Source organism: Blautia sp. HCP3S3_C4 (assembly GCF_052064095.1).
In the GTDB taxonomy this organism is placed as follows: Bacteria; Bacillota; Clostridia; order Lachnospirales; family Lachnospiraceae; genus Blautia_A.
The window spans coordinates 1-57,671 of the sequence record NZ_JBQHWF010000007.1 but is presented as its reverse complement, the minus strand read 5'-3'; the positions used below and the strand labels follow the sequence as shown (position 1 = coordinate 57,671).

Below are 57,671 nucleotides of genomic sequence, written 5' to 3'. Positions count from 1 at the left end.
GAACACAAACATGAAGCTCAGAAACCAGAAGCTTTAACATTTTAATTAGGAGGTAGAAAACATTGGCTAGCGCAAAATTCTACGGAACAGGAAGAAGAAAAAAATCAATCGCAAGAGTTTATCTTGTACCTGGAACTGGTAAGATCACAATCAATAAAAGAGATATCGATGAATATTTTGGATTAGATACACTGAAAGTTATCGTTCGTCAGCCTTTAACTGCAACAGAAACAGAAGGCAAATTCGACGTATTAGTTAACGTTCATGGCGGTGGATACACAGGACAGGCTGGTGCCATCAGACATGGTGTTGCAAGAGCACTTCTTCAGGCAGACAACGACTACAGACCAGTTCTGAAGGCTGCTGGATTCTTAACTCGTGACCCACGTATGAAAGAACGTAAGAAATACGGTCTCAAAGCAGCTCGTAGAGCTCCTCAGTTCAGCAAACGATAATCGACTGCTCAGACTATATCAAAAGGTTTACAAAACCCCGGAAAACCTTGATTTTCCGGGGTTTTCTTATACCTAAACGGGCTGATATAGTTTGACCTCATTTGACCAAACGAGAGCCGTTTTCACCCAATTTTTAGTGGTTAAATATAGGACAACCGGAGAGCAATTTCGGGGGTATTTTTGAGGGTGATTTTGGCACTCTCAGACACCGGATTTTTCGCTGGAGGGTTTGGCATAATCTGACCAAATCTGAACAATTAAATACGATTCTAATGCAGGCACTCAGTAACAATAACTGGGTGCTTTTTTTGTTTCAGAGATTCCGGCATTAGAAAGGGCCGTCACTTTATGATTTTGAAGTGGCGGCTTTTTCTATTTCCAGAAACAACAGCAACAATTAGAAATCAGAAAGCCGTTGTTGTGTAAGCCCCATTTCATTTCGAGCAGTGCTCATTCTCATTCCCAATTTGCCCAAATCATCAACCGGCATAATCGTTCACCTCAACAATATTTTATCGTGCCGGTTGCGGCTGTGGAATGACCTTATTATACTGGTAAACAAGCATGATTGTTCTGGCTGTGGACCTGATTTAATAGGCGAATCATTGCTTAATAAATAAGAACGAAATATAATATAGCTTAGAGATGAACAGATACGACTAATATATCAAGGGGTTTCTTAACTTGCCAAAATTCAGCCCCAAGATATTGCAATCTGTGAGAAATTAGGAAAATCTTAATGTTTTCTCATGAAATAATAAGGATGTGCTGTGTTTGACTTTGATAATATAATAATATATACTCTTTGAAGGGAGAGTGATTTCATGTCTAATAAAATATTAGTAGTCGATGACGAAACAGAAATTGCGGATTTAATAGAAGTCTATTTGAAAAACGAAAACTACACTGTATTCAAATTTTATACGGCCCAAGAAGCCCTTAACTGCATTGAAACAACCCCCATTGATCTTGCAATTTTGGATATTATGCTTCCTGACATAGATGGATTCACTCTATGCAAGAAAATCAGGGAACATCATACCTACCCCATCATCATGCTGACAGCCAAAGATGCTGAGACTGATAAAATTACCGGCCTTACTCTTGGAGCGGATGATTACATTACAAAGCCGTTTCGCCCTCTGGAGATGATTGCACGGGTAAAGTCTCAGCTTCGCCGGTATCAAAAGTACAATCCTGCTCATTCTGATACCGGTGAAACCTCGTCTGCCGCATCATAAGATAATCTTGTTTGCGGTTCCTTGACAATGAATATCAAGGTACATACCTGCTTTTTGGGGGAAACGCCCTTGGTGCTGACACCTACGGAGTTTTCGATCCTGCGTATTCTTCTGGAAAATACCGGGAATGTAGTCAGTTCAGAAGATTTGTTTCACAAAATCTGGCAGGACGAGTATTACAGCAAATCCAACAACACCATCACCGTGCATATCCGCCACCTGCGGGAGAAAATGGGAGATAGCATGGACAAGCCCAGATTCATTAAGACGATATGGGGGGTAGGATATAAAATTGAAAGTTGATAAAAAAGACGAATACTTTGCTTTTCAATCCAAACTCATTCGACGAGTTTGCATGAATGTCATTACCTCTATCGTTGTGGTGGTGGGGCTGTATCTTTTCATCTGGAAACAGCGAATTGGCGATTTGATTGTATGGATTCTGGAAACCGTATTCGACATGAAGCATGAAGCAGCATTTTATTATTACAGTGACCATTTTCGAGGTAATAAAGAAATTTTTTTCGCTGTGGCCGTTCTTCTAATATTTACAGTCCTCATGGTACGAATTTTCCGGTGGGTTACCGGCTATTTCAGAGAAGTCAATCAAGGGATAGAGTCATTGCTGGCAGACGATGAAAAGCAAATCCAGTTGTCACCGGAAATGCTGCCATTTGAGCGGAAGCTAAACTCTGTAAAACAAACTTTAGCAGAACGAAAAATGGAAACCGCTTTGGCTGAACAGCGGAAAGACGAATTGGTTATGTACCTGGCCCATGATATTCGGACCCCACTCACATCTGTAATTGGATACCTCAATCTGTTGGAGGAAGATCCGAATATGCCCCCTGAGCAGAGGGCTGCGCGGGTTCATATCGTGTTGGAAAAAGCCTACCGACTGGAGACGATGGTAAATGAATTCTTTGAGATCACAAAATATAAATCTCAGAAAATCACCTTGTCCAAGGAAACCATCGACCTTTATTATATGCTGGTCCAACTATCGGATGAATTGTCTCCTGTTTTGGCTCCCGGGGGAAACACTGTTACCCTGCATCTTGACGAGAACTTGACCATCGAAGCCGATCCGGAAAAGCTGGCACGGGTATTCAACAACATTCTGAAAAATGCCGCATCGTATAGCTTCCCACATACCGAGATTGTGATCTCCGCAGAAAAATTGGAACATGAAGTCATCATTCGGTTTCAGAACAGCGGCGAAGATATTCCAAATGAGGTATTGGCGTCTCTTTTCAATAAATTCTACCGGGTAGATCAGTCTCGTTCCTCTGATACAGGCGGCACAGGGCTTGGATTAGCCATAGCAAAGGAGATCGTCACGCTGCATGGCGGGGCAATCAGCGCATCCAGCAAAAATCATGTGGTTACATTTACAGTCTCTTTGCCGTTGTCAAATTAGCAATTTCTTTGCATTTTCTTAGGAATCAATCAACTTCTTATTAAAACAATCCATGCTCTTGTCCAGTAGAATGATACTGACAGGAGCATGGATTTGCTCTTTTATGAAACAAATCACCGAAAGGAGCGAAATGATGGGAAGGATACTCCGCTGACTGTTACAGAACAGCATACACATGGAATAGACCTTCACCGCAATACGCCCGGCATTCCCCAAGGAATTGACGCGGCGGTGGCGGAAGGCCGGCTGGATTTGAAGGTCAAAAACAACACCGCCTACACATTTCAAATCCAGATTTCTGTTGACAAATATCATATGAGAGGGAAAGTGTTGTCCGATGCAAAGCTGCGGACCGCCGCTGGATAGAACATAAGTAAAATCTCCCCCTTACATTAGGATTTTCTTAGGAAATAAACAACTTCATATTAAAGTTCCAAGCGCCGCTGTTCAGTACAATAAATGCTGACAGGGGCGCTTTTGTTCCCCTTCAGAAAGGAGGCTTTATATGATGGAAGAAAAAATGCTGCCTGTTCCCAATGAAGGTCATCGCTGGAGGCAAAAGCAGCGGCGGAGGCGCTTTCCTTGGGGAAGTATTGCCACAGTCATTCTGGTCGTGGCTGTTTGTGTATATGCGTTCACATTGTTTGGAGATAAAGAATCGCCTGAAAATTACCAAGTAAACGACACCACAACGCAGGGGCCTGATGATGTGCAAGTTGGCCTTTTGGATGAAAGCTCACCCCCAAAACACGCAGACAGAAAATGATGACACCGACTGGAACTTGGTGTTGGTAAACTATGAAAACGCGATCCCCGAAAACTACGAGCCAAAACTGGTAGAGGTGCCCGGCGGTGAGAAAGTAGATGAACGCATCTATGATCCTCTCATGGAGATGTTGGAAGCAGCAAAGGAAGGAAATTGGGATCAACTGCCTATGGTCGTATCCGGTTACCGCACGCAGAAAAAGCAGCAGCAGCTCTATGACGACAAAGTGGCTGGATACCGCAAAGAGGGAAATTCCCAGAGCGAAGCGGAGGAACTGGCAAAGCAATGGGTATCTGTTCCCGGATACAGTGAACATCAAATTGGTTTAGCCGTGGACATCAACGGAGCCACCTATGATCTTTATTCCTGGCTGCAAGAAAACAGCTACAAATACGGTTTTATCTTCCGTTACCCTGGAGATAAAACCGACATCACGGGCGTTGCCGAGGAAGTATGGCATTATCGGTATGTTGGCGTTGAGGCTGCCACAGAGATGTATGAAAAAGGGCTGTGTCTAGAGGAATATTTGGCAGAAAGGCAGGCGGAGCAATGAAAAGATTGAAAATCGCTGTTTTGTTTGGCGGCTGTAATGCTCATGTTGCATCGGGTTTTTTGTAAAAATAATTTTTAATAATGTTGATTCTTAACTGTTCTTAACTCAAATATTGCATCTTAACTCAAAAAGAGTTATAATACAGAAAAAGAGTTAAGATTGCAGGTGATGACATGGAATATCTCGATAAAGTTCTGGGAGTCAAGGTTACCTATGATGATGTAGAGTTTAAGCATTTGCCCAATTTTATAGCCACAAGGTACCGTTTACAGATGGTGTCAATGAATGAACAGAAGATGATTTTTCTTTATCCTAAGACAGAACTGGAGCAGATTGAAGTACTGAAAAAACATATTGCTCGGATACAGAATAATGAGAACTTGCCTATTGTGCTGGTGCTAAAAGAACTTAGCTTTCGCCAGAAAGAATATTTGATTCGTGAGAAGATTCCATTTATTGTAGATGGAAAGCAAATTTATTTGCCCTTTATGGCAGTGTATTTGCAGGAACGGTGCAGCGCCGAAAAAAAGACAAGGGAAGAAATACTTCCATCGGCGCAGATGCTTCTACTGCATTTCATTTATGGAGGCGCACAGGAACTATCTACAAGTCAAGCTGCGAAAGACTTGGAACTGACACCTACTTCTATATCAAGGGCATCAAGACAGCTTGAAGAAATGGGATTGCTGCATATCAGAAAAGTCGGTGTGCAGAGGATCATGCAATCTGAGGATTCTCCGAAAACACTGTTCCAAAAAGCAGGAGATAAGTTGCTGAATCCAATAAAACGAACGGTTTATATTCCGAAAGAATTGGTGGGAACAGAGCTGTTGGAAAGTGGATATTCGGCGTTGGCAGAGTATTCCATGCTGAACACACCGAATGTCAGATGTTATGCGGCAGAAAGAATCTCTCAATGGAAAGATGTTATGACCAATAGCTTGCAGAATTCGCAGGTGCAAGTGGCCGTAGAGATGTGGAGATACAATCCACGAAAATTGTCCACGCGAAACATTGTAGATGAGCTTTCGCTGGCATTGGCATTGAGAGAAGATGCAGATGAACGGGTTGAAGAAGCAGTAGAAGAAATGCTGAATGAACTGTGGAGAAAGATAGATGGTTACAGGAATTGATAGCTTTAAGGAATGGTTCAAGGGCAGTGAAGAACAATATGCTATCATTGGTGGAACTGCGTGTGACATTCTGATGACGGAGGAGGGACTGGACTTCCGTGCGACAAAGGATATTGACCTTGTTTTGATTATAGAAGCAGTTGACGCAAATTTCGGAAAGAAATTTTGGGAATATGTAAAACAGGCGGGATATGAGCATTGCAACAAAAGTTCGGGTGTGCCGCAGTTTTATCGGTTTAGTCACCCAATTACAAATCAGTATCCTGCAATGATTGAACTTTTCACGCGAAAGCTGGATGCCATCCAACTTCCAGAAGATGCAGTGCTAACACCGTTACCGGTGGACGAAGATATTTCGAGTCTGTCTGCTATTCTTTTGGACGATGATTACTATGAATTTTTGAAGCAGGGGAAAGTCACCGTTGATGGAGTGACTGTCTTGGATGCGGCATATTTGATTCCGTTTAAGGCAAAAGCGTGGATGGATTTGACAGATCGTAAGGCTGCAGGAGAACACGTTGATAGCAAAAATATCAAGAAACATAAGAATGATGTTTTCCGTCTGACGGAGTTGATTGATCCCACCGCCAAGGTAGTGGCTCCCCAAGGAGTTTATGCCGATATTCAAGAGTTTGTCCAGCGTATGAAAAATGAAAACGTGGATATTAAACAGTTGGGGCTGGTTGGCAGAACAAAGGAGAAGATTCTGGAAGAATTAAAAGCAATGTACGAGACACTTTAATATAGATATTTGAAGAAATTTGGTTTACTCTCAGCAGAGGAATATCTTTGTAAAGCGAGATGTCAAGTTAACTGAACCGCCGGATGCGGAACCGCATGTCCGGTAGTGTGAGAGGTCGGCGGCAAAAGCCGTCTCCTACTCGATCGTCATTGTCACTCAGAAAAGAGCCGAAAGAGATTTTAATTGAAGATTTTGCAGAAAAAATGCAAAATCAATAAATAAATATTGATTTGAGAGTTTTATTGATTCCGTGGTATAATATTTCTATAGCATCCACAGTAGGGAGAGTACAAAATGGATAACAATCTGCAAATAAATCAAAATGCAGAACAGACCTATCATTCCATTCGCCAGTCTATTGTATCAGCACAGCATAGCATAGGTTAAGTGCTGCGGTGAACTCCACAATGGTAATAACTTATTGGGAGATTGGGGAACTGATTTATAAAGCGTGTGGAGAAAATGACAGAGCAGAATATGGAAAGAAGCTGCTTCAATATTTATCTGAACAGCTAACAGCAGAATTTGGGAAGGGATTTAGCGTACAAGGACTGCGTAATATGAGGCAATTTTATTGCACCTTTCCAAATCGCTCCACAGTGTGGAGCGTCCGGCAGTTAGAACGGCAGATCAACACGATGTACTATTAGAGAATTTTAGTAAAATTATGGAATTATATTGATTTTTTAGGAGGAATTGCATATACTTATTATAGACAAAAGATTGTCTGAGGTGAGTTTCTACCATAAAGTGGAAACCTAAAAAAGCAGGTGAGTCTCCACCATAAAGAGAGAACCTAAAAAAGCGGTGAGTCTCCACCATAAAGAGAGAACCTGAAAAAGAGGCGAGTGATGTCGTCTCTTTTTTTAACAGATGAGGAAAAATGAAATTTTATAATATCAAAGATGAATACATCAATTATTTGAAAAAATATGATGCAAAAGTTGCAGATAATAAAAAGGGAAAGCGTCCGTATGTAGGCGTGGTACTTGAGATTGATGGGATAAAATATTATACTCCATTTGCATCGCCCAAAGAAAAGCATCGTAAAATGAAGAACACAAAAGATTTTAGGAAAATTAATCAGGGAATATATGGTGCAATCAACTTTAATAATATGATACCTGTTGTGGAATCGGCATTACTTCTTATTGATATTGATGCAATGGAAGATTTAAAATATCAGCGTTTGCTTCAAAATCAATATAAGTGTATTAAAGCTGATCGGGAACAAATTCAGTTAACAGCAAAAAGATTAAGAGATATTCTTTTTAAGAAAGATGAAGAATTGAATGGCAATGACAAGAGAATAAAGGAAAGATGTTGTGATTTGCCATTGCTGGAGGAGGTTGTGAAACATTATGACAACTATTAGTAAAAAAGAAGTACATAAATTTTTAGATACACACCCGGATATACCTATCTCGGCAGCTAAATTTGAATATAGTTTATATCTTGAGCCTGAAGCAGTTGAATATGCCAATGCGATTTCAGAAAAAACGCTTGGTGAATCTGAAGAGGATTTGCGTTCGAAAAGAATGATTGAACAAGCAGAAACAACGGAAGAACTGTTGAAATTGATGCGAAAGCCTTTATCGGGAGGGAACCGAAGTAGATTAAGAGGAAAATTACTGGAATACGAAACAGTGATGATGCCATGCATAAAAGAAAAAACTATGAAAAACGGGCAGGATATCTTTATAGAAAATACTCTTTATTTTTTCTTGCACTGCGAAGAAAACTGTTGCGATTGGCTTATGAAAGAATACTCCAATATCCGGAATGAATATTTAAGATCTATGTTGTGCTTAGTAATTGGGTTTCGAGGAGATGTAGAAATGATTCCTTTTTTGATGAAAGAAACAGAACGTCTGGAAAGAACGTATCCCCAAGAAACATATGCACAAGGTCCGATACTTGCTATTCAGGAACTTGCTGTCAGATTTCTTAATTGAAGTCTATGTGGTGTTCTGAGGAGCAATGAGTAGTCCTACGTTTGTAACGTGTTTGCAACACTACATTCCAAAAATCCAGTAAAATCAAGCCTTCCAAGTTACCTAAACGATAATTATTGCTGTTCAATATTATGCTATTTATCCCGGAAGTATTTTTGCTTCCGGGATTTTATTATGTTATAGGAAATTACTCCGTAATGTTCCTATAACATAATAAAGCCCTCCGGGCAGGATTCTTTCTTGTGCATGAAAAAGATAGTGGATTTTTCAGAATAATATGTGTATAATGAAGCAAAATGTGAAAAAATAAGGGAAAAGAGAGGAAGAAAAAGTGGAAAAAAGAATTATTCAGGTAGAAGACAAGGTGCCTGCAAAGCTGCTGATCCCGCTTAGTATCCAGCATATGTTTGCCATGTTTGGTGCATCTGTACTGGTTCCGTTTCTGTTCGGGATCAATCCGGCCATCGTACTGCTGATGAACGGTGTGGGAACTTTACTGTTTATTTTGATCACAAAGGGAAAAGCTCCGGCCTACCTTGGATCAAGCTTTGCTTTTCTGTCACCGGGAATTCTGGTCATGACAAAATTCGGATACCAGTATGCACTGGGTGGATTTGTAGTTCTTGGCATTGCTGGTATGATCCTGGCGCTGATCATTGGAAAATGTGGAACCAAATGGATTGATATTGTGCTTCCCACAGCTGCAATGGGACCGGTAGTTGCACTGATCGGTCTGGAGCTTGCCGGAAGTGCTGCAAGTACAGCAGGACTTCTTGACGATAAGATAGATATGAAAAATGTGATCGTATTTCTGGTAACACTGGGAGTTGCAGTGTTTGGACAGATTCTGTTTAGAGGATTCTTATCAGTGATCCCAATCCTGATCGCAATCATTGCAGGATATGTGGCAGCAGTTCTCTGCGGAATCCTGGATTTTACAGCAGTAAAAGAGGCTACATTCTTTGCGCTGCCTAATTTCCAGCATCCGAAATTTAATCTGGAAGCGATTTTGACAATCTTCCCGGCACTTCTTCTGGTAACATCCGAGCATATCGGACATCAGATCGTAACCAGCAAGATTGTAGGGAAAGATCTGCTGAAAGAACCAGGCTTACATCGTTCTCTTTTTGCAGACTTCTTTTCTACAACTCTGTCTGCATGTATGGGTTCTGTACCCACAACTACTTATGGTGAGAATATTGGTGTTATGGCCATGACAAAGGTTTACAGTGTGCAGGTAATCGGAGGTGCGGCTGTTCTCTCTATCTGCTGTTCCTTCCTTGGAAAACTGGCAGCACTGATCAATACCATTCCCGGTCCTGTAATCGGAGGAATTTCTTTCCTACTCTATGGTATGATCGGTACATCAGGACTTCGTATGCTGGTAGATAATAAGGTAGATTACGGTAAATCCAGAAACCTGACACTGACCTCTGTTGTATTTATCGTAGGTCTTTCCGGAATCTCCCTGAATCTGGGAAATGTAAAACTGACAGGCATGGTACTGGCATGTGTTGTAGGTATGGCACTGAGCCTGGTGTTCTATATTCTGGACAAGCTACATCTGACAAATGATCAGTGATATTGGATAACTGATATATAAATGAACGAAAACCTTCGGGCAGGAATGTCCGGAGGTTTTTGTGTATAACAGTATAAAACAGTTGACAACAGTTATGCACTGTTATATACTGTTTACAGATGGAGGAGAAACATATGCATATAATAATCAATAATTCATCCATGGTACCTATTTATGAACAGATCATAGACCAGATTAAGTCTGCGATTATCAGAGGAGAGTTACAGCCGGACACTGTATTACCTTCAGTACGCAGTTTGTCAAAGGAACTGAAGATCAGTGCCCTGACTGTGAAGAAAGCCTACGACAATCTGGAAGAAGAAGGATTTACCGTCACTGTTCATGGAAAAGGAACCTACGTTGCAGCCACAAATAAAAACCTGATGAGGGAAGAACAGCTCAAAGAAGTAGAACATGATCTGGAGCAGGCAATCATGAAGGGCAGAAGATGTGGACTGAACGATGAGGAAATCAGAAATCTTTTTGAAATGATCATGGAGGACTAAGACATGTTGAAAATCAGTCATTTGCAGAAACATTACAGAGGTTTTTCGCTGGACTGTTCTATGGAAGTACAGCCTGGGATGATTACAGGACTTATTGGAAGAAATGGTTCCGGGAAATCCACCACATTTAAAGCTTTGCTCGGCTTGATTCATCCGGATGGCGGAGAGATAGAGGTCTTTGGGAAAAAGGCAGAAGAGCTTAAGCCGGAGGATAAGCAGAAACTGGCAGTTGTTTTTGCAGATTCAGGCTTCAGTATGTATCTGACAGCAGCGGGCGTGGCAAATATTATGAAAAGCATATATCCGGATTTTGACAGAGAGAAATTCCTGCAGCAGTGCAGAAGATTCAATCTGCCCACAGACAAGAAAATCAAAGAATTTTCCACTGGTATGAAAGCAAAGTTTAAAGTACTGGCAGCATTAAGCCATAAGGCAGAACTGCTGATTCTGGATGAGCCCACAGTTGGTCTGGATGTGATCGCCAGGGATGAGGTGCTGAACATGCTGAGAGAATATATGGAAGAAAATGAAAGCAGTTCTATTCTGATCAGTTCACATATTTCATCAGATCTGGAGAGTCTTTGTGACGATTTTTATATGATCCATGCCGGAAAAATTATCCTTCATGAGGATACAGATGTACTGCTGTCAGATTATGCAGTTCTTAAAGTTTCAGAAGAAGAGTACGAAAAACTGGATCAGCAATACCTTATTAAGATTCGGAAAGAAGCTTATGGATACAGGTGTCTGACAAACCAGAAACAATTTTATATGGAAAATTATCCGGATGTTGTAATTGAGAATGGAAAGATTGATGATCTGGTAGTGATGATGGAGGAACAGGTATGAAGGGATTATTTGTAAAGGATATAGAACTGATGAAACAGCAGAAACAGTCTTTTATCCTGGTTATTGTAATGGGAGTCATCCTGAATCTGGCAGGAAGCGGGAGCGTCAGTTTTGCTATAGGATATTTTATGATTGCCACAGCAATTTTTGCCATTACGACTATAAGTTATGATGAGTTTGATAATGGTCTTGCATTTCTTATGACCTTGCCGGTTACCAGAAAACAGTATGTGGCGGAGAAATATCTGCTGGGAGCAGGGCTTACGGCTGCAGCGTGGGGAATTGAAGCAATAACGGGAGTGATCTGTAAAGGTGTGGCAGAGCTTCAGGGGTGCCTGAGTGAGAAAATTATTGACACTCTGATATACATTCCACTGGCGCTTCTTATGTTGTCAGTATCGCTCCCGCTTGTAATACATTTTGGAGCAGAAAAAGGACGTTATATTGCAATGGTCATGTGGGCTATTATAATTGCCGTAGTTTATATTCTGATAAAAACAATGGGACTTTCAGCAGACGCAGTCGGTGCATGGCTGAATGGACTGAAATGGGGAATGGTATTGGCCGGAGTTGTATTATTTACAGTAATTGTATATATGGGATCTTTTTGGATTGGTGTCCGGCTTATGGAGAAGAAAGAATTCTGATGTGTCTCGAATATGGTTGTAATTATAAAAGCAGTGTGCTAAAATTATATCAGCGTAATTGAATAGCTGTTAAGTGAACATTATCATACGCAGATTTTGTGTATGATAATGTGAGAGGGAATCAGGTGAAATGCCTGAACGGTTGCGGCCACTGTATACAGAAAAAAAGCGGGATTGTAATATGTCATTGCATAAATATGTGAGAAGGCGGAATCCGGCTGTCAGAGAGTATCTGGAAATATTTCTGATACAATATTCATGAACTGCTGAAGCATGGATGTTGTATCAGTTTTTATTTTATGGGAACTTTCTGTGATCTGTGAGTCAGGAAACCTGCCTGACAGCGTAAAGAAGGAGCTTCCGTAAAAAGTATCCGTTATTCTTATCACTTCTATTTTACTTTTTCTGAAGTCTCATCTTTTCGGTTACACGAACAGGTAAATAACATATACGAAAAGAGAGGAAGTCAAATGAAAAACAGGTATTTATCCACAAGAATCATGGCAATTATGATGGCAGCAGCTATGGCAGTTTCCGCAGCTCCGGCAGCTTTTGCAGCAGAGAGAGCAGACTCTGAGACAATCAAAGAGGACAATCAGCCGGCAGCAGATGCAGACTCTGATACACAGGAAGATGCAGACGCACAGGATTCAGCAGATGCAGATAAGACAGCAGACGCAGAAGGTACAAAGACAGAATATCCTCTGACCATCACAACCTATGATTATGATGGAAATGAAATCGAAACAACCTATGAAAAGGCACCGGAGAAAGTTCTTGCTGTATATCAGGGAAGCATTGAAACCATGCTTGCACTTGGCCTGGAAGACCGTCTGGTAGCTACTGCAGGTCTTGACAATGAAGTTCCGGATGAACTTAAAGATGCATTTTCAAAAACAAATTATCTTGATGAATTTACCCCATCCCTTGAGACTGTAACGATGTTGGAGCCAGACATGATCTTATCCTGGAGCTCCCTGTTTTCTGATAAAAATCTCGGAAATGTAACAGACTGGATTGACAAAGGCTGCAACACTTATTACAACACAAACACACGCCCTGACGGAGACAGAACTCTGGAAAATGAATTTACAGACATCTTAAATCTTGGAAAGATTTTTGATGTACAGGACAAAGCACAGGCAATCGTAGATGATGCAAAGGCAGTGATCGATAAAACTCTTACAGCAACAGCAGATGTAGAAGAGAAACCAAGCGTAATGGTTCTGGAACCTCTTGGAGAAGATATCACAAACTATGGTGCAAAGAGCCTTGGTGGAGATATGGTAACACAACTGGGTGCGACTCTGGCAAACCCGGATGCTTCTACAGCAGGAAAAGAAGATATCATTGCAGCAAACCCTGATGTGATTTTTGTTGTATACATGCCATATGCAGGTGATGATCCGGAAACTGTAAAAGAAAGCCAGCTTGCCGTTATCAAGGATGACGAAGCACTTCAGAGCCTTGACGCTGTAAAGAACGGTCGTGTTTATCCGATCATGCTCAGTGAAATGTACGCAAGTGCAACACGTACACAGGATGGTATTGAAACTTTCGCAAAAGGATTATATCCGGATGTGAATTTTGACTGATTGAGGACATAACAGTGAAAGAACAGGTTTCACAGACAAAAAAAGGCAGTGTGCTCAGGACATCCATGTATGTGGCAGTTCTTATCGGGCTTGCGGCATTTTTGATTTTTTCCATTCTTGCAGCAATCACTTTTGGAAATGCAGATCTGTTACTGAAAGATGTTTACAGTGTCATTGCATATAAATTGTTTCATATCAAAAGCCTGTCCGCCTATGCAGAAGGCGCAGTTCACGATGTTGTGTGGCTGATCCGGCTGCCCAGAGTCCTGCTGGCTCTGGCAGTTGGAATGGCTCTTTCCGTCTGTGGCGTAGTTATGCAGGCGATTGTCCAGAACCCACTGGCAGATCCGTATGTACTTGGTATTTCATCCGGTGCATCCTTTGGTGCAACACTGGCGATCATGCTTGGAGTTGGTGGATTTCTCGGTGGAAACTCAGTTGGTGTTACTGCATTTATTGGTGCAATGGTCACTTCTTTTGCAGTAATTGCCATTGCAAACATGGGCGGAAAAGCTACTTCTGCCAAACTGATCCTTGCCGGAATGGCTGTCAGTGCGGTATGTTCTGCTTTTTCCAATTTTGTTATCTATATCACCAATGACAAAAATGCAGCAACAGAAGTAATGAAGTGGACGATGGGAAGCCTTGCAGGCGCAAGCTGGAGCAGAGTAGGTGTAATGCTTCCTGTTACATTGATCTGTGTAATTATTTTCTGGACGCAATATCGTAATCTGAATCTGATGCTGTTAGGAGATGATGTATCGATCACACTGGGAACTGATTTGCACAGGCTGAGAACTTTTTATCTGATCGTTGCTTCTGTAATGATTGGGTTTGCAGTATATTGTGCGGGTGTGATCGGCTTTGTAGGACTTGTGATCCCTCATGTGATCAGAATCCTGTTTGGAACAGACCACAGAAGATTACTGCCATTAAGTGCACTGCTTGGTGCATCATTCCTGATCTGGTGTGATGTGGCATGTCGTGTGATCCTGAAGAATTCTGAGATGCCGATCGGTGTGCTGGTATCCATTATCGGTGCTCCATGCTTTATTTATCTGCTTGTGCGGAAATCCTATGGATTTGGAGGTAGTAAGTAATGAAAATCACTACAGAAGATATTCAGGTTGGATTTCACGCCAGACAGATACTGAAGGGAATTTCCATAGAGTCAAAGGATAAGGAACTGGTAGGGATCATCGGACCAAACGGAAGCGGAAAATCTACATTATTAAAATGCATCTACCGTATCCTGAAGCCAGATGCAGGTGCCGTTTATTTGGACGGCGAAGAACTCCATTCCATGAGCGTAAAAAGCTCCGCCAGAAAAATGGCAGTTGTGGCACAGCACAATTACTACAACTTTGATTTTACCGTACGGGAAGTCGTGTTGATGGGACGTGCACCTCATAAGAAAGCATTGGAACGGGATAATGCAAAAGATTACCGGATTGTTGAAGAAGCACTGAAAACGGTACAGATGGATGCATTTGCGGATCGCACATTTTCTACGCTGTCAGGTGGAGAGCAGCAGAGGGTTATTCTGGCAAGAGCACTTGCACAGCAGACACCTGCACTGATCCTTGATGAGCCGACTAACCATCTGGATATCACACATCAGATCATGCTGATGGAACTGGTAAAGAAACTTAACGTAACTGTAATATCAGCTATCCATGACCTGAATATTGCGGCGGCATACTGTGATAAGATTTATGTATTGAAAGATGGTGTGCTGGAAGGATATGGAACTCCACAGGAAGTACTCACTCAGGAGCTGATCAAAAGGATTTACCAGGTAGATTCGGAAGTGGTAAATGACAGCCGCGGGAAGATGCATATTTTATTTTTATAATATGAGAATTGACAGGCCAGAGTCAGAAAAAATTTTGACTCTGGCCTGTTGTATATGGAGGAAAAAGATGAATAAGATAGGAATTTTAACGTGTATTCATTCTAATAATGTATGCGCCAGAGTCGGATGCCTGGCAGCATTTCAGAACAGAACTGATTTCTTTCAGGATTATCCGGAAGATACCTGTCTGGCAGCAATGATGACCTGCAATGGATGCAAAGACGCCAACCCGACAGACCCCATAGAAGACAAAGGAATCCTGGAAAAGATAGACAGACTGGTCAGCGAAAAGATCAGTGCCATCCACGTAGGTGTCTGTCGTCTTCCGGATGGAAAGCATGAATGTCCAAGGATGACACAGATCTGCAATATGATAGAAGAACGTGGAATCAAAGTGATCAGAGGAACACATAAAGAATAAAAAAGTTTCTATACAATTTATAAAATAAAAAGAATATAAAATGCCTTGAAAATAAGAGTAAGTAATGCTAACATAAGTATAAAGCATATTTCTCTTATATTTCAAGGCATTTTTGCCGTCTGATTATTCTAATCTCAATTCAGAAATCCATGCTTTTAATTCCAGTTAATTATGAAAAGCAGGAGCTGAGAAGTGATAAGAATAGCACAAAATGTTCTTTGACTCCTGCGGAAAACAGGAGGTATTGCCAATGGCAAAAAGAAAGAACAAAAAAATTACTGTGAAAAGAAACCGATTGAAGGGTTATTAGCAACTAAATATAAATTATAAAATTATATAAGAACATGTTGAGTTTTATAAGATATTAGGGTGGAATATTATTGAAAGGAGTTGATACTTTGAGTAAATATTATTCTATACATGAATTTTCAAAAATTATAGGCGTATCTGCCCAGACATTACGAAATGGGGATGCCAATGGAAAACTTCATCCGCATCATACTACAGTAAGTGGCTATAGATATTATTCTGATGAGTAACTCAACCAGGTAATAAATGTAAAGCCTAAAAACCGCATTACAATTGGATATTGTCGCGTTTCAAGCCATAAACAGAAAGATGATATGGAAAGACAGATTGATAATGTTAAGACATATCTTTTGGCAAAAGGACAGCCATTTGAGGTAATAAGTGATATCGGTTCCGGGATTAATTATAAGAAAAAAGGACTTCAGGAATTGATCAGGCGAATATCTCAAAATCAGGTTGAAAAGGTTGTTGTTTTATATAAAGATCGGCTATTACGATTTGGTTTTGAGCTGATAGAATATATCGCTTCACTTTATAATTGTGAGATTGAGATTATTGATAATACTGAAAAATCCGAACAGCAGGAACTTGTTGAGGATCTGGTTCAGATAATCACAGTATTCAGTTGTAAATTACAAGGAAAACGAGCGGATAAAGCTAAGAAACTTATCCGTGAACTGATACAGGAGGAAACAGATGGTAAAAGCCATAAAAGTAATGTTGATACCAAATAATGTACAGAAAACTAAGATGTTTCAGTACGCAGGTGCTTCAAGATTTGCTTATAACTGGGCTTTGGCCAGGGAAATAGAAAACTATGAAAAAGGTGAAAAATTCATTTCAGATGCAGAACTCAGAAAAGAATTTACAAAGCTTAGACATTCTGATGAATATGCATGGTTACTGAGTATTTCAAATAATGTAACCAAACAGGCGATCAAAGATGCCTGTACTGCTTATAAGAATTTTTTCAAAGGTTTGCAGAAATTTCCAAGATTCAAGTCAAAAAAGAGATCAATGCCGAAGTTCTATCAGGACAACGTTAAGATACGATTCAGTAATACCCACGTTAAATTTGAAGGCTTTTCCTCCAGCAGGAAGGCAAATAAGCAAAAAATGAATTGGGTAAGACTTGCAGAACATGGAAGGATTCCGACAGATGCTAAATATATGAATCCGCGAATATCCTTTGACGGATTGAACTGGTGGATCAGCGTATGTGTAGAATTTCCTGACTGCAGGGAAACACTTAATGATGACGGAGTCGGCATAGACTTGGGAATCAAAGATCTGGCGATCTGTTCTGATGGAACTAAGTATAAGAACATCAATAAGAGTCAGAAAATAAAGAAATTAGAAAAACAGAAACGCAGATTACAGCGTAGTATCTCTCGTTCTTACGAGAAAAATAAAAAAGGAGAAAGTTACTGTAAAACAAATAATGTAATCAAAAAGGAAAAACTTTTATTAAAACGAAATCACAGATTAACAAATATCCGTAAAAATTATTTAAATCAGACCATATCGGAGATCGTAGATCGAAAACCAAGATTTATATGTATTGAAGATCTGAATGTCAGCGGAATGATGAAAAACAGACATTTATCCAAAGCAGTTCAGGCACAGGGGTTTTTCCGGTTTAGAAAACAGCTTGAATATAAGTGCAGCGATAAAGGGATCCAGCTTATTGTGGCTGATCGGTTTTATCCATCATCAAAGCTTTGCAGCTGTTGTGGAAACATCAAAAAAGATCTGAAGTTATCTGACAGAGTTTATAGATGTGCGTGTGGGAATATGATTGACAGAGATTTCCAGGCATCTATAAATCTCAAGACTTATGGAGAAAAATTTGCAGGTTGACACTGAAACGTTAATGCAAATATGTACGGATACGTTAGTCCGGAATTTACGCCTATGGAGAGTACAAGAACTTGTGAGTAGATAGATATTTATATCATCAAAAGCATACTCGTTGAAGTAGGAATGAAACATAGAAGTTTATAACTTTTTTATAAGTTTTCAGTAACGGTAGTCGCTATGAGTATATTTGAATATAACGAGGAAGAGGAAAAAAGAAAACTCAGGAAAGCTGAGTATGAAGCTGGTATGGCAGAAGGAGTAATGAAAACTAAAAAAGAAACAGCAATTTCATTGGCTGAAATGGGATTATCCGTGCAGCAGATTACTCAGGGAGTAAAAGTAGAAGAAAAGACTGTATATAAGTGGCTGAATGAAAAAAAGAATATGAAAACCACATATTAAAAATAATGGAAGCGGAGTCCACATTAACTGTAAATGTGGACTCTTTTGGACTAAATGAACACATAAAAACACAACCCTATTGGATTTATCTATATCAGTATGTTAAAATAATTAATTGATAAAGGATTTTAACAGATGAAGCGATAAAAGAATAACTACTGATTTTATAAAGAAAAAGGAGTTTTTAAATATACTATGGAGAAACTTGTTATTGGTATCCTTGCCCACGTAGATGCAGGTAAGACTACGTTGTCGGAGGGAATTTTATATTTAACGGGAAAAATCCGTAAGCTGGGGCGGGTGGATCATAAGGATGCGTATCTGGACACCTATAACCTGGAACGGGAACGAGGAATTACGATTTTTTCCAAGCAGGCGGAGTTTGAACTGGGAAACAGGGGGATAACTCTGCTGGATACGCCGGGACATGTGGATTTCTCAGCGGAAATGGAGAGAACACTTCAGGTTCTGGATTATGCCATCCTTGTAATCAATGGAGCGGATGGTGTGCAGGGGCATACCATGACGTTATGGAGACTTCTGGCAAGATACCAGATTCCGACGTTCCTGTTTATCAATAAAATGGACCAGGATGGAACAGATAAAGAGAAACTTCTGGCAGAATTAAAGAAGCGATTAAGTGATAATTGCGTTGATTTCACCTGGGAAAAATCAGCTCTGCATTCTCAGTTTCTGGAAGATGTTTCTGTCTGCGATGAGGAACTGCTTGAAAAATACCTGGAAACAGAGAAAATATCAACATCAGATATCCAAAAAGTAATCAAAGAGCGAAAACTTTTCCCATGTTTCTTTGGCTCTGCGCTGAAAATGACAGGTGTAGAAGAATTCCTCCATGGTTTGGAAAAATACTGCGAGACACCGACATATCCGTCTGAGTTCGGGGCAAAAGTATTCAAGATTGCCAGAGACGATCAGGGCAATCGTTTAAGCTATATGAAAATCACAGGTGGAACATTGAAGGTGAAGGAACTTCTTACAGATACAGAGAAAGCGGATCAGATCCGTATTTATTCCGGTGCGAAATTTGAGCTTGCAAAGGAAGCTCCTGCAGGAACTATCTGTGCAGTGACCGGCCTTTCCCAGACACATCCGGGACAGGGATTTGGGATTGAACGGGAATCTGAGATGCCGGTTCTGGAACCTGTATTAAATTACAGAATTCTGCTTCCTGAGGACTGTGATGTTCACCAGATGCTGAAGAAACTCAAAGAGCTGGAAGAGGAGGAACCGGAGCTTCACATTGTATGGAATGAGCAGCTTGGAGAAATCCATGCCATGCTGATGGGTGAGGTTCAGATTGAGATATTAAAGCATCTGATCTGGGAACGTTTCCATGTAGCAGTAGAGTTTGGCACAGGAAATATCGTATATAAAGAAACAATCGCAGAGCCGGTAGAAGGTGTAGGCCATTTTGAACCGCTGCGTCATTATGCAGAAGTACACCTGCTTCTGGAACCGGGAGAGCCGGGAAGTGGACTGCAGTTTTTTACTGCATGCAGTGAGGACGTGCTGGATCGTAACTGGCAGCGACTGATCCTGACTCATCTGGAAGAACGGGAGCATCCGGGAGTACTGACCGGTTCTCCCATCACAGATATGCAGATCACACTGATCACAGGACGTGCCCATCTGAAACACACAGAGGGCGGCGATTTCCGGCAGGCGACGTACAGGGCTGTGCGGCAGGGATTAAAGAAAGCAAAAAGTGTACTGCTTGAGCCATATTATGAGTTCAGACTTGAGATTCCGGGAGATATGATCGGGCGTGCTATGACTGATATTCAGAAAATGAATGGAACCTTCCAGCAGCCGGAAGCGGATGAGGATGATATGATGGTATTGAAGGGGAGTGCGCCTGTATCAATGATGCGAGATTATCAGACACAGGTAACCTCCTATACAAAGGGACGGGGCAGATTATTCTGTTCATTGAAGGGCTATGCCCCATGTCAGAATCAGGATGAAATTGTAGAGGAGATTGGATATGATTCCGAACGTGACCTGGACAATCCCACGGGTTCTGTATTTTGTGCTCATGGAGCTGGATTTGTGGTGCCATGGTATGAAGTAGAGGATTATATGCACTTAGAAGGGGTTGACGAGTCTGAGCTGAGTGATACCATACCGGATAGTGAAGAAAGTACAGCAGGAAACAGGAATGGAAGGAATCAGGGAGACTCAGGTTATTGCCCGCCAAAGAATGCCGGCGTAGGAAGCTATGAGGATGAGGAAGAACTGAAAGCTATTTTTGAGAGAACTTTCGGACCAGTCAATCGTTACAAAGAACCACAGTTTAAGAGAACATTTTCTTCAAAATCTGACAGCGGCAGCTATTACCGTAACAGCTCTTCTGCTAAGAAGAAAGAAAAAGAATATCTCCTTGTAGATGGCTATAACATCATCTATGCTTGGGAAGATTTAAAAGAGCTGGCAGATGCAAACCTCCATGCAGCTCAGACAAAACTGATGGATATTCTGAGCAACTATCAGGGCTTTAAGAAATGTACGTTAATTCTTGTATTTGACGCTTACAAGATAGAGGGCCATGCAGAGGAAGTGATCACCTATCATAACATCCACGTAGTCTACACAAAAGAAGCTGAGACAGCAGATCAGTATATCGAGAAAACGGTCCATAAGATCGGCCGTGAAAACCAGATAACGGTAGCTACCTCCGATGGACTGGAGCAGATTATCATCATGGGACAGGGTGCCCACCGTATGTCTGCCAGAGGTCTTCGGGATGAAATAAAAGCTACAGAAAATCAGATCCGCCAGCAATGGCATGAGAAACGTCAGAGCAGCAAGAATTATCTGATCGACAATATTTCTGATGAAATGGCACAATATATGAAAGAGAAACGACTTGGAAAACAGTAAAAGGGAGATGCAGTCATGAAAGAAAAGCTGACACAAAAAGATGTTGAGAAAATTCAGCAGGAGATCGATCACCGCAAGCTGGTTGTACGAAAAGAAGCAATAGAAGCTGTAAAGGAAGCCAGAGCTCAGGGAGACCTGAGTGAGAATTTTGAATATTATGCGGCCAAGAAGCATAAGAATCAGAACGAAAGCCGTATCCGTTACCTTGAGAATATGCTGAAAACAGCAACCATTGTTTCTGATGATTCCAAAGACGATGAAGTTGGAATGGATGATATTGTAGAGGTATATTTCGAGGAAGACGATGAGATTGAGAAATATAAGCTGGTAACTTCCATAAGAGGAAACTCCATGGAAAACCGCATCAGCATTGAATCTCCCATTGGTATGGCTCTGAAAGGTCACAAGGTTGGAGACAGAGTGGAAGTAAAGGTAAATGATAACTACAGTTACTTCCTGGAAATCCGTTCTATTGATAAGACTGGTTCCGAGGATGAAGAGATCCGCGGATTCTGATAATAATACTGTCGAAATACAGGATCCGGATTGATAAAAGAACTATTGTAAGAGATGAACACCGGTTAGTGTCATATCTCCTGCAATGGTTCTTTTTATTTTTATATCAAAAATACGGATGAATTTATGGGAACCTTACACAGAATGAATAGGATGACTGGAAATTTTACATGGATTTAACATTCTCATAGGGATGATTTTACAAAGCATGGTTATGATGAGAAGCAAGTCAGGGATATGTATCGCAAAAAAACATATATATGCCTGCACATGTCTGAGACTGCCATCAGATGGCAGAAAGTAAATAACCATATACTTATGAAAAGGGAAAAGGAGAATAATCATGGATTTATTCAGTATATTAACATTGATCGGAGGCCTTGCATTATTTTTGTATGGTATGAATGCAATGGGAGATGGCCTTGCGAAGGTTTCCGGCGGAAAGCTGGAGAAGATTCTTGAAAATCTTACTTCAAATCCCATAAAAGCAGTGCTTTTGGGAGCAGGAGTAACAGCAGTGATCCAGTCATCTTCAGCTACGACTGTTATGGTAGTAGGTTTTGTAAATTCAGGGATCATGAAATTATCACAGGCAGTAGGAGTGATCATGGGTGCCAATATCGGTACTACGATCACCTCCTGGATCTTAAGCCTGACAGGAATACAGAGTGATAATTTTATCATTCAGATGTTTAAACCAACATCATTTTCCCCTGTGCTTGCGATCATTGGTGTGATTTTTATTTTGTTTATCAATGATTCAAAGAAGAAAGATATCGGAAGTATTTTTATTGGTTTTGCAATCCTGATGTACGGTATGGATATGATGAGTTCTGCTGTAAAACCCCTTGCAGAAGTGCCGGAATTTACAAACCTGTTACTTAAATTTTCAAATCCGTTGTTAGGTGTTATAGCAGGTGCCCTTCTTACTGCAGTGATCCAGTCATCTTCTGCATCCGTAGGTATTCTGCAGGCCCTGTGTCTTACAGGTGCAGTACCGTTCAGTGCAGCAATCCCGATCATTATGGGACAGAACATCGGAACCTGTATTACTGCAATCCTTTCTGCAATCGGAGCCAAGAAGAATGCAAAACGTGCAGCAGCAGTACATCTGTATTTCAACCTGATCGGTACGGTTATCTTTATGACTGTATTCTATCTTATAAATGCAGTTGTTGGATTTTCTTTCTTCCATCAGGTAGCAACACCGGCAGGAATTGCTGTTATCCACAGTGTATTTAATGTTACTGCAACGATCATTCTCCTTCCTTTTGCAAAGGGACTGGAGAAACTTGCCTGTCTTACAATCCGGGACAAAAAAGAGGACGTTGTTGTTTCAGCAGAGGACAGAGAGTTTATGATCCTGGAGCCTCGTTTTCTGGAGAAACCGGCATTTGCAGTAGAGCAGAGCCGCAATGCAGCCAGAAAAATGGCAGAAGAATCCCACAATGCACTGTTTACAGCACTGAGTCTGGTGGATAAATACAGTGAAGAAGGCGTAGAACGTGTGGAAAACATGGAATCCAAGGTTGACCGCTATGAAGATGAACTGGGAACTTATCTGGTGAAGCTGAGCCACAAAGATATCTCAGAAGCAGACAGTCACAGTCTTTCCATTATGCTTCACTGTATTGGGGATTTTGAACGTATTTCCGACCATGCGGTAAATATTATGGAATCAGCACAGGAGCTTTATGAAAAAGGACTGAAGTTTTCCGTAAATGCAAAGAAGGACCTGGAGGTGCTTGGACAGGCAGTGGAAGATATTATCAATATGGCATACAAAGTTTTTGATACACAGGATACGCAGCTTGCAGAGAAGATCGAACCGCTGGAAGAAGTGATAGATGAGCTTTCCAAAGAAGTGAAACGTCGTCATGTACAGAGACTGCGAAACGGCGAATGTACCATTGAGATGGGATTTATCCTTTCGGACATCACCACCTGTCTGGAACGTGTGGCAGATCACTGCTCCAATATCGGTGTCTGTGTAACACAGGTTAGTGAAGATCTGTATGATACGCACAGCCATCTGAATACAGTGAAAACCCATCCAGACGAAGCCTTCTATCACGAGCTGGAGGATGCACGGATTAAATATCAGTTGTCATAATCATATGGAAGTTATCTGAATGGTGGATAGAAACTGGTATAAAAAATAACAGAAAAAGAAAAGTCCGGGCACCCTGGAATATACTCTGGGAGATGCACCGGATTTTTCATGTTACTGACCTACTCACAGCAATGGATTTTCTTGACTGGGGTAATGGAATTTGGGGAGGATACAGGTTACAGACTTGTGTAAATATGAAAAAATAAGTATACTGAAAAATAAAGAGGAGGGCAAGAAAAGATGATCTATTGTGTGGAAGATGAACGTAATATCAGAGAGCTTCTTATTTATACACTGGAAACAACAGGATTCAAAGCCAAGGGGTTTGGGAATGGTGCTGAGCTGATGAAAGCACTTAAGGAAGAGATACCGGAGCTGATCCTTCTGGATATCATGCTTCCGGGAGATGATGGTTATACAATCCTGGCACAGCTGAAAAGTATGTCGTCGGTGAAAGATGTTCCGGTGATCATGGTAACGGCCAAGGAAGCGGAATTTGATAAAGTAAAAGGACTGGAAGGCGGAGCAGATGATTATATTACCAAGCCTTTTGGAATGATGGAATTTATTGCCAGAGTAAAAGCTGTACTCAGGCGAAGTGCCCGTCAGAATGAGGACAGGGAACTTCATTATGGGGAACTTTATCTGAATGTAGGGCGCCATGAAGTGCGATATCAGGAAGAAAAGATTGAACTCACCAGAAAGGAATTTGAACTTCTTCAGTATCTGATGGAAAATAAAAGTCTGGTCATGACCAGAAACCAGATTCTCTGCCATGTGTGGGGATATGATTTTGATGGTGAAACAAGAACTGTGGATGTTCATGTGAGAACTTTACGACAGAAGCTGGGTGAAGCCGGAGATTTGATCGAGACAGTCCGTGGAGTGGGTTACAGGATTGGAGAATAGGGGAAGAGATGAAACAGAAAATATTCAGTCACACCAGTTTACTTATTATTTTATCCGTAATACTTACATTTCTGGCAGCAGGAACCGTTATGTATAACCGATATGACATATATATGAAGCAGGGCGTAAGGGATGAGGCTGCATATATTAAAACCGGTCTGGAAGAAGACGGAGAGGCTTTTCTCTCAGACAGGGTCGGAGATGCCACCAGTAGCAGGATCACTCTTCTGGGAAAAGATGGTCAGGTGTTGTTTGACAGTATTGAGAATCCGGAAGAAATGGAAAATCACAGTAACAGACCGGAATTTATTGAAGCTGAGAAGCAGGGATCCGGTGAGATGGTCCGCTATTCAGACACATTATCCAAACAGACGTTTTATTATGCTGTAAAATTAAAGGATGATCAGGTTCTGCGAGTAGCCAGGACTACAGATAGTCTTCTGTTAACAATGCTAACCAGCTTTCTTTTGCTTGGCGGACTGGTATGCGTGATTCTTGTAATTGAACTTTTTCTTGTACAGAAACAGACCAGAAAGCTGATAGAGCCTATCAACCGGATTGATCTGGAACATCCTCTGGAGCATGTATGTTACGAAGAATTAAGGCCATTGCTTTTTCGTCTGGATCAGCAGAACAGACAGATTCAGAAGCAGCTGGAAGATCTGAAGAATGCAGAAAGTGCGAGAAAAGAGTTCACAGCAAATGTTTCCCACGAATTGAAAACTCCTCTTATGTCAATCTCCGGATATGCAGAGCTTATGATGAACGGAATGGTCCCACAGGATAAGATGCAGGATTTTTCAGGAAGAATTTATCATGAGTCTGAACGGTTATCCAATCTGGTTGCAGATATTATCCAGCTTTCCAGACTGGATGAGAAAAATGGGGAAACTATGTTTGAGCCTGTTGACCTGGGTGAACTTGGAGAAGATGTGATCAATAATCTCCAGAATCGTGCGGCAAAGAAAAAAATCAGGCTGGAATATGCAGGAGACTCTGCACAGATTCAGGGAGTACGTCATGTATTGTATGAAATGTTTTATAATCTTACGGACAATGCTATACGTTATACATCAGAAGGTGGAGAGGTTAAGGTTTTTGTGGGAAAACTCAATGGAAAATCTTATTTCCGTGTGGAAGATAACGGAATCGGTATTCCGGAAAACGAACAGCAGAGGATTTTTGAACGTTTTTACAGAGTAGATAAAAGCCATTCCCGTGAAACTGGAGGTACAGGTCTGGGGCTTTCTATTGTAAAGCATGGTGCAGCTTTACATTATGCAAAGATACTCCTTGACAGTGAACCCGGACGGGGAACAAAGATGGAGATTTTATTTAAAAATTAAAAAAATATAAAACGCATTACCAGGAATGGGATAAATGGTAATGCGTTTTCTTTTTGGGGATTGACAGACAGATGAATATTAGGGAAAATAGAATAATACAGTTATGTTTTTATGGTGGCAGAGACAATGGAGGGTATTTTCAGTATGAAAAAATGGAAAAGCATTTTGGTTGGTTTGAGTTGCCTTTCGATATTGCTTGCAGCAGGAGAGATTCCTGCATCCGCATCCGATGAAATCCCGGAACAGAGTATTATATATTGGTCTATGTGGGAAGAGGATGAACCCCAGGCAGAGGTGATCAGAGAAGCAGCAGACGCCTATCAGGAGTCTACAGGTATTTCTGTGGAGATCCAGTGGAAGGGCAGGGAGATCAGATCTCTGATCGGACCGGCCTTAGACGCAGGAGAAGAAATAGATCTTTTTGATGATGATTATCAGCGAATGGTGCAGGAGCATGGAATATATCTCACTGATCTGAAAAAAATAGCTGCTTCCGTAGATTATGAGAAACATGTAATGCCCATACTTTTGGAACAGATTGAAAGGTGGGGAAAGGATAAGCTTCTGACCATGCCTTATCAGCCTTATATAACAGGAGTGTGGTATAACAAGGATCTTTGGGAGAAGGCTGGTCTTACAGATGAGGATATTCCGGAAACCTGGCAAAAGTTTCTCAGAGTGTGCAGAAAGCTTAAAATAAGTGACATTGGTGCCAGCCCTATGGTCTGTGATTCTGCCTATCTTGATTTATTGTTTGGGTATCAGCTGGCCAGATATGTAGGACAGGATCAAGTAGCGCGGATTATTAAGAATGATACCTGGGATCAGGTTCCGGAGGCGTTACAGGCAGCAGAAGATATCAGAACCTTATTCTGGACAGGGTATATGAGCGAAATTTCTCCGGCCGAGTATCCGGAGGGACAAAATCAGATTGGCAATGAAGAGGCTGTTATGTTCCTGCAGGGGTCATGGGGACCAAATGAAGTGATGGAGAATACACGTTGTGATATTCGATGGGGATTTTTTCCCTGGCCCTCTGTAAATGATGGAGTGGATGGCACTGAGGGGCTTATGGCAGGTGCCCAGGGCTTTGGAATTACTGACAGATCTGAGAAAAAGCAGGAAGCCTTTGATTTTGCCTATTCCATTTGCACTGGAGAAAATGATATGAAAATCACTGATGCTGTGCAGTCTGTTCCGGCAGATGCAGAGAATGCCCAATGGCCGGAAGCCATTGCGGAGGCAAGTGATTATCTGGATAAAATGAAAAAAACTTATATGTGGGCAGCAGGACTGGAAACGGCAGATTATAAAGACGGGTTACAGAGAGAACTTGTAAAACTCACAAAACTGGAGGAAACACCGGAGGAATTTATTGAAAATCTCAGTAATATGAAATAAGAAAAAAGCTGTCTGGTATTACTGGCGCTCTCGTTCTGAGAGCGCCTTTATTGATGTAATATATTCTGTAGGTGTCATTCCGGAAATTTTTTTAAACTGTCTGGAAAAGTAATGGATGGAAGAGTATCCCAGAAATTCCGAAATCTGTGCGAAGTTCATCTGGTTTTCGCGGATCAGCTGCTGAGAACCAAACAAAAAATCTTCTTTCTTTTCCATCTTTTCTGTATAAGGGTCATCCAGAGGGGTTGCGATACAGCGGCGGGCCTCAGCGATCAGCATTCCCATGAGATTTCTCTCAGAATCAGAAAGTTTCAGCAACTTTTTCTCAAAGAATTTCATACATGGAGAATCGCATTCAAAAGAAACTACCACAATATTAGGAGCGGTATTTCCTATGGCAATAAGGTTATGAAATTCATTTGGTCTGTGAAAGATGAGCTGCCCACTTGTCAGATGGTAGATATCGTGTGGTCTGTAAGCAGTGTAGGCTTTTTTGTATGGTCACAGCTTTTCTCCACAGTAACTGCAGACACACAGACAATTACCCCTTATGTTTATATGTATATGCAGATTTTTGGCGGCGGTAATACAGTTACAGAACGAAATGCAGGTCTGGGAGCGGCCATCGGTGTACTGCTCAGTGTCTGCGTAGTCATTGTATTTACAATCTGTAACAGAGTGATCAAAGATGATGATCTGGAATTCTAAGGAGGGATGAGAAATGGCAAAAGAAAAAGAGGCACGCAGACCCTTTAATCTGAAAAAAGAAGTCAAACTCCTGCCGGGATACATCATCCTGCTGCTCTGGGTAATCTTTACCATTGCGCTTCTGGGATGGGTATTCGGGGCAAGTTTTTCAAAAACAGCAGAAATCTTCCAGGGAAAAGCCCTGAAGTTTGAGTCCGGATTACATTTTGAAAATTATGCTAAAGCATGGAACGGTGCCGGAGTCGCAGGCTTCTTCGGAAATTTTCTGATCTATTCCGTGATTTCCTGTACAATTCTGATTCTGGTGTGTGCACCTGCAGCTTATGTACTGTCCAGATTTGATTTTATTGCAAACAAATTTATCCAGACCAGCTTCGTATCTGCAATGGGTGTTCCGGCAATCATGGTTGTTCTTCCCCTTTTCAGCATTATTTCCGGTATGGGAATCCTGAATAATGTGGCAGCAGGAAGAACTGTATTGATTATATTATATGTAGGAATTAATGTACCTTATACGACCATTTTCCTGCTTACATTCTTCAGCAATATTTCCAGAACCTATGAGGAAGCGGCAGCAATCGACAGATGCCCTCCCATACGTACTTTTTGGGAAATCATGTTTCCCATGGCACAGTCAGGAATTGTAACAGTGACAATTTTTAATTTTATTAATATCTGGAACGAGTATTTCCTGTCATTGATCTTCGCAAGCTCAGACAAGCTGAAACCTGTTGCACCTGGACTTTATGGAATGATCAACTCCATGAAATATACAGGTGACTGGGCCGGAATGTTCGCAGCGGTAATCATTGTATTCCTGCCGACATTTATTCTGTATATTTTCCTGTCTGAGAAGATCATCGGTGGTGTACCGGTGGTATTAAGGGATAATATTAGAGGACAGCAGGACAATACCAATTGTTTGCGATTGTGAAAGGTATTATGTAACACGTTTTGACCTCGAAATCATAGTATGATAAGATGAATGTAAAAAGTTACCAGGTAATCTGAGAGTAACGAAAAACATTTAAAGAAAAGAGGAAAAAAATTATGAAGAAACCAGTATTAGTAGTTATGGCAGCAGGTATGGGAAGCCGTTACGGCGGTCTGAAACAGATCGATCCGGTGGACAAAGAGGGACACATCATCATGGATTTCTCCATTTATGATGCAGTACAGGCCGGATTCCAAAAAGTAGTATTTATTATCAAAAAAGAAAATGAAGCAGACTTCAGAAGCGCCATCGGTGACCGCCTCAGTAATCAGCTGGAAGTATCATATGTTTTCCAGGATCTTCACAATATTCCGGAAGGCTATGAAGTACCGGAAGGACGTGTGAAACCATGGGGAACCGGACATGCCGTATTAAGCTGTATCAATGAAATCGACGGACCATTCGTTGTAATCAATGCAGATGACTATTATGGAAGTCATGCATTTAAGATGGCATATGATTTCCTGACAGAGAACGAAGATACCGCAGATACTTACAGATATATGATGGTCGGCTATAAACTGGAAAATACTTTGACAGAGAATGGCCATGTGGCAAGAGGTGTGTGCGTTACAGATGAAGAAGGACATCTTCTTAAGATCAACGAGCGTACCCATATCGAAAAGCATGACGGCGGCACAGCTTATACAGAAGACGATGGAAAAACATGGACTATGCTTCCGGAAGGCAGTACAGTATCCATGAATATGTGGGGATTTTCCGCAAGTATCCTAAAAGAGCTGAAAGACAGATTCCCTAAATTCCTGGATGAGAATCTGAAAGTAAACCCGCTGAAATGTGAATATTTCCTGCCATTTGTAGTAGATGAACTTCTCGGTGAGAAGAGAGCAACTGTAAAGGTTCTGAAATCTATGGATAAATGGTATGGCGTAACCTACAAAGAAGATAAACCTGTGGTAGTAGCTGCCATTCAGAATTTAAAAGATGGAGGGCTGTATCCACAGAAATTATGGGAGGAATAATTGAGTGGAAATTAACCGGGAGATAAAGAATATCACCAGTGCATTTGTTCTGGAAGATAATCTGACAGAATGTCTTCCTTATGGAAGCGGACATATCAATGATACTTACCGACTGACTTACGGTACAGGCAAACATTATATTCTTCAGAAAATGAACAGGAGTATTTTTACCAAACCTGTGGAACTGATGGAGAATGTCAGAGGTGTTACTGCCTGGCTGAAGAAAAAGATCCAGGAAAACGGTGGAGATGTGGAGAGAGAGACTCTGAATCTTGTGATGACAAAGGATGGACTTCCTTATTATGTAGATGAGGACGGAGAATACTGGAGAGTATATTTATTCATTGAAAATGCCACATGCTATGATATGGTAAAAGATGAGGAAGATTTTTACCAGAGTGCAGTTGCTTTCGGACATTTCCAGAGGCTGCTTGCGGACTATCCGGCAGAAACTCTTCATGAAACCATCGTAAATTTTCATAATACGGTGGACAGAACTGGATATGCTTCCCATGGGAGCAATTCTTATGACCTTTGCATGTGGGATGCGTTTCCTCACAGACTATCTGGAGGGAGATCATTATTTCAAGATTCATAGAGAGGGACATAATCTGGATCGTTGCAGAACACAGTTCAAACTGGTGAAAGACATGGAAGAAAAACTTTCCCGGATGAAAGAGATTGTAAATAAGTATAAACAGGTATAAAAAAATGTACATGTCCATAAAGACTTGTATTTATGAACTGATTCGGATAGAATTATCCTGCGGGGATATGAGAGAAATCATATTTTCGCAGGATTTTCTACAATACATGATGTGCCAGGCAACGGTATTTTACAGTTCTGAATATAGGGTGCTGTAAAATACAGAGGTAAATTTTGCAGATGTGAAACAGGATATCGCAGAATTTTATAGATTACACTCAGAATTATCAAGGATATTTCTGATGCTGTGAACTAATATAGGTATTGTTGAAAAAGAAAAAATTAACAGAAATTGCAAAAAAACAAGTATTGTAGCAGGAAGACAGGTTAGGAGGAATTATTATGGCAATTTTAGTTACAGGTGGAGCAGGCTATATTGGAAGCCATACAGTTGTAGAATTGCAGAACGCAGGATATGATGTTGTAGTTCTGGATAACTTAAGCAATGCAAGCGAGAAATCACTGGACAGAGTATCCAAGATCACAGGCAAACCAGTGAAATTCTACAAAGCAGATATCCTGGACCGTGATGCTTTAAATGAAATTTTTGATAAAGAAAATATTGATTCCTGTATTCATTTCGCAGGCTTAAAGGCAGTAGGAGAATCTGTTGCAAAGCCATGGGAATATTATGAGAATAACATTGCAGGAACATTAACACTGGTAGATGTTATGAGAAAACATAATGTAAAGAATATTATCTTCTCATCATCTGCAACAGTATATGGAGATCCGGCTATCATCCCGATCACAGAAGAGTGTCCAAAAGGACAGTGTACAAACCCATACGGATGGACAAAATCCATGCTGGAACAGATCCTGACAGACATTCAGAAAGCAGATCCGGAATGGAACGTAGTTCTTCTCCGTTACTTTAATCCGATCGGTGCTCACAAGAGCGGAACCATCGGAGAGAATCCAAACGGAATCCCGAACAACCTGATGCCATATATCACACAGGTTGCGGTAGGTAAACTGAAAGAACTTGGTGTATTCGGAAATGATTATGATACTCCGGACGGAACTGGTGTGAGAGATTACATTCACGTAGTTGACCTTGCAAAAGGACATGTAAAAGCTCTTAAGAAAATAGAAGATAATTCCGGTTTAAGCATTTACAACCTTGGTACAGGAAAGGGCTACAGCGTTCTTGACATTGTGAAGAATTTTGAAGCTGCTACAGGTGTTAAGATCCCATATGTAATCAAACCACGTCGTGCAGGCGATATTGCAACCTGCTATTCCGATGCTTCCAAAGCAGAGAGAGAACTGGGATGGAAAGCTGAGAACGGAATTAAAGAAATGTGTGCCGACTCCTGGAGATGGCAGTCCAATAACCCGAATGGTTATGAAGAATAATTAATTAAATCAACTGAATGCAGGTGTATTTAACAACTTGCCTGCGGAAAATCAATATCCCCCACACATGGAAAGACTGTTCATGCGTGGGGGATGTTTTAATGTAGGATTGGCGATGTGATTTTTTTCGGCTATAATAGATAAAAGAAAGGAGAGGACGCATATGAAAGTAGCAGCAATTCAGATGCCCACAGTAAAAGATAAAATACAAAATATCCGTACTGCCGGCACTTATATAGAAAAAATAAAGGCAGAAAATCCGGACTTTGTAATCCTTCCGGAGATGTTCTGCTGTCCGTATCAGACCGAAAATTTTCCAGTTTATGCAGAAAAAGAAGGTGGTCCATCCTGGCAGGCAATGTCTGATTATGCCAGAAAGTATCATATTTATCTGATCGCTGGCTCCATGCCGGAAGCAGATGATGTGGGAAATGTTTACAACACTTCTTATATTTTTGACAGAGATGGAAAACAGATTGGCAAGCACAGAAAAGCTCATCTCTTTGATATCAATGTAAAAAATGGCCAGTACTTTAAAGAATCAGATACTCTGACTTCGGGAGATCATGCCACAGTATTTGATACTGAATTTGGGAAAATGGGTGTCATGATCTGCTACGACATCCGCTTCCCGGAGTTTGCCCGCACAATGGAACTGGACGATGCAAGGATGATTTTCGTCCCTGCAGCATTTAATATGACTACAGGCCCTGCACATTGGGAACTGACTTTCCGTGCAAGAGCCCTTGACAATCAGATATATATGCTTGGATGTGCTCCTGCCAGAGATACACAGGCAGGATATATTTCCTGGGGACATTCTATTGTAACAGATCCCTGGGGAAGGGTCATGAAACAGTTGGATGAGAAAGAGGGCATTTTAATAGAAGAAATAGATTTGGACCGGGAAGACCAGATCAGAGAGCAGCTTCCATTACTAAAACACCGCAAATCTGAAATGTACCATTTATAGGAGAACACAATTTTTTCGTAGACTGACCATAGATCAAACACATTTATCAGATATAGTAATACCATCAACAAAAACAAAAGAAACAGAGAAAATTCAAAATAGAAAGAACAGAGAGGTATTACTATGAAATATAAACATCTGGCAATAATCATGGGAGTTATGATAACAGCAATATCTGTGGGCTCTACGGCAACAGCACCATCACATCCCTGTCAAACACAGGAACTATCACAGATGCAGACGGCAAAACAGTCTCCATCGTAGAAACAGACGGAACAACTTATGTAAAAGGCGACAGTGATTATACAATCACAGTAGGCTCTTATCAGGACAGTGCAGATACATCTGCATCTACTACAGTTGACTGACTGGTCAAACTATGAGGTAGAAAGACCGGAATCTCTGTAAAATAAACAAATAAAATCTAAGTAAAATGAGAAAAGAGCTCATTCTCAATACCTGAATAAGGCAGAAACAGGTAATTAAGGCAACAGCAATAAAATCAAAATGTAAAAAAATCACGGCGAACAGTCGTGATTTTTTTATGCGCATTTAATATTCATTTGACCAAAATAAGATTGTTGGTGATGCCAAAAAGTTTTTATAATAATACCAGAGCATTTTTCAAACACGCTCTAGTGGTCAAAAGCAAAATGTCGGTGGACAGTGCAATGACAATAAAAAGAAATATAGCTCAAAAAGAGGAGAGAAATATTAATATGCAGAACAATCTTGCATCAATGATAAAAGAAAAAAAGCTGTTCCTCCTGGATATTGACGGAACTGTTGCTCTGGGAAGTGAACTTCTTCCGGGTGCAGCAGACTTTCTTCAGACAGTAAAAGAAAACGGTGGAATTTTCCGGTTTCTGACAAATAACTCGTCCAAAGCAGTCAGTGATTATGTAGAGCAGTTTCATGACTGGGGAATTGAAACTACGGAAGAGGAATTTATCACTGCAGGAACTTACGCCAGAGATTTCATGAAGAAATATTACGGAAACGAGAAAATCCTGGTAGCAGCTACCGAAACCTACTGCAGCGAATTGCGAAAAGCAGGCCTGAACATCACAGATCAGGCAGGGGATGATGTAGACTGCGTACTTTGCGCTTATGATACAGAGCTTACCTATGAGAAACTGGTTCAGGTCTGCAAACAGCTCACAGAGACAAAGGTTCCCTGGTTTGCAACAAATCCGGATCTGCGTTGCCCCATTGATTTCGGAATGGTACCGGACTGCGGTTCCATCTGCCGGATGATTACGGCATCTGTTGGCAGAGAACCGGAATATATCGGTAAACCTGCACCCGGAATGGTATATGCCTGTATGGAAGAAACAGGATGCACTCCGAAACAGACCCTGCTTATCGGTGACAGAATCTACACAGATATGGAATGCGGGAAACGGGCAGGCATTGACAGTTGTCTGGTACTGACAGGCGAAGCCAGTGCAGAAGAATGGAAAAACGGTTTCCGGTGCCAGTCACTGGGGAAACTTGCCGGATATTTTTCATAAAGATAACTGAAAAGGTATTACATTGCCAAAACAGCCCGACCCCAAAATATCAGTGAAAAATATTAATTGTAAAAGCAGGAGAGGAAAGAAAATCAAATGTCGGAAATCATATTAAGAGACATCTGCAAAAGCTATGAAAACGGCTTTCAGGCAGTAAAGAATTTTAATCTTGAAATAGAAAAAGGGGAACTGGTAGTTTTCGTTGGTCCGTCCGGATGCGGAAAGTCAACCACACTCCGAATGATCGCAGGATTGGAAGATATCAGCGACGGTGAATTATGGATCGGAGACAAACTGGTCAACTATCTGGAACCAAAAGAGCGCGACCTTGCAATGGTTTTCCAGAGCTATGCTCTCTATCCACAGATGAATATTTACGATAACATTGCTTTCTCTTTGCAGGTAAGAAAAGTACCGAAAAAAGAAATTGATAAAAGAGTTCACCATGTGGCAGAACTTCTGGGACTGGAAAATCTGCTGAAACAAAGACCGAAGAATCTTTCAGGCGGTCAGCGTCAGCGAGTAGCTATCGGAAATGCCATCATCCGTGAGCCGAAAGTACTTCTTATGGATGAGCCATTATCCAATCTGGATGCAAAACTTCGTACCCAGATGAGGGTAGAACTTGCAGGTATTCACAAAGCCCTTGGAAACACCATTATTTACGTTACTCATGATCAGACAGAAGCAATGACTCTGGGAGACAGGATCGTAGTGATGAATCAGGGAGTGGTACAGCAGGCAGATACTCCGCAGAATCTGTATGCTTATCCGGTAAATCGGTTTGTTGCAGGATTCATCGGTTCTCCATCTATGAACTTTATCAAAGGACTGGTAATAGAAAAAGTAGGAATCCCTACATTCTGCACTGAGAATGACGGAGATATCCCGATCCCGGATTTCTTATGGAAAATCCTGAAGCGTCAGGGCTATGTTGGCAGAAATATCGAACTCGGAATCCGCCCGGAGCATTTTCTGGAAGAACCAGCAGGAGCAGATACCAGAGGCGAGTGGAAAATGGAAGTTACAGTCACAGCCAGAGAACTTCTGGGAGCGGAGGTCATCCTCCATTTCAACCACAACGGTCAGGACTGCTGCGCAAAAGTTTCCGGTGACAGTCTGATTGATAAAGGCGATAAAGTAACGCTCTGGATCGATATGGCATACATTTCAGCATTTGATCTGGAAACTCAGGAGAATATCACTCTGAGAAAAGGGATGTTTTCATAAGCAATGATATTGTTCAAAAGTTCAATATAAAACTCATAAAAACAGGAAAGGTGTTCAATACATGAAGAAGTTAAAAAACACAGGTGCCTACGCATACCTGTTTCCAAGCTTTCTGATCTTTGGAATCTTCTTATTCTACCCGTTTTTTAAGACTTTATACTTAAGTCTTTTTAAAACGAATAAGATGGGACAGGCAAAACTATTCGTAGGACTTGGCAACTACAAAGAATTATTACAGTCATCCTCATTCTGGAACAGTCTGGCAGTTACCCTGATCTTTGTTGTGATCGTAGTTGCAGTCAGTATGATCCTGGGACTTACAACAGCAGTCCTCTGCAACAAAACATTTCCGGGAATCCGTTTTTTCAGTACTGCATATGCACTGCCAATGGCAATCGCATCCAGTTCAGCAGCAATGATTTTCAAGATCATGCTTCATCCATCCGTAGGAATCATCAATAAGATTTTTCATCTGGATATCAACTGGGTCAGTGATCCGAAATACGCACTGATCTGCGTAGCAGTTCTTACTGCATGGCTTAACAGTGGAATCAACTTCCTGTATTTTTCAGCAGGATTAAGTAACATTGATGAAACTATTTATGAACGAGCTTCCGTAGACGGCGCAAGTTCATTCCAGAAATTCTACCGCCTGACACTTCCGGGACTGGCACCAATGATGTTCTACACATTAGTGGTAAATATCATCCAGGCATTCCAGTCATTCGGACAGGTCAAGATCCTGACACAGGGTGGTCCCGGAGAATCCACAAACCTGATTGTGTATTCCATTTACAGAGATGCCTTCTTTAACTATCGCTTCGGAAGTGCAGCAGCCCAGTCAGTGGTACTTTTCCTGATCGTGCTGGTATTTACTCTGGTAATGTTTAAAATTGAGAAAAAAGGAGTGAAATATTAATGTCACAGTTAGGCAGCATCACTGCTGAAAAAGAAAAACAGATGGCTCTGGAACGCCAGAGGTTTCAGGAAGTAAAAGCAAAAATGCTGGCGCAGCAGAAATATAAAAGAGTGGCCAGAACTGCCGGACACATTGCATTAAATATTGTCGTGGCGTTAATTGTTCTTCTGCCTCTTTTATACGCAGTAAGTATTGCATTTATGCCATCCGGTGAACTTTTTACTCTGGATATGAATATCCTGCCCAAACATCCGACATTGGAGAATTTCCGACAGGCACTGCAGAAGGTTCCACTGGTTCGTTTTGTAGTAAACTCTTTCCTGGTAGCAGGTCTCATCACTTTCGGACAGATCATTTCCTGTTCACTGGCAGCGTTTTCCTTTTCCTTTCTGGATTTCAAAGGAAAAAATGTGCTGTTTATGCTGGTGATGGCAACTATGATGATTCCGGGAGAGGCAACGATTATTTCCAATTACCTGACAGTCAGCGGATGGAACTGGCTGGATTCCTATCAGGTACTGATCGTGCCCTATCTCACATCTGCAATGGGAATCTTCCTGTTCAGACAGTTTTATCTTACATTTCCGATTTCGCTGTATGAATCAGCGAAGATTGACGGCTGCTCCAATCTGCGATTTATCTGGCAGATTCTGATGCCGCTGACAAAATCAGCAATGGGAGCTATGGCAGTGTACACATTTATTAATGCATGGAATATGTACATGTGGCCATTACTTGTGACAGGATCAGACAAGATGCGTACTGTGCAGATCGGTATCGGTATGCTGGACAGCGTAGACTCCCAGTCTATTACATTGATGATCGCAGGCGTAGTACTGATTATCCTTCCGTCCATTTCCATATTCATTGCAGGACAGAAGCAGCTGATCAGAGGTATGTTCTCAGGTGCCGTAAAAGGCTGAGAAATAGAGAAAACAAAAACAAACAACATGAAAAGAAAGAGGTAAGTTATGAAGCGTAAACTCGCAGTATTATTAACAGCAGCAACAGTATTCAGCGCAATTCTTCCAACTACCTGCATGGCAGCAGAGAAAAAGGCAGACATTCCGGAGGGAACAACGATTTCATTCTGGCACGCAATGGGCGGTGTCAACGGGGAAGCACTGGACTATCTGGTAAATAAATTTAATGAAGAAAATGAATATGGAATTAAAGTGGATTCTCAGTATCAGGGAGAATATGACGATGAGATCAATAAGTTAAAAAGTGCCCAGCTTGGAAATATGGGAGCTGATCTGGTGCAGATTTATGATATCGGAACCCGTTTCATGATCGATTCCGGATGGGTGATCCCAATGCAGGACATGATTGACAGCGAAGGATATGATGTATCTGATCTGGAACCAAATATCACAGCTTATTATATAGTAGATGATAAATTATATTCCATGCCATTTAACTCCTCTACACCGATTCTTTATTACAACAAGGATATGTTTGACAAAGCAGGTGTGACAGAGGTACCTACAAGCCTTGAGGGAATCGCAGAGGTTGCAGATGACCTTGTAAACAAAGGCGGTGCGGGAGAAGCATTATCCATGGGAATCTATGGATGGTTTTTCGAAGAGTTTATGTGCAAACAGGGTCTGCCATATGTAGATAACGGAAACGGACGTGAGGCAGCAGCTACAAAGGTTGCATTCGATGAAAACGGAGGTGCACTGAATATTCTTAATGAGTGGAAGAAACTTTATGGCGCAGGCTATGCACCAAACGTAGGAAGAGGCGGAGATTCCGGACTTGCAGATTTCTCTTCCGGAAAAGCAGCTATGACATTAGGTTCCACAGCGTCCCTGAAACAGATTCTGCAGGATGTAAACGGTTCCTTTGAAGTAGGTACCGCATACTTCCCATCCATTACAGATGATGATAAAGGTGGTGTATCCATCGGTGGTGCTTCTCTCTGGATGCTTGACAACCAGGATGATGCAAAGAAAGCAGCTACATGGGAATTTGTAAAATATCTGGTATCTGCGGAATCACAGGCATACTGGAATGCACAGACAGGATACTTCCCTGTAACAACAGCAGCACATGACGAGCAGGTATTCAAAGACAACATTGCAAAATACCCACAGTTCCAGACAGCCATTGACCAGCTTCATGATTCTGCACCGGAATATGCAGGTGCACTTCTCAGTGTATTCCCGGAAGCACGTGCGATTGTAGAGACAGAAGTAGAGAATATGCTCAACGGAAAAGAATCTGCAGAGGATGCGGTGAACAAAATGGCTTCTGATATGAACAAATCTATCGAAGATTATAACTTGCTGAATGAATAAAAAATATTGAAAACAGTATACCGAGAGGTGTTATAATCATTCACAGGAAAAATATTTATACTTAAATGAGGACAGGGGGCTGCGTATGCGGTCCCTGTTTATGAAGATTTACGGTAATTTCCACAATATGACAGCCTAGCTGTCTGGGTATTTTGCAAAAAAGCGGAGATGGAAAAGGTGAAATATATTATTGGGGGATATTGTAAATGAATTTTATATAAGAGAGGCATATGGAAATGACAGAAACAATAAAGAGAACAACAAAAGTATGGGCACACAGGGGTGCCAGCGGATACAGACCGGAGAACACTCTGGAAGCATTTGAACTTGCCATCAGACAGGGCGCAGACGGAATCGAACTGGATGTACATACTTCCGCAGACGGCGAACTCATCGTTATGCACGACGAAAACGTAGATCGTGTCACAGACGGAACCGGACTGATCAAAGATATGACACTGGCTCAATTGAAAGAATTAAAAGTCAGCACACCCGCAGAACCATCGGGAATTTATCACATTCCAACTCTGGCAGAAGTACTGGAGCTCATGCGCACCACAGACATGATGATAAACATTGAACTAAAGAACAGCATCTGCTTCTATCCGGGAATGGAAGAGAAGATTCTGAAACTGGTAAAAGAAATGAATATGGAAGACCAACTGATCTATTCTTCCTTTAATCATTATAGCCTGTTGCAGTTAAAACAGTTAGACAATCAGGTACAGACCGGAATCCTTTTCAGTGACGGATGGGTAAATCCAGCCATGTACGCCAAAAATCTCGGAATCAACGCCGTACACCCTGCAGTTTATCACCTGAAATACCCACAATTCATAGAAGAAGTCAAACGTGCCGGACTGAAAATGCACGTATGGACTGCCAACAAACCAGAACACATCCAGCTGGTAAAAGACGCAGGTGCAGAAGCAGTCATTACCAATTATCCGGACAGAGCGATTGAGATTATAGAGAAATAAAAAATTCCTGCCTGTTCATATGAAACTGTCATATGTTCAGGCAGGATTCTTTCTTGTATCATTATATAGATATTGTAGATTTTCAGAGTTTTCTGCTGCTATTTGAAAACCATTTCAGAAATTATTTCTGCAGTTTCTTAGCATGCTCAGATTTCGGCTCACAGGTAAGTTCAACACCCAGCTTACGGAATTCCAGGATATCCACCTGAGACAGGAGTACGGAAGTATGAACCTGGCAGCCTTTTAATTTCGGAATCTGTTGCAGGGCAAGCTTGGCATCTTCATTATCTGCGGCACTGATGGAAAGTGCGATCAGAGTCTCATCAGAGTGAAGTCTTGGGTTTTTGCTTCCCAGATATTCTGTTTTGAGTGCCTGAATCGGTCTTAATGCTTCCGGAGAGATAACATGTTTGTCATGATCGATTCCTGCCAGTTCTTTCAGTGCATTCAGAAGCAGTGCTGAGGATGCCCCGAGAAGTTCAGAAGTCTTACCTGTAACAATACGTCCGTCAGGAAGTTCCAGGGCAGCAGCAGGTGCACCTGTTTCTTCTTCGCGTTTCAACGCAGCAGGAACCACCTTGCGGTCTTCGATGGTTACATGAGCCTGTTTCAGCAGAAGTTCGATTTTGAAAACTTCTTCCTCACGTCCGGCTCCGCGAACCAGAGCTTCCATGCTCTTATAATATCTGCGGATGATCTCCTGACGTGCAGCTTCCTTGCAGACTTCATCATCAACGATGCAGTTACCGGCCATATTAACGCCCATATCTGTGGGAGATTTGTAAGGGCACTCGCCCATGATCTTTTCAAACATAGCCTGAAGAACAGGGAAAACTTCAACGTCACGGTTGTAGTTGATGGTAGTTTCTCCATATGCTTCCAGATGGAACGGGTCGATCATGTTCACATCATTTAAGTCTGCAGTAGCTGCTTCATATGCCAGGTTTACCGGATGCTTCAGAGGAATATTCCAGATTGGGAAAGTTTCAAATTTGGCATATCCTGCCTTGACACCGCGCTTGTATTCATGGTAAAGCTGAGAAAGGCAGGCGGCCATTTTTCCGCTTCCGGGTCCTGGAGCAGTGATGACAACCAGTGGTCTTGTTGTTTCGATATAATCGTTCTTGCCATATCCCTCATCACTTACAATAAAGGAAGTATTATTCGGATAACCCGGGATCAGATAAAGCACGTATACTTTGATTCCAAGCTTCTCCAGACGTTTCTTAAACGCATCTGCGCTTTCCTGTCCGGAATACTGGGTGATGCAGACACTTCCTACATAAAGTCCGCGCTCTGTAAAGACTTCCATAAGGCGGAGTACATCTTCATCATAAGTGATACCCAGGTCACCTCTGACTTTATTTTTATCAATATCAGCGGCGCTGATTACAATAACGATCTCTGCCTGATCAGAAAGCTGCATCAGCATACGCAGTTTGCTGTCCGGCTCAAATCCCGGAAGAACTCTGGAAGCATGGTAGTCATCAAAAAGCTTGCCGCCGAATTCCAGATAAAGCTTGTTGCCAAACTTATTGATACGTTCCCGAATATGTTCGGACTGCATTTTCAGATATTTGTCGTTGTCAAATCCTATCTTCATTTGTTCGTTTCCTTTCCTCTCCCTATTATTTCTATCTGTTCCTATGTTTAAAAACACTTTGCCATTAGTATACTACAAAAGAACAGGTTTGTAACGATAAATTTAAATTAAAAATAAATATATTTTTCTATTTTTTTCAAAAACAGACAGGATTTCCAAATATCCAGGTTGATTTATAGGAAAATTCTCTTTATAATAAAATAGATAATAAATAGGAGGAACAAAATGGATAATCACATGGACAATAACCCAAATGGCAATGGTCCTGATAATAAGGGTCCGGGTAAAATGGATCCGAATAAAAATCATCAGTCGATCCTTGCCTTTCTGGTGTGCCTTCTGATCACTCTGGTGTGTTTTGCTATGTTTACCAATATGCTCAAAGATAATTCCAGTGAGATCAGTTATGATAAATTTATCAAAATGGTAGACAACGGAGAAGTGAAAAAAGTCACACTGCAATCAGATACCCTGACGATTGTGCCCAAGCAGCAGGATTCGGACTTTTCGGAAAAGGTTTATTATACCAATCAGATGGAGTCAGAGGATAAGCTCACAGAACGTCTGGAAGGGACAGGAATTAAATTTCAGTCACAGCCGCCGGACGCTGTCAGTGAAGTAGTGGCTATGCTGGTAAGTGTTCTGCTTCCAACACTGTTGCTGTTTGCACTTCTCATGATATTTATGCGCCGAATGAATAAAGGCGGCGGAATGATGGGAGTTGGTAAGAGCCGTGCCAAAGCTTATATCCAGAAGGATACAGGAGTAACCTTCAAGGATGTGGCAGGACAGGATGAGGCCAAGGAATCCTTGCAGGAGGTAGTGGACTTCCTTCATAATCCCGGTAAATATACAACTATTGGAGCTAAGCTTCCCAAGGGAGCGCTTCTGGTTGGACCTCCCGGAACAGGTAAAACCCTTCTGGCAAAGGCTGTTGCAGGAGAAGCGCATGTGCCGTTTTTCTCTTTATCAGGTTCTGAATTTGTAGAAATGTTTGTAGGCGTGGGTGCATCCCGTGTTCGTGATCTGTTTGAGGAAGCAAAGAAAAATGCTCCCTGTATTATTTTTATTGATGAAATTGATGCCATAGGAAAGAGTCGTGATTCCCATTACGGCGGCGGAAATGATGAGAGAGAACAGACCTTGAATCAGTTACTGGCGGAGATGGATGGTTTTGACACTTCCAAGGGGCTTCTGATTTTGGCGGCTACCAACCGTCCGGAGGTTCTGGATCCTGCTCTTCTCCGTCCGGGACGTTTTGACAGGCGGGTGATTGTTGACCGTCCGGATCTGAAAGGCCGAATTGAGATTCTGAAAGTACATGCCAGAAATGTCAGTCTGGATGAGACTGTGGATTTTGAAAACATTGCATTGGCAACTTCCGGTGCAGTTGGCTCAGACCTGGCAAATATGGTCAATGAAGCTGCGATTTTGGCAGTGAAAAATGGCCGGCGTGCAGTATCTCAGAGAGATTTGTTAGAAGCAGTGGAAGTAGTTCTGGTGGGCAAGGAGAAGAAAGACAGGATTCTCAGTGCTCAGGAGCGAAAGATTGTTTCTTATCATGAGGTGGGACATGCATTGGTCAGTGCACTGCAGAAAGACGCAGAGCCAGTACAGAAGATTACCATTGTGCCCAGAACCATGGGAGCACTGGGATATGTTATGCAGGTACCTGAGGAAGAGAAGTATCTTAATACCAAGAAGGAACTGGAAGCTATGCTTGTAGGTTATCTTGGCGGCCGTGCGGCAGAAGAGCTAGTTTTTGATACAGTGACTACAGGTGCGGCAAATGATATTGAACAGGCTACCAAGGTAGCAAGAGCTATGGTTACGCAATATGGTATGTCTGAGAAATTTGGATTGATGGGACTGGCTACACAGGAGAATCAGTATCTAAGCGGAAGAGCTGTGCTGAATTGTGGAGATGATACAGCAACAGAGGTAGATCATGAAGTAATGATACTTCTTCATAATTCTTATGAGGAGGCGAAGCAGCTTCTTGGCAGTCACAGAGCAGCACTGGACAGGATTGCTGAATATCTGATCCGAAGGGAAACAATCACAGGCAAAGAGTTTATGAAGATTTTTCGTGCCGTGGAGATGGGAATGGATATTCCGGAGAATCTGGACGAGTTTGAACTGAAAGATAAAACAGAAGAATAGGTGAAAAATGGGCTGTTACGTTAAAATGATGTAACAGCCTTTTTACTGTTCGCTGGTAACATCCCGCGAAGCGTGTTGCTGGGAACGGAGTGAACAGTAACACAGCCTTTTTTCTTAATCGGAAATATTGCGGTGATGATTGACGAAGTCAGAGTCATAATTTACAATTATTATGACTATCTAATGAATGCTTCTGATATTATGGTAAGTGAAAGGAACAGGTAATAGATATTGTTTCAGATAGAGGAAGAATTAAAAAAGCTTCCGGGGAAACCGGGGGTTTATATTATGCATGGCGAGAAGGATGAGATCATTTATGTGGGAAAGGCAGTAAGCCTGAAAAACCGGGTTCGGCAGTATTTTCAGAGTAGCCGGAATAAAGGGGCCAAAATAGAACAGATGGTAACACATATATCCAGATTCGAATATATCATTACAGATTCTGAACTGGAAGCCCTTGTGTTGGAGTGTAATCTGATCAAGGAGCATCGGCCAAAGTATAATACCATGCTTAAGGATGACAAAAGTTATCCTTTTATCAAAGTAACGGTAAATGAAGAATATCCCAGAGTACTGTTTGCCAGGAGAATGAGTAAGGATAAAGCTAAATATTTTGGTCCTTATACCAGTGCAGGGGCAGTAAAGGATGTGATCGAACTGGTGCGCAAGCTGTATAAAGTTCGTTCATGCAGCCGTGTTCTTCCCAGGGACTGTGGAAAGGACAGACCATGTCTGTATTATCATATGAAACAGTGTGCTGCTCCCTGTCAGGGATATGTAACTTCTGAGGAGTACAAAAAGAGCATCGGTAAACTATTGAAATTTCTAAATGGAGACTTTCAGGATACCATTGACATGCTTACAGAGAAAATGATGACAGCATCCGAAGAAATGCGGTTTGAAGATGCTATGGAATACCGGGATCTTATCCGCAGTATTCAGAAGATTGGGGAGAGACAGAAAATTACAAGCTACGGGGAAGAAGATAAGGATATTATTGCAGCTGCCATGGATGACAGTCTGGATCTGCGTGAGCAGGACGCGGTAGTGCAGGTATTTTTTGTCCGAGGAGGTAAACTGATCGGCAGAGAACATTTCTTTCTTAGAGTGGCAAGGGGAGATACCAGATCACAGGTGTTATCCAGTTTTATCAAACAATTTTATGCAGGGACGCCTTTTATTCCCAGGGAGATCATGCTCCAGAGAGAAATAGAGGATGCTTCGATTATTGAAGAATGGCTGACTTCCAGGAGAAAACAGAGAGTATATATCCGGGTGCCGAAAAAAGGAACCAAAGAAAAACTGGTGGAACTTGCAGAAGAAAATGCAAGAATGGTTCTGGATAAAGACAGAGAACGTATCAGGCGTGAGGAGGGCAGAACAATCGGTGCTGTCCATGAGATAGAGACCTGGCTGGGACTTTCCGGGATCAGAAGGATGGAGGCTTATGATATTTCTAATATCAGTGGATTTGAATCTGTTGGCTCTATGGTAGTTTATGAAAAAGGAAAGCCAAAACGCAGTGATTACCGTAAGTTTAAGATTAAGTGGGTGCAGGGCCCCAATGACTATGCCAGTATGCAAGAGGTATTGACCAGACGTTTCACCCATGAAGGAAAGGATGAGTTTGATAGCTTTTCTATTTTGCCGGATCTGATTCTGATGGACGGAGGCAGAGGACAGGTGAATATTGCACTGAAGGTTCTGGAAGAACTGGGAATTAATATTCCGGTATGTGGTATGGTAAAGGATGATCATCACAGGACCAGGGGGCTTTATTATAACAATGCGGAAATTCCTGTTGATGCAGGAAGCGAGGGCTTTCGTCTGATCACCAGAATTCAGGATGAAGCCCACAGATTTGCTATAGAATTCCATAGGTCTCTGCGAAGCAAAGAACAGGTACATTCTCTGCTGGATGATATTCCGGGAATCGGAGAAACCAGACGTAAGGCGTTGATGCGGAAATTCAAATCCCTGGAAAATATCCGGGATGCCTCCCTGGAAGAACTGACAGAGACAGAGAGTATGAACGCAGGAAGTGCACAGCAGGTATATGATTTTTTTCATGTGTCAAATAGTAAGTAATCAGGTTAAGGGTTACATTATATATAGGAGTGTGCTATAATAAAAAACAGGAGATTTTAACTGAAAAGGAGAAAACAAATGAAGGGTGTGCAGTTGACAAAATTAGTACAGGAGCTGGGACTTCACAATCTTACTCCCGAAATTGATCTGGCTGAGATCTGGATAAAAACTGCTGAGATCAACAGACCGGCACTTCAGCTTACAGGGTATCTGGAGCACTTTGCAAATGAACGTGTGCAGATTATCGGATATGTGGAGTATACTTATCTGATGCAGCTCAGTGACGAAGAACGTAAGTTTAAATATGAGAGGTTTATTTCAAGCAAGATTCCGTGTGTGATTTTCAGCACGATGACCAGACCATCTCAGGATATGATTGATCTGGCGTTGAAATATCATGTGCCTACATTTGTGACAGAGAGAATAACATCAAGTTTTATGGCTGAGATTATCCGCTGGCTGGGAGTTCAGTTGGCACCCTGTATTTCTATTCATGGTGTTCTGGTGGATGTATATGGTGAAGGTGTACTTATTACAGGCGAGAGTGGAATCGGTAAAAGTGAAGCTGCTCTGGAACTGATCAAGCGAGGACACCGTCTGGTAAGCGATGATGTGGTAGAACTTCGAAAAGTTAGTGATGTTACTCTGGTTGGTTCTGCACCGGATATTACCAGACATTTTATTGAGCTTCGTGGTATTGGAATTATTGATGTAAAGACTCTTTTTGGTGTTGAGAGTGTTAAGGATACACAGTCGGTGGATCTGGTGATCAAGCTAGAGGAGTGGGACAGAGATAAAGAGTATGATCGTCTGGGACTTCATGAGGAATACACGGAATATCTGGGCAATAAGATAGTATGCCATTCCCTGCCAATTCGTCCGGGACGAAATCTGGCAATTATCGTTGAATCTGCGGCAGTTAACCATCGACAGAAAAAAATGGGCTATAATGCGGCGGAGGAGCTTTATAAGCGAGTACAGGCTAATATTGCCAAGAAACGGGAGACTAAATAATGCATGAGTATGACCGGGCAAGAAGGTACGGTATAAATACTGAAAAAGATAAATAATGGAGGCTAATATGGGAAAGTATTGTTTTGGAATTGACGTAGGTGGTACTTCGGTAAAATGCGGACTTTTTCAGACGGATGGTATTTTGATGGAAAAGTGGGAAATTCCTACGCGTAAGGAGAATAACGGCGAGGCCATTCTTCCGGATATTGCGAAAACAATTTTGGATAAGATCGAAGAACGAAAGTTGGATAAGGCGGAAATCGATGGTGTGGGAATTGGCGTTCCGGGACCGGTCAATGATAAAGGGGAGGTTTTGTGTGCAGTAAATCTCTTCTGGGGATTTAAAGCGGTGACCAAAGAGCTGACAGAGTTGACAGGTCTTCCATCTATGGCAGGCAATGATGCCAATGTAGCTGCTCTCGGCGAAGCCTGGAAGGGCGCGGCAGCAGGAGCTAAAAATGTAATTATGGTTACCCTTGGCACAGGCGTTGGAGGCGGAATTATTCTGGATAGCAGAATTATTTCCGGTTCCCATGGAGCTGGAGGAGAGATTGGTCATGCAGCTGTTCAGCATGATGAGACAGAAAAATGCAACTGTGGAAACAGAGGCTGTCTGGAACAGTACGCATCTGCAACAGGCATTGTACGTGTGGCAAAAAGAGTTATGGAAGCTACTGATGAGGAGAGTGTTCTTCGTGGCTTTTCCAGACTTTCTGCGAAAAATGTTCTGGATGCATACAAAGAAGGGGATAAGCTGGCTGCAAAAGTTATGGATGAGGTTGGAGAGAAGCTGGGAAGTGCCCTTGCTGTGTTTGCCTGCGTTGTTGATCCAGAGGCCATTGTAATAGGTGGTGGTGTTTCCAGAGCAGGACAGCCTTTGATCGATTGTATTGAAACACATTATAAAAAGTATGCATTTTCAGCATGTAAGGAAACTCCGATCATTCTGGCAAAGCTGGGAAATGATGCAGGAATTTATGGTTCTGCCAGAATGGTGATCTGATAAAGAAGATATAGATAAAATTAGAAAATTAAAAAACCGCATTCTGTTTTTGCAGAATGCGGTTTTTCTGAAGAGTAATTAATAATCAATCTGATACTGACTATCATCGCCGCCATCATCGGTATCACCAGTATTATCATAATCATTATTTCCGGTGTTGTCACCGTCAGTGCCATCCGTGTTTTCGGTGCCATCAGTGCTATCATCAGAAGTGTCTGTATTTTCGGCATCGGAAGTGTCCGTATTTTCGGCATCAGAAGTGTCTGTGCTGGAAGAATCTGTCTGATCTGAAGTATCATAATCATAACTGCTTTCGTCGTAGAAGTGTTCTTCACAGTATTCTGTTGGCATAGTACCTACATCGAAATATTCTGTGGTTACAGGACAGCCGGCTCTTGGAAGAAGTCCGGAGATAGCACAGATGCTCAGTTTTTCTACACTTGCAGGTTTCTCAAAATCTTTTTGAGGCAGTCCCTCATGGATTCTTGTCATAACTTTTTTCCAAAGATTACGGTGATATTTACGTGCATAATCAGGAAGCTTTTCGTTGTTATCATAACCGGACCATATTGCACAGGTATAATAAGGGGTATATCCCACAAACCAAACATCGTTATAAGCTTCAGTAGTACCGGTTTTACCGGCTACAGCCATATTATCAAGCTGGCAGGCGGTACCTGTACCGTATTTGACAACATCCTCCATAGCACTTGTAAGGAGATAAGCAGTGCTTTCCTTGATTACAGAACGCTCTACAGAGGTATTCTCGATCAGTACATTACCGTTATGATCCAGGATTTTGGTATAGTAAATTGGTTTGATATAATTACCGCTATTTGCGATAGATGCATAGGCAGCACATAATTCTACATTTGTGACACCCTTGGTAATACCACCAAGTGCTGTGGCAAGGTTGGCATCACTCCAGATATTGCCATTGGCATCCTTATCTGCTTCTGTTCCGTGTGCCAGGGTGGTAAATCCAAAATTATCCAGATATTTCAGTCCCAGATCAGGGGTTACTTCTTCCAGACATTTTACCGCAACAACGTTAACGGAGTTCTGAATTGCTGTACGGATAGTAGTTGTTCCTTCGTAGGAACGTGTACTGTTATTGACTGGAGATCCGTCCGGATAGGTATATGGTTCATCTTCAAAAGTAGTAGCAAGTGTCATGCCCTTTTCATTTAATGCAGGAGCATAGGTAGATACAATTTTGAATGTTGAACCTGGCTGGCGGGTAGTGTCTGTAGCTCGGTTTAGGGTCAGGCTGGCTGTTTTTTCGCCGCGCCCGCCAATCAGGGCTTTTACATAACCTGTATGCTGATCGATGACACTCATAGAGGACTGAGGCTGTGGTGCGAAATTTACACGTTCTGCAACTATTTTGCTGCCGTCAGCCAGAATGTTTTCTTTATAACGATCTACATAAGTCTGGCCTTCTTCAGGAGAATCAAAGAGAAGATCAAAATTCGGATCCTCATTCTGGAAATAAAGCTGCAGCATTTCTTTGCTGTAGTTAACCTGATTGCCTTCGGGATCTGTAACAGTAAGGGCAAAATCCAGTTCATACTGTGTCTGATCCGGGAAATTGGAAGGATCGGTATATTCCTCATCCAGAATATTCTGGATAGCAGAATCCTGGGTGGTATAGACTTTAAGACCGCCGCTGTAAAGCAGGTTGGTAGCCTGGGTTTTTGTGTAACCCTTAATATTCATAAGGTCATTAATGATCTGGTCTGTCAGTTCATCCTCGAAATAGGTATAAATGGTATTGGAATTGTCGGAGTGTTTTTCTTGGGCAGCCTGAATCCTGGAATATACATCATCTTCAAGAGCCTCTTTATACTGTTCTTCAGTAATATAGTTCTGATCAAGCATATGTTGCAGAACTTCTTTTCGACGTTTTTTGTTGCTGTCAGGGTTAAGAATAGGATTAAATTTTGTAGGATTCTGGGTGATACCTGCTAAAGTGGCACATTCAGAAAGGTTAAGATCCCATACGTCCTTATCAAAATATTGTCTGGCAGCAGCCTGTACACCATATGCACCGGCACCAAGGTTGATCGTATTCAGATAGTTTTCAAGAATGGCATCCTTATCAGTTTTTTTCTCAACCTGAATGGCAAGATACTGTTCCTGGAATTTACGTGTGAAACGTTCAAGCTGGGTAGATTCACTGGTCCAGTTGGTGAAAACATTATTTTTAAGCAGCTGCTGGGTGATCGTGCTGGCACCTTCCGAAAAATCGCCGCTTGTGAGAGCTTTTACGCCTGCGCGGAGAATACCTCGGACATCGATACCATTATGTTCATAAAATCGTTCATCCTCGATAGCAACTACTGCATGTTGCAATTCTACCGGAATCTGTTCCAGGGTTACAGGCAGTCGGTTGGCATCGGGAGCAGCCAGTTTACGGATCTGATTGCCCTGATCATCGTAGAGAAATGTTGCATAACCTAAGGGCATGATATCAATGTCATTTACATCAGGAGCATTATCAATAACTCCTTTAAAAGATCCGATTCCCAGACAGGTCACTCCGATACAGAGTGCGATCAGAGATACAAACAGCAATCTGATGAACGAAACCCTGGCACGTTTTCCCATCATGGAGGAACGGGAAATCAGAGAATTTCGCTTCTGCGCTGCGGATTTTTTACCATAGTTCATGTTAGACCTCCTTTATAATCCGTTTAATTATATCAAATAAGAATAAGTAAATAAAGCATAAAATAAAAAAATAGAGATAATCTGTTATCAGGTCTGTCGTTTTATCTGTTCATTAGTATATACAATACTGGTTTTTTTTTGTAATCCGTGATACACTGTAAATCGTTACTGGTCACTCCGTTCACAGTAACGTAGCCAAAATTCATTCCAGATTGCCTGCGGCAATGGAATTTTGGCTCGTATGTCTCGGGATAGTGGTGTGTGAATAGTAACTGTAAATCATAAAACACTTTGCTTACAGTAAAAACGGAGGAATCCTAAATGCTTGAAAAATATAAAACGGTATACGAAGGCGGTGAAGGCGAGATTATTGAAAAAAAATCCAGATTCATTGCTACTGTGCGTCCGGTGAATACAGAAGAAGAGGCTCTGGCATTTATAGAAGAAATGAAAAAAAAATACTGGGATGCCAGACATAATTGTTATGTGTATTCTGTAGGAAAAAACAGAGAATATACCAGATGCAGTGATGATGGCGAACCCTCAGGAACTGCAGGACGGCCTATGCTGGATGTGATTCTGGGAGAAGATATTTATAATGTGGCGGCAGTAGTTACCAGATATTTTGGCGGGGTTCTGCTGGGAACCGGCGGTTTGGTACGTGCTTATTCCAAAAGTCTCCAGGAAGGTTTGGCGGTCAGCACAATAATTGAGAAAACCCATGGGATTTCCATGGAAATAATTACAGATTACACAGGGATCGGAAAAATCCAATATATAGCCGGAGAACAAAGGCTTCCTATTCTGGACACAGAATATACAGATAAAGTGGTTGTTCATCTCCTTGTCCCTTCTGACCAGATCCAGATTACAGAAAAAAAGATTACTCAGGCAACCAATGGACGTGCCAGATTAAAAAAAGACAGAGATTTATATTATGCAGCGGTAAATGGTGAAATAAAAATTTTTCAGGAATAAAGTAACAGGGAGCAGTCCTGCAGATAATAAGTATCTGCAGGACTGCTCCCTGGAATTTTTTTACTACATATTCAGGATCAGCATTTTTCCGGTTCCGGATACTCTGTTCCAAAAGTATCCACAGTCATACTTTTGATTTTCTGCTCATCCAGAGGTCTGTCATTATAGTCGGTATCTTCCTCTGCAATTCGGTTTACCACATCCATGCCTTCTGTGATCTTGCCAAACGCTGCGTACTCTCCATCCAGATGTGGAGCGTTTTTATGCATGATAAAAAACTGGCTGCCTGCAGAATTTGGGTTCATAGCTCTTGCCATGGACAGTACACCTGCAGTATGTTTCAGATCATTTTTGAATTTGTTATGGGTAAATTCGCCTTTGATGCTATATCCGGGGCCTCCCATTCCATTTCCGTTGGGACATCCGCCCTGGATCATAAAGCCATTGATCACACGGTGAAAAATCAGTCCGTCGTAGAAGTTCTTTTTTACAAGACTGATAAAATTATTTACTGTATTTGGGGCGATCTCAGGATATAATTCAGCTTTCATCACATCGCCGTTCTCCATGGTAATAGTAACGATTGGATTTGCCATAGTTATTCTCCTTTTCAAAAAGTATTGTATTTCCTTGTTCGCTCTATTATAATATGCACAGAATAATTCTGCAAGAAAAAGGTGGAAAACATGATTATAGAGACAAATACCCCGCAGGAAACTTTCTGTGTAGGGAAGAAAATCGGTGAAAATGCCAGACCAGGACAGATTTATACCCTGACCGGTGACCTGGGAGTGGGAAAGACTGTTTTCACTCAGGGAGTGGCGGCAGGACTGGGAATTACAGAACCTATCAGTAGTCCGACTTTTACAATTATACAGGAATATGAGACCGGACGTCTTCCGCTGTACCATTTTGATGTTTATCGTATTGGTGACATTGAGGAGATGGAAGAAATCGGTTATGATGATTATTTTTTTGGAAAGGGAATCTGCCTGATTGAATGGGCAAATCTTATTGAAGAGATACTTCCGGAAAATCTTATTCAGATCACCATTGAAAAAGACCTGGAAAAAGGATTTGACTATCGAAGAATCACAGTGACAGGATTAGAATAAAACAGGCTATGTTCAGACTGATAAGAATTAATAAAAGCTGATATAAAATTTTGGACTGAGTGATATGGTCAGAAAATGAGGTAAATAGTAAATGAAGATTTTAGCATTGGACAGTTCAGGAATTGTCGCATCTGTAGCAGTTATTGAAGATGATATTCTGCTGGCAGAATATACGGTTAATTATAAAAAAACACATTCCCAGACACTTCTGCCTATGTTGGATGAGGTAGTAAAAATGACAGAATTGGATCTGGAAACCATAGATGCAATTGCGGTGGCAGCAGGTCCTGGATCCTTTACAGGACTCCGGATAGGCTCTGCCACAGCGAAGGGATTAGGACTGGCATTGAAGAAACCTTTGATAGCTGTTCCTACAGTGGATGCACTGGCATATAATCTTTATGATGTCAGTGGTCTGATCTGCCCTATTATGGATGCCAGAAGAAGCCAGGTTTATACAGGTATTTACAGATTTGAAGAGCATAAGCTTGTGGCTGTGAAACAACAATGGGCATCTCCGGTGACGGAACTGATCGAAGAATTAAATAAGCTTGGAGAACCTGTGACTTTTTTGGGAGATGGAGTCCCTGTGTTCCGCAGTATGATCGAAGAAAAGCTGCAGGTACATTATTCCTTTGCGCCTGCACATGTGAATAAGCAGCGGGCAGCGGCGGTGGGTACACTTGGAATGATCTATTACAAAGAGGGCAGAACAGAGACTGCCATGGAACATGTTCCGGAATATCTTCGAGTTTCTCAGGCAGAACGGGAACGGGCAGAAAGAGAGAAAGCAAAACAGGCTTAAAAGGGGATAAATGCATGATTCTAAGAGAAATGTTGATAGATGACCTGAAACAGGTCATGGAGATCGAGAGGGAACTGTTTCATGTACCTTGGACAAGAGAGGGCTTTTTTACTTTTCTTACCAGAGAAGATGCTATGTTTCTTGTAGTGGAGGAAAAGGAACAGATATTGGGATATTGCGGGCTTCTTATGGTGCTGGATGAAGGTGACATCACAAATGTGGCAGTGCGCAGAGACAGACAAAAGGAAGGAATTGGTAATTTTCTTATGGAGAGTCTTATCCGGCTGGCTGCTGAGAGAGGGGTTACTACGATTCATCTGGAGGTTCGGGTAGGAAATGACAGGGCTATCCGTCTTTATGAACGCAATGGTTTTACCAGAGATGGTATCCGAAAGGGATATTACAGTGATCCGACAGAGGATGCATTACTTATGACCAGACATCCTGAAAATAATTAAGAATTTTTGGGTAGATATTGTCTGGCAGCTATTCTATGTCGGAAAACAGGAGGAAATATATGTTAGATATTTGTTTAGTGGGAACCGGAGGCATGATGCCTCTTCCGAGAAGATGGCTGACTGCACTTATGACAAGGTATAACGGAAGCAGCCTTCTTATTGATTGCGGAGAGGGAACTCAGGTTGCAATTAAGGAGAAAGGGTGGAGCTTTAAACCTATTGATGTGATTTGCTTTACTCATTATCATGGGGATCATATCAGTGGATTGCCGGGACTGCTTCTTACTATGGGTAATGCGGACCGCAAAGAGCCCCTGACTTTGATAGGGCCAAGAGGTCTGGAACGAGTAGTAAATGCTTTGCGTGTAATTGCACCGGAGCTTCCTTTTGATATAAAATTTATAGAAATTACACAGCCGGAACAGGTGATAGAATTAAATGGGTACAGAATTACGGCCTTTAAGGTGAATCATAATGTAGTCTGCTATGGTTATACCCTGGAAATTTTAAGACAGGGAAAATTTTCTGCAGAGAGAGCTAAGGAACAGGAAATTCCGTTGAAATTCTGGAATCCTCTGCAAAAAGGACAGACCATTGAAGCAGAGGGAAAAATTTATACTCCGGATATGGTTTTGGGGCCGGAGCGTAAGGGGATTAAACTTACTTACACTACAGATACCAGACCAACGGATTCGATTTTGAAAAATGCAGCAGATTCAGACCTGTTTATCTGTGAGGGAATGTACGGTGAGGATGATAAAGCTGATAAGGCAAAAGGATATAAGCATATGACATTTCGGGAGGCAGCGGTTCTTGCCAGAAATGCCAATGTGCAGGAAATGTGGCTGACCCATTACAGTCCTTCACTGGTAAGACCCGATGATTATATGGATAAGGTGAGGGAAATTTTCCCTAATGCTTTTCCGGGAAAAGACGGAAAAAGTGTAGAACTTAATTTTGAAGATGAAAAGCAAAACAATTGATAGCATGGAAAATATTGAGGATAATAAAATGAAAGATACATTGATTCTTGCAATTGAGAGCTCCTGTGATGAAACTGCTGCTTCTGTGGTAAAAAACGGACGGACCATATTATCCAATGTGATCTCATCACAGATCGCACTTCATACATTATATGGAGGAGTAGTACCGGAAATTGCATCCAGAAAGCATATAGAAAAAATTAATCAGGTAATTGAACAGGCATTGACAGAGGCAGGAGTTACTTTGGATGATCTGGATGCTATTGGAGTGACCTATGGACCAGGGTTGGTTGGTGCTTTGCTGGTTGGCGTAGCAGAGGCCAAGGCAATTGCATACGCAAAGAAATTGCCATTGGTAGGAGTACACCACATTGAAGGTCATGTTTCTGCAAATTATATTGAACATCCGGATCTGGAACCACCGTTTTTGTGTCTGATCGTTTCGGGCGGACATACACACCTGGTAATTGTGAAGGACTATGGAGAATTTGAGATTCTGGGACGTACCCATGATGATGCAGCAGGAGAAGCTTTTGATAAAGTAGCCAGGGCAATAGGCCTGGGATATCCGGGAGGACCCAAGGTGGATAAGCTTTCAAAAGAAGGAAATCCAAATGCAATTGAATTTCCACGGGCGAAAATTGAGGGTTGTCCCTATGATTTCAGCTTTAGCGGGGTAAAGTCCGCGGTATTGAACTATCTGAATCATTCACAGATGACTGGAGAGGAGATCAACAGGGCAGATATTGCTGCTTCTTTTCAGAATGCAGTTGTGGATGTGCTGGTTGAACATACAATGGCAGCAGCAAAAGATTTTGGAATGAAAAAAATTGCTATTGCTGGTGGAGTTGCATCTAATGGAACACTCAGGGATGCCATGGAGACTGCCTGCCGGAAATATGGTTACAGTTTCTTCAGGCCATCACCTATCTTCTGCACAGATAATGCAGCTATGATCGGTGTTGCTGCGTATTATGAATACATGAAAGGAACCCGCAGTGGTTGGGATTTGAATGCGGTTCCAAATCTAAAATTAGGAGAAAGATAAAAATGACAGAGAATAATACAGCAATTGTCCTGGCAGCAGGTCAGGGAAAAAGGATGCAAAGTAAAATACAGAAGCAGTTTCTGGAAATACAGGGCTACCCGGTTCTGTATTATTCTCTGCGTTGTTTTCAGAAAAGTCCGTTGATTGGGAATATTATTTTGGTGACAGGGGAGGAAATGGTCTCTTATTGCAAAGAAGAGATTGTAGATAAGTATGGTTTTACCAAGGTTACCAATGTGATCGCCGGTGGAAAGGAACGTTATGATTCTGTTTATGCGGGGCTTTGCGCCTGCTCAGAAATACCATGCGATTATGTATTTATTCATGACGGAGCCAGACCATTTATTACGGAAGAAATGTTGGAAAGAGGCCTGGAAAGAACGCGGAAAACGGGTGCCTGTGTATTGGGAATGCCTTCTAAGGATACGGTTAAACTGGCCGATAAAAATGCTTTTGTAGAATCAACTCCAGAGAGAAATTATGTCTGGACAGTTCAGACACCTCAGATTTTCTTATATTCATTAATCAAAACTGCCCATGACAAAATTCGCCGGAAAGATATGAGCAATATTACGGATGATGCCATGGTGATCGAACAGGAGACGGGGGTAAAAGTAGCGTTGGCGAAAGGATCTTATCAGAATATTAAGATTACTACACCGGAAGATCTTTGGATTGCAGAGGCATTTTTGCGATCTGAAAAAATGTGAGAATAAAAAAATAAAAAAAAATCAAATTAGTTGTTGACAGTTCTGAAATAAGGTGATAGAATATCACTTGCGCTGACAGAGAAAAGCGTCGAAAATACGGAGAGATATCGAAGTGGTCATAACGAGGCGGTCTTGAAAACCGTTTGTCCGCAAGGGCGCGTGGGTTCGAATCCCACTCTCTCCGCTTGTCAGGTTGATAAAAAAGTCTTGGAAAAAACTTAAAAAAACACTTGACAAACAGCTTTGAAATGCGATATAATACACAAGGCTTTTCGATGAGAAAACATCGAAACAATCTTATAAAGAACACGAAAGTGTGAAGAGAGTTATCCGGAAGGATAACAACTCTAGGGCAATTTGGAGAAGTACCCAAGCTGGCCGAAGGGGCTCCCCTGGAAAGGGAGTAGGTCGTTAATAGCGGCGCGAGGGTTCAAATCCCTCCTTCTCCGTTCTTCTTAAAAAAGAAGAAAAAGTTCTTGACAGGAAGAAAGAACTGTGATAAAATTAAAAAGCTGTTGAGAAAAAAGTTGAAAAACTTGAAAAAACTTTAAAAAAGTTCTTGACAAGTTAAAAACAACATGATAAAATAGCAAAGCTGTCGCAAAGACAGAGAACCTTGATAACTAAACAGTGAAACACATACGATTCTCGAAAATTCTTTACACATGAGCATCGAAAGATGCGAATGCGGTTCGGTTCGTAAGAAACGAACTTCATTATTTGAGAACGGTTGAATAAACCAAAAACAGTAAAACGAGAGATAGCTAGTTGGTTGTCTTGAGTAATCAAACACTTTATCAGAGAGTTTGATCCTGGCTCAGGATGAACGCTGGCGGCGTGCTTAACACATGCAAGTCGAACGGGAAACCTTTTATTGAAGCTTC

Annotated in this window: 51 protein-coding genes, 2 tRNA genes, 1 rRNA gene, 5 pseudogenes and 1 riboswitch (1 of these 60 running past the window's edge); of the genes and pseudogenes, 55 read left to right on the top strand and 4 right to left on the bottom strand. The window is 41.6% G+C overall.

The window, feature by feature from the left end; all coding sequences use genetic code 11:
- From rplM to ACTNC6_RS08025, 29 genes and pseudogenes are all read left to right on the top strand, one after another.
- Positions 1–45 carry the final stretch of a 50S ribosomal protein L13 gene (gene rplM, locus ACTNC6_RS08165; protein WP_173742737.1) on the top strand. 384 nt of this gene lie to the left of the window's left edge, so only the last 45 of its 429 coding nucleotides appear in the window; its start codon lies off the left edge, out of view; its stop codon occupies positions 43–45.
- A gap of 17 nt (positions 46–62) precedes the next feature.
- A complete protein-coding gene (gene rpsI / locus ACTNC6_RS08160) occupies positions 63–455 on the top strand; it encodes a 30S ribosomal protein S9 (protein WP_117677245.1) in 393 nt (130 codons plus the stop codon).
- Between the two features lie 824 nt (positions 456–1,279).
- Positions 1,280–1,999: pseudogene (gene vanR / locus ACTNC6_RS08155) on the top strand (VanR-ABDEGLN family response regulator transcription factor).
- A complete protein-coding gene (locus tag ACTNC6_RS08150; RefSeq protein WP_441043868.1) occupies positions 1,983–3,116 on the top strand; it encodes a sensor histidine kinase in 1,134 nt (377 codons plus the stop codon). The pseudogene vanR and the gene ACTNC6_RS08150 overlap by 17 nt, the downstream one beginning before the upstream one ends.
- A 93-nt stretch (positions 3,117–3,209) precedes the next feature.
- Positions 3,210–3,482, top strand: a complete 273-nt coding sequence (locus ACTNC6_RS08145) for a VanW family protein (RefSeq protein ID WP_226815363.1) — start codon at positions 3,210–3,212, stop codon at positions 3,480–3,482.
- Positions 3,483–3,621: 139 nt separating this feature from the next.
- Positions 3,622–3,882: a hypothetical protein gene (locus ACTNC6_RS08140; RefSeq protein ID WP_441043818.1), complete on the top strand. Its 261-nt coding sequence runs from the start codon at positions 3,622–3,624 to the stop codon at positions 3,880–3,882.
- Positions 3,863–4,435 (top strand): annotated as a pseudogene (locus tag ACTNC6_RS08135) (M15 family metallopeptidase); the annotation flags it as partial. The gene ACTNC6_RS08140 and the pseudogene ACTNC6_RS08135, both read left to right, overlap by 20 nt.
- A 173-nt stretch (positions 4,436–4,608) precedes the next feature.
- Positions 4,609–5,568: a MarR family transcriptional regulator gene (locus ACTNC6_RS08130; RefSeq protein ID WP_441036349.1), complete on the top strand. Its 960-nt coding sequence runs from the start codon at positions 4,609–4,611 to the stop codon at positions 5,566–5,568.
- Positions 5,552–6,310, top strand: a complete 759-nt coding sequence (locus tag ACTNC6_RS08125; RefSeq protein ID WP_441043817.1) for a hypothetical protein — start codon at positions 5,552–5,554, stop codon at positions 6,308–6,310. Before ACTNC6_RS08130 ends, ACTNC6_RS08125 begins: the two co-directional genes overlap by 17 nt.
- 407 nt (positions 6,311–6,717) lie before the next feature.
- Entirely contained in the window at positions 6,718–6,960 is a 243-nt protein-coding gene (locus ACTNC6_RS08120) for a DUF1016 N-terminal domain-containing protein (protein WP_441043816.1), read from the top strand.
- Between the two features lie 233 nt (positions 6,961–7,193).
- Positions 7,194–7,685, top strand: coding sequence for a type III toxin-antitoxin system ToxN/AbiQ family toxin (locus ACTNC6_RS08115; RefSeq protein ID WP_441043815.1), 492 nt, complete (start codon positions 7,194–7,196; stop codon positions 7,683–7,685).
- The gene (locus ACTNC6_RS08110) at positions 7,672–8,265 is read left to right on the top strand and encodes a hypothetical protein (protein ID WP_441043814.1); all 594 of its coding nucleotides are present in this window, start codon (positions 7,672–7,674) and stop codon (positions 8,263–8,265) included. The genes ACTNC6_RS08115 and ACTNC6_RS08110 overlap by 14 nt, the downstream gene beginning before the upstream one ends.
- 331 nt (positions 8,266–8,596) lie before the next feature.
- Positions 8,597–9,847 carry a uracil permease gene (gene uraA / locus ACTNC6_RS08105; RefSeq protein WP_173742730.1) on the top strand — a complete coding sequence of 417 codons (1,251 nt, stop codon included), beginning with the start codon at positions 8,597–8,599 and terminating at the stop codon, positions 9,845–9,847.
- Positions 9,848–9,981: 134 nt separating this feature from the next.
- Positions 9,982–10,353, top strand: a complete 372-nt coding sequence (locus ACTNC6_RS08100; protein WP_008705927.1) for a GntR family transcriptional regulator — start codon at positions 9,982–9,984, stop codon at positions 10,351–10,353.
- A 3-nt stretch (positions 10,354–10,356) separates the two neighbouring features.
- Positions 10,357–11,202: an ABC transporter ATP-binding protein gene (locus ACTNC6_RS08095; protein WP_441043813.1), complete on the top strand. Its 846-nt coding sequence runs from the start codon at positions 10,357–10,359 to the stop codon at positions 11,200–11,202.
- Positions 11,199–11,849 carry an ABC-2 transporter permease gene (locus ACTNC6_RS08090; protein ID WP_441043812.1) on the top strand — a complete coding sequence of 217 codons (651 nt, stop codon included), beginning with the start codon at positions 11,199–11,201 and terminating at the stop codon, positions 11,847–11,849. Before ACTNC6_RS08095 ends, ACTNC6_RS08090 begins: the two co-directional genes overlap by 4 nt.
- Positions 11,850–11,927: 78 nt before the next feature.
- Positions 11,928–12,204, top strand: a riboswitch (cobalamin riboswitch).
- A 115-nt stretch (positions 12,205–12,319) separates the two neighbouring features.
- Positions 12,320–13,444, top strand: a complete 1,125-nt coding sequence (locus ACTNC6_RS08085; RefSeq protein ID WP_173702285.1) for an ABC transporter substrate-binding protein — start codon at positions 12,320–12,322, stop codon at positions 13,442–13,444.
- A gap of 14 nt (positions 13,445–13,458) precedes the next feature.
- Entirely contained in the window at positions 13,459–14,544 is a 1,086-nt protein-coding gene (locus tag ACTNC6_RS08080; protein ID WP_441043811.1) for a FecCD family ABC transporter permease, read from the top strand.
- Positions 14,544–15,299, top strand: a complete 756-nt coding sequence (locus ACTNC6_RS08075) for an ABC transporter ATP-binding protein (protein WP_441043810.1) — start codon at positions 14,544–14,546, stop codon at positions 15,297–15,299. Before ACTNC6_RS08080 ends, ACTNC6_RS08075 begins: the two co-directional genes overlap by 1 nt.
- A gap of 67 nt (positions 15,300–15,366) precedes the next feature.
- On the top strand, positions 15,367–15,720 hold the full coding sequence (locus ACTNC6_RS08070; protein WP_441043809.1) for a CGGC domain-containing protein: 354 nt from the start codon (positions 15,367–15,369) through the stop codon (positions 15,718–15,720).
- A 398-nt stretch (positions 15,721–16,118) separates the two neighbouring features.
- A pseudogene (locus ACTNC6_RS08065) lies at positions 16,119–16,763 on the top strand (IS607 family transposase).
- Positions 16,726–17,889 (top strand): RNA-guided endonuclease InsQ/TnpB family protein, encoded by a 1,164-nt coding sequence (locus ACTNC6_RS08060; RefSeq protein WP_441043808.1) that lies wholly within the window; start codon positions 16,726–16,728, stop codon positions 17,887–17,889. The pseudogene ACTNC6_RS08065 and the gene ACTNC6_RS08060 overlap by 38 nt, the downstream one beginning before the upstream one ends.
- A gap of 177 nt (positions 17,890–18,066) precedes the next feature.
- The gene (locus ACTNC6_RS08055; RefSeq protein WP_441043807.1) at positions 18,067–18,291 is read left to right on the top strand and encodes a hypothetical protein; all 225 of its coding nucleotides are present in this window, start codon (positions 18,067–18,069) and stop codon (positions 18,289–18,291) included.
- Positions 18,292–18,486: 195 nt separating this feature from the next.
- Positions 18,487–21,192, top strand: a complete 2,706-nt coding sequence (locus ACTNC6_RS08050; RefSeq protein ID WP_441043806.1) for an NYN domain-containing protein — start codon at positions 18,487–18,489, stop codon at positions 21,190–21,192.
- Between the two features lie 15 nt (positions 21,193–21,207).
- Positions 21,208–21,708 (top strand): transcription elongation factor GreA, encoded by a 501-nt coding sequence (greA, locus tag ACTNC6_RS08045; protein ID WP_008705914.1) that lies wholly within the window; start codon positions 21,208–21,210, stop codon positions 21,706–21,708.
- A gap of 343 nt (positions 21,709–22,051) precedes the next feature.
- Positions 22,052–23,821: a Na/Pi cotransporter family protein gene (locus ACTNC6_RS08040; protein WP_441043805.1), complete on the top strand. Its 1,770-nt coding sequence runs from the start codon at positions 22,052–22,054 to the stop codon at positions 23,819–23,821.
- 240 nt (positions 23,822–24,061) lie between these two features.
- Positions 24,062–24,730 carry a response regulator transcription factor gene (locus tag ACTNC6_RS08035; RefSeq protein WP_173743968.1) on the top strand — a complete coding sequence of 223 codons (669 nt, stop codon included), beginning with the start codon at positions 24,062–24,064 and terminating at the stop codon, positions 24,728–24,730.
- Between the two features lie 8 nt (positions 24,731–24,738).
- Positions 24,739–26,076 (top strand): ATP-binding protein, encoded by a 1,338-nt coding sequence (locus tag ACTNC6_RS08030; RefSeq protein WP_441036385.1) that lies wholly within the window; start codon positions 24,739–24,741, stop codon positions 26,074–26,076.
- Between the two features lie 144 nt (positions 26,077–26,220).
- Complete coding sequence (locus tag ACTNC6_RS08025) at positions 26,221–27,477, top strand: ABC transporter substrate-binding protein (RefSeq protein WP_441043804.1); 1,257 nt, start codon at positions 26,221–26,223, stop codon at positions 27,475–27,477.
- Between the two features lie 18 nt (positions 27,478–27,495).
- Here ACTNC6_RS08025 and ACTNC6_RS08020 read toward each other — a convergent pair whose 3' ends face one another.
- On the bottom strand, positions 27,496–27,816 hold the full coding sequence (locus tag ACTNC6_RS08020; protein ID WP_291816165.1) for an AraC family transcriptional regulator: 321 nt from the start codon (positions 27,814–27,816) through the stop codon (positions 27,496–27,498).
- A 126-nt stretch (positions 27,817–27,942) separates the two neighbouring features.
- Here ACTNC6_RS08020 and ACTNC6_RS08015 point away from each other — a divergent pair.
- The 12 genes and pseudogenes from ACTNC6_RS08015 to ACTNC6_RS07960 form a co-directional block, all read left to right on the top strand.
- Positions 27,943–28,185, top strand: a pseudogene (locus tag ACTNC6_RS08015) (sugar ABC transporter permease); the annotation flags it as partial.
- A 13-nt stretch (positions 28,186–28,198) separates the two neighbouring features.
- Positions 28,199–29,119 (top strand): carbohydrate ABC transporter permease, encoded by a 921-nt coding sequence (locus ACTNC6_RS08010; RefSeq protein ID WP_441043803.1) that lies wholly within the window; start codon positions 28,199–28,201, stop codon positions 29,117–29,119.
- A gap of 116 nt (positions 29,120–29,235) precedes the next feature.
- Positions 29,236–30,162: a nucleotidyltransferase family protein gene (locus ACTNC6_RS08005; RefSeq protein WP_022380562.1), complete on the top strand. Its 927-nt coding sequence runs from the start codon at positions 29,236–29,238 to the stop codon at positions 30,160–30,162.
- Positions 30,163–30,166: 4 nt separating this feature from the next.
- Positions 30,167–30,869 (top strand): annotated as a pseudogene (locus ACTNC6_RS08000) (hypothetical protein).
- A 341-nt stretch (positions 30,870–31,210) separates the two neighbouring features.
- Entirely contained in the window at positions 31,211–32,227 is a 1,017-nt protein-coding gene (galE, locus tag ACTNC6_RS07995) for a UDP-glucose 4-epimerase GalE (protein ID WP_177285109.1), read from the top strand.
- Between the two features lie 163 nt (positions 32,228–32,390).
- On the top strand, positions 32,391–33,200 hold the full coding sequence (locus tag ACTNC6_RS07990; RefSeq protein WP_441043802.1) for a carbon-nitrogen hydrolase family protein: 810 nt from the start codon (positions 32,391–32,393) through the stop codon (positions 33,198–33,200).
- Between the two features lie 719 nt (positions 33,201–33,919).
- Positions 33,920–34,714, top strand: coding sequence for an HAD-IIA family hydrolase (locus ACTNC6_RS07985; RefSeq protein WP_441043801.1), 795 nt, complete (start codon positions 33,920–33,922; stop codon positions 34,712–34,714).
- 96 nt (positions 34,715–34,810) lie between these two features.
- A complete protein-coding gene (locus ACTNC6_RS07980; RefSeq protein WP_441043800.1) occupies positions 34,811–35,944 on the top strand; it encodes an ABC transporter ATP-binding protein in 1,134 nt (377 codons plus the stop codon).
- Between the two features lie 61 nt (positions 35,945–36,005).
- Positions 36,006–36,863 (top strand): carbohydrate ABC transporter permease, encoded by an 858-nt coding sequence (locus tag ACTNC6_RS07975; protein ID WP_441043799.1) that lies wholly within the window; start codon positions 36,006–36,008, stop codon positions 36,861–36,863.
- A gap of 83 nt (positions 36,864–36,946) precedes the next feature.
- The gene (locus ACTNC6_RS07970; RefSeq protein ID WP_226840044.1) at positions 36,947–37,786 is read left to right on the top strand and encodes a carbohydrate ABC transporter permease; all 840 of its coding nucleotides are present in this window, start codon (positions 36,947–36,949) and stop codon (positions 37,784–37,786) included.
- Positions 37,787–37,834: 48 nt separating this feature from the next.
- Entirely contained in the window at positions 37,835–39,166 is a 1,332-nt protein-coding gene (locus tag ACTNC6_RS07965; RefSeq protein WP_441043798.1) for an ABC transporter substrate-binding protein, read from the top strand.
- Between the two features lie 230 nt (positions 39,167–39,396).
- On the top strand, positions 39,397–40,146 hold the full coding sequence (locus ACTNC6_RS07960) for a glycerophosphodiester phosphodiesterase (protein ID WP_441036401.1): 750 nt from the start codon (positions 39,397–39,399) through the stop codon (positions 40,144–40,146).
- A gap of 121 nt (positions 40,147–40,267) precedes the next feature.
- Here the strand turns inward: ACTNC6_RS07960 and ACTNC6_RS07955 are convergent, their stop codons facing one another.
- Positions 40,268–41,749 (bottom strand): DUF1846 domain-containing protein, encoded by a 1,482-nt coding sequence (locus ACTNC6_RS07955; RefSeq protein WP_441043797.1) that lies wholly within the window; start codon positions 41,747–41,749, stop codon positions 40,268–40,270.
- Between the two features lie 225 nt (positions 41,750–41,974).
- On the opposite strand from ACTNC6_RS07955, the gene ftsH reads away from it, so the two are divergent.
- The 4 genes from ftsH to ACTNC6_RS07935 all read left to right on the top strand — a co-directional run bounded on the left by ftsH (position 41,975) and on the right by ACTNC6_RS07935 (position 48,017).
- On the top strand, positions 41,975–43,912 hold the full coding sequence (gene ftsH / locus ACTNC6_RS07950) for an ATP-dependent zinc metalloprotease FtsH (protein ID WP_441036405.1): 1,938 nt from the start codon (positions 41,975–41,977) through the stop codon (positions 43,910–43,912).
- A gap of 231 nt (positions 43,913–44,143) precedes the next feature.
- Positions 44,144–46,000, top strand: coding sequence for an excinuclease ABC subunit UvrC (uvrC, locus tag ACTNC6_RS07945; RefSeq protein WP_441043796.1), 1,857 nt, complete (start codon positions 44,144–44,146; stop codon positions 45,998–46,000).
- A gap of 78 nt (positions 46,001–46,078) precedes the next feature.
- On the top strand, positions 46,079–47,014 hold the full coding sequence (gene hprK, locus ACTNC6_RS07940; RefSeq protein WP_441036408.1) for an HPr(Ser) kinase/phosphatase: 936 nt from the start codon (positions 46,079–46,081) through the stop codon (positions 47,012–47,014).
- A gap of 67 nt (positions 47,015–47,081) precedes the next feature.
- Positions 47,082–48,017: an ROK family glucokinase gene (locus ACTNC6_RS07935; RefSeq protein ID WP_433845150.1), complete on the top strand. Its 936-nt coding sequence runs from the start codon at positions 47,082–47,084 to the stop codon at positions 48,015–48,017.
- A 78-nt stretch (positions 48,018–48,095) separates the two neighbouring features.
- Here the strand turns inward: ACTNC6_RS07935 and ACTNC6_RS07930 are convergent, their stop codons facing one another.
- Positions 48,096–50,690, bottom strand: coding sequence for a transglycosylase domain-containing protein (locus ACTNC6_RS07930; protein ID WP_441043795.1), 2,595 nt, complete (start codon positions 50,688–50,690; stop codon positions 48,096–48,098).
- A gap of 321 nt (positions 50,691–51,011) precedes the next feature.
- Between ACTNC6_RS07930 and ACTNC6_RS07925 the strand changes: the two genes are divergently transcribed.
- Complete coding sequence (locus ACTNC6_RS07925; protein ID WP_303243418.1) at positions 51,012–51,668, top strand: YigZ family protein; 657 nt, start codon at positions 51,012–51,014, stop codon at positions 51,666–51,668.
- A gap of 77 nt (positions 51,669–51,745) precedes the next feature.
- Here the strand turns inward: ACTNC6_RS07925 and ACTNC6_RS07920 are convergent, their stop codons facing one another.
- On the bottom strand, positions 51,746–52,264 hold the full coding sequence (locus tag ACTNC6_RS07920; protein ID WP_019160853.1) for a peptidylprolyl isomerase: 519 nt from the start codon (positions 52,262–52,264) through the stop codon (positions 51,746–51,748).
- Positions 52,265–52,354: 90 nt separating this feature from the next.
- Between ACTNC6_RS07920 and tsaE the strand changes: the two genes are divergently transcribed.
- The 9 genes from tsaE to ACTNC6_RS07875 form a co-directional block, all read left to right on the top strand.
- Positions 52,355–52,783 (top strand): tRNA (adenosine(37)-N6)-threonylcarbamoyltransferase complex ATPase subunit type 1 TsaE, encoded by a 429-nt coding sequence (tsaE, locus tag ACTNC6_RS07915; protein ID WP_173743981.1) that lies wholly within the window; start codon positions 52,355–52,357, stop codon positions 52,781–52,783.
- Positions 52,784–52,874: 91 nt separating this feature from the next.
- Positions 52,875–53,588: a tRNA (adenosine(37)-N6)-threonylcarbamoyltransferase complex dimerization subunit type 1 TsaB gene (gene tsaB, locus ACTNC6_RS07910; protein WP_441036414.1), complete on the top strand. Its 714-nt coding sequence runs from the start codon at positions 52,875–52,877 to the stop codon at positions 53,586–53,588.
- 14 nt (positions 53,589–53,602) lie between these two features.
- A complete protein-coding gene (rimI, locus tag ACTNC6_RS07905) occupies positions 53,603–54,046 on the top strand; it encodes a ribosomal protein S18-alanine N-acetyltransferase (RefSeq protein ID WP_441036416.1) in 444 nt (147 codons plus the stop codon).
- Positions 54,047–54,105: 59 nt separating this feature from the next.
- Positions 54,106–55,029, top strand: a complete 924-nt coding sequence (locus ACTNC6_RS07900; RefSeq protein ID WP_173743984.1) for a ribonuclease Z — start codon at positions 54,106–54,108, stop codon at positions 55,027–55,029.
- A 28-nt stretch (positions 55,030–55,057) separates the two neighbouring features.
- Complete coding sequence (gene tsaD, locus ACTNC6_RS07895) at positions 55,058–56,077, top strand: tRNA (adenosine(37)-N6)-threonylcarbamoyltransferase complex transferase subunit TsaD (RefSeq protein ID WP_441043794.1); 1,020 nt, start codon at positions 55,058–55,060, stop codon at positions 56,075–56,077.
- 2 nt (positions 56,078–56,079) lie between these two features.
- A complete protein-coding gene (ispD, locus tag ACTNC6_RS07890; protein ID WP_441043793.1) occupies positions 56,080–56,787 on the top strand; it encodes a 2-C-methyl-D-erythritol 4-phosphate cytidylyltransferase in 708 nt (235 codons plus the stop codon).
- A 98-nt stretch (positions 56,788–56,885) separates the two neighbouring features.
- Positions 56,886–56,971 (top strand) — tRNA-Ser (locus ACTNC6_RS07885).
- A gap of 175 nt (positions 56,972–57,146) precedes the next feature.
- Positions 57,147–57,236 (top strand) — tRNA-Ser (locus tag ACTNC6_RS07880).
- Between the two features lie 345 nt (positions 57,237–57,581).
- Positions 57,582–57,671 (top strand): 16S ribosomal RNA (locus ACTNC6_RS07875); the annotation flags it as partial.

Coding starts and splice junctions, on each gene's coding strand:
- ACTNC6_RS08140 (WP_441043818.1), top strand. CDS start 3,622: ATGATGGAAGAAAAAATGCTGCCTGTTCCCAATGAAGGTCATCGCTGG.
- ACTNC6_RS08130 (WP_441036349.1), top strand. CDS start 4,609: ATGGAATATCTCGATAAAGTTCTGGGAGTCAAGGTTACCTATGATGAT.
- ACTNC6_RS08125 (WP_441043817.1), top strand. CDS start 5,552: ATGGTTACAGGAATTGATAGCTTTAAGGAATGGTTCAAGGGCAGTGAA.
- ACTNC6_RS08120 (WP_441043816.1), top strand. CDS start 6,718: ATGGTAATAACTTATTGGGAGATTGGGGAACTGATTTATAAAGCGTGT.
- ACTNC6_RS08115 (WP_441043815.1), top strand. CDS start 7,194: ATGAAATTTTATAATATCAAAGATGAATACATCAATTATTTGAAAAAA.
- ACTNC6_RS08110 (WP_441043814.1), top strand. CDS start 7,672: ATGACAACTATTAGTAAAAAAGAAGTACATAAATTTTTAGATACACAC.
- ACTNC6_RS08100 (WP_008705927.1), top strand. CDS start 9,982: ATGCATATAATAATCAATAATTCATCCATGGTACCTATTTATGAACAG.
- ACTNC6_RS08095 (WP_441043813.1), top strand. CDS start 10,357: ATGTTGAAAATCAGTCATTTGCAGAAACATTACAGAGGTTTTTCGCTG.
- ACTNC6_RS08090 (WP_441043812.1), top strand. CDS start 11,199: ATGAAGGGATTATTTGTAAAGGATATAGAACTGATGAAACAGCAGAAA.
- ACTNC6_RS08085 (WP_173702285.1), top strand. CDS start 12,320: ATGAAAAACAGGTATTTATCCACAAGAATCATGGCAATTATGATGGCA.
- ACTNC6_RS08075 (WP_441043810.1), top strand. CDS start 14,544: ATGAAAATCACTACAGAAGATATTCAGGTTGGATTTCACGCCAGACAG.
- ACTNC6_RS08070 (WP_441043809.1), top strand. CDS start 15,367: ATGAATAAGATAGGAATTTTAACGTGTATTCATTCTAATAATGTATGC.
- ACTNC6_RS08060 (WP_441043808.1), top strand. CDS start 16,726: ATGGTAAAAGCCATAAAAGTAATGTTGATACCAAATAATGTACAGAAA.
- ACTNC6_RS08055 (WP_441043807.1), top strand. CDS start 18,067: ATGAGTATATTTGAATATAACGAGGAAGAGGAAAAAAGAAAACTCAGG.
- ACTNC6_RS08050 (WP_441043806.1), top strand. CDS start 18,487: ATGGAGAAACTTGTTATTGGTATCCTTGCCCACGTAGATGCAGGTAAG.
- greA (WP_008705914.1), top strand. CDS start 21,208: ATGAAAGAAAAGCTGACACAAAAAGATGTTGAGAAAATTCAGCAGGAG.
- ACTNC6_RS08040 (WP_441043805.1), top strand. CDS start 22,052: ATGGATTTATTCAGTATATTAACATTGATCGGAGGCCTTGCATTATTT.
- ACTNC6_RS08035 (WP_173743968.1), top strand. CDS start 24,062: ATGATCTATTGTGTGGAAGATGAACGTAATATCAGAGAGCTTCTTATT.
- ACTNC6_RS08030 (WP_441036385.1), top strand. CDS start 24,739: ATGAAACAGAAAATATTCAGTCACACCAGTTTACTTATTATTTTATCC.
- ACTNC6_RS08025 (WP_441043804.1), top strand. CDS start 26,221: ATGAAAAAATGGAAAAGCATTTTGGTTGGTTTGAGTTGCCTTTCGATA.
- ACTNC6_RS08020 (WP_291816165.1), bottom strand. CDS start 27,816: ATGAAATTCTTTGAGAAAAAGTTGCTGAAACTTTCTGATTCTGAGAGA.
- ACTNC6_RS08010 (WP_441043803.1), top strand. CDS start 28,199: ATGGCAAAAGAAAAAGAGGCACGCAGACCCTTTAATCTGAAAAAAGAA.
- ACTNC6_RS08005 (WP_022380562.1), top strand. CDS start 29,236: ATGAAGAAACCAGTATTAGTAGTTATGGCAGCAGGTATGGGAAGCCGT.
- galE (WP_177285109.1), top strand. CDS start 31,211: ATGGCAATTTTAGTTACAGGTGGAGCAGGCTATATTGGAAGCCATACA.
- ACTNC6_RS07990 (WP_441043802.1), top strand. CDS start 32,391: ATGAAAGTAGCAGCAATTCAGATGCCCACAGTAAAAGATAAAATACAA.
- ACTNC6_RS07985 (WP_441043801.1), top strand. CDS start 33,920: ATGCAGAACAATCTTGCATCAATGATAAAAGAAAAAAAGCTGTTCCTC.
- ACTNC6_RS07980 (WP_441043800.1), top strand. CDS start 34,811: ATGTCGGAAATCATATTAAGAGACATCTGCAAAAGCTATGAAAACGGC.
- ACTNC6_RS07975 (WP_441043799.1), top strand. CDS start 36,006: ATGAAGAAGTTAAAAAACACAGGTGCCTACGCATACCTGTTTCCAAGC.
- ACTNC6_RS07970 (WP_226840044.1), top strand. CDS start 36,947: ATGCTGGCGCAGCAGAAATATAAAAGAGTGGCCAGAACTGCCGGACAC.
- ACTNC6_RS07965 (WP_441043798.1), top strand. CDS start 37,835: ATGAAGCGTAAACTCGCAGTATTATTAACAGCAGCAACAGTATTCAGC.
- ACTNC6_RS07960 (WP_441036401.1), top strand. CDS start 39,397: ATGGAAATGACAGAAACAATAAAGAGAACAACAAAAGTATGGGCACAC.
- ACTNC6_RS07955 (WP_441043797.1), bottom strand. CDS start 41,749: ATGAAGATAGGATTTGACAACGACAAATATCTGAAAATGCAGTCCGAA.
- ftsH (WP_441036405.1), top strand. CDS start 41,975: ATGGATAATCACATGGACAATAACCCAAATGGCAATGGTCCTGATAAT.
- hprK (WP_441036408.1), top strand. CDS start 46,079: ATGAAGGGTGTGCAGTTGACAAAATTAGTACAGGAGCTGGGACTTCAC.
- ACTNC6_RS07935 (WP_433845150.1), top strand. CDS start 47,082: ATGGGAAAGTATTGTTTTGGAATTGACGTAGGTGGTACTTCGGTAAAA.
- ACTNC6_RS07930 (WP_441043795.1), bottom strand. CDS start 50,690: ATGAACTATGGTAAAAAATCCGCAGCGCAGAAGCGAAATTCTCTGATT.
- ACTNC6_RS07925 (WP_303243418.1), top strand. CDS start 51,012: ATGCTTGAAAAATATAAAACGGTATACGAAGGCGGTGAAGGCGAGATT.
- ACTNC6_RS07920 (WP_019160853.1), bottom strand. CDS start 52,264: ATGGCAAATCCAATCGTTACTATTACCATGGAGAACGGCGATGTGATG.
- tsaE (WP_173743981.1), top strand. CDS start 52,355: ATGATTATAGAGACAAATACCCCGCAGGAAACTTTCTGTGTAGGGAAG.
- tsaB (WP_441036414.1), top strand. CDS start 52,875: ATGAAGATTTTAGCATTGGACAGTTCAGGAATTGTCGCATCTGTAGCA.
- rimI (WP_441036416.1), top strand. CDS start 53,603: ATGATTCTAAGAGAAATGTTGATAGATGACCTGAAACAGGTCATGGAG.
- ACTNC6_RS07900 (WP_173743984.1), top strand. CDS start 54,106: ATGTTAGATATTTGTTTAGTGGGAACCGGAGGCATGATGCCTCTTCCG.
- tsaD (WP_441043794.1), top strand. CDS start 55,058: ATGAAAGATACATTGATTCTTGCAATTGAGAGCTCCTGTGATGAAACT.
- ispD (WP_441043793.1), top strand. CDS start 56,080: ATGACAGAGAATAATACAGCAATTGTCCTGGCAGCAGGTCAGGGAAAA.